Here is a 57,671-nt window from a genome sequence, read left to right on the forward strand (position 1 = left end):
TAGAGGGAGATATAAATAAAACTCCCTCGATTTTTTATATTATTACTATTGTTTGTATTTTATCAATTAAGTTAATCAATAAAATTAATTTTTTATTATGACTTTGTTAAATTAGTTAAATTTTTGATTTTATAGATAAAAAGGATATACATGTTTGATATTAAAAAATTTTTATATAAATCTATAAATGATATTAATTTATCTCAAACTATCAAAGATTTAAATTTAATTAAATCTAAATATTTAGGTAAAAAGAGTTTATTTAAGCGCGAACTTTTTAAAATTAAAAGTTTAGAAAATAACTTAAAAAAAAATAAATTAGACTGTCTAAATAAATTAAAATTAAAAATTCTACAAAAAATTAATTTACATAAGAAAAAATTAGAAAAAATTTTAATTCTTGATAAGATCCTTAAAGATAAATTAGATATATCTCTTCCTGGTAGATTTGTTCAAAATGGAGGATTGCATCCTTTAACTATAACTATTAATTATATAAAAAATTATTTTTCAAGATTGGGTTTTAAGTTTGTAGACGGTCCTGAAATAGAGGATGCTTATCATAATTTTGATGCTTTAAATATCTCTAATAGTCATCCTGCTAGAGATGCTAATGATACATTTTGGTTAAATTCTAATTTATTGCTTAGAACTCAAACTTCAGGAGTTCAAATTAGAGAAATGAAAAAACATAATCCTCCTATTCGTATTATTTCTGTTGGTAAAGTTTATAGGAGAGATTCAGATAAAACACATACTCCTATGTTTCACCAATTAGAAGTATTGGTTGTAGACATTGGAATTAATTTTTCTAATTTAAAATGGATTATATATAACTTTTTGTATGATTTTTTTGGTAAAGAAATAAAACTTAGGTTTAGAACTTCTTATTTTCCTTTTACTACTATTTCAGGAGAGGTAGATGTATTGAATGAATTTAATAAATGGATAGAAGTTTTAGGATGCGGTATTGTTCATCCTAAAGTTTTATCCAATGTTAATATAGACTCAAATATATATTCTGGAATTGCTTTTGGTATTGGAATAGAAAGAATTACAATGTTACGTTACGGTATATCTGATTTAAAATATTTTTTTGAGAATGATTTACATTTTTTAACACAATTTAAATAAATATTAAGGTAATTTGAATGAAATTTAGTGCATCTTGGTTAAAGGAATGGTTATTTCCTAAATTTGATATATCTAATTTTCATGAAAAAATAACTAATTCAGGTTTAGAAATTGAAGATATATATACTATATCTAATAAATTTACAAGAGTAGTAGTTGGAGAGATAGTTAATTTTAAAAATATTTGTAAAATTAATAAAATTAATGTTTTTAAAATAAGAATAAATTGCAATGATGTAATAACCGTAGTTTCTGATATTAATATTTATTGTAGAATAGGTATTAAAGTTCCTGTTGCTCTTGTCGGTAGTAATATATTTCCTAATAATAAAATAGTTAATTTTCGTAAAATTTATGATATTGTTTCCGAAGGAATTATTTGTTCCTATAAAGAATTATGTATTTATAATACTTCAACTAATGATATAATTGAATTAAATTCTGATGCTCCTGTTGGTTATGATATTTATAAATATTTTATGTTATATGATAAAATAGTAAAAGTTAATATTACTCCAAACAGATCAGATTGTTTATCTATTAGAGGTTTTGCAAGAGAAATTTCTATTATTTGTGGTAAAAAATTACATAAAAAACGAAATTTATTTAATTTTAATAATAATATAAAAGATATTTTTTCTATAAAAAATTTAGCTTTAAAGCATTGCCCTAAATATATAGGTCGTATAATTAAAAATGTTAATTTAAATCTTTCATCACCTTTTTGGATGAAAAACAAATTAAGAAATTGTGGCATAGATTCTATAGATGTTATATCAGACATTATTAATTATGTTTTATTAGAACTGGGTCAACCTGTAAATATTTTTAATTTAGATAAAATTACAAAAAATATATTAGTTAGATTTTCTAATAATACAGATTTTTTTTGTATAAAAAAAGATAAATCTATTAAATTACAAAATAAATACTTAGTAGTATCAGATGATAAAGAAATTATCTCTTTGGCTGGTATAATAAATTCTAAAAAATATGATGTTAATATGTATACAAAAAATTTATTTTTAGAATCTGCTTATTTTAACCCTGATTCTGTATTATTTAGTTCTAAAAATTTAAATTTAAGCACAAATTTTTCTAATCATTTTATTGCAGGTATAGACCCATTAATACAGCATGAGTCTATAGAATATGCTACTAGTTTAATATTAAAAATTTGTGGAGGTAATGCAGGTCCTGTTTTTAGCGATAAAAATAATATCAATTATAGTACAAACAAAATTGTAACTTTAAGTAAAATAAAAGTAAACAAAATTATTAATAATAATATAAATAATAATGATATAAATCATATTTTAAATAAACTAAATTATGATTTTAAATATTACAATAATCAATGGTTTGTTAGTGTACCTAGTTGGCGTTTAGATATTAATATAGAAGAAGATTTAATTGAAGATATAATACGTATATATGGATATAATAATATACAAAAAAAACCTTTTTTATTTTTGAGTGTTAAACCTAATGAAAGTTTATTAGATGTTTTTTTAGATAAATCTAAAATTTTATTAGTAAATAAAGGTTATCACGAGATTATAAGTTATAGTTTTTTGAGTTCTAATTATAAAAAAATTTTTTATCCTAATAAAGATTTATTAGAATTATTAAACCCTATGTCCTCCGACTTATTATTTATGAGACCATCTTTATATTGCGGATTAATTAATGCTGTTATTTATAATATAAAAAGAAATATTAAGAATATAAGATTATTTGAAAGTGGTTTATGTTTTATAAAGAATAATAATAATTCAATTAATTTTAGGCAAGAGTTATTTTTATCAGGAGTTTTAAGCGGTAAATATTATAATGACCATTGGGATATAAATAATAAAGAGGTTGATTTTTTTGATCTTAAAGGAGATGTAGAATCTATTTTAGGTTTAACTGGAAAATTAGATTTTATTGAATTTAAAAATAATAATTTTCTTGAATCATTATTACATCCTACAAAAAGAGCTAATATATATCTAGAAAATAACCTCATTGGTTCTATAGGAGAAATACATCCTAAATTTGATAAACATTTAAATATTAATCAAAATATAGTATTATTTGAATTGTTTATAGAAAAATTATCATTTTGTCATTTAACAAAAGTTTCTAAAATTTCTATTTATCCTAGTACTAGAAGAGATATTTCTATTATTATCCCTAATAATATTCGTGTTTTTGATGTTATTAAAGAAATAAAAAATAGTTCAATAAAATATTTATCTGAGATAAATATTTTTGATGTATATTATGGTAAAGAGTTTGGAAAACAGTATAAAAGTATATCAATTAGTTTAATTCTTCAAAGTGATAAAAAAACTTTAGAAGTTAATGAGATTAATTTTATTATTAATCAATGTATAGAAATATTGTTTAATAAATTTAAAGCAAGATTAAGGAATTAAATTTAATGTTACTTACTAAATCTAAAATTTCAGAATATTTATTTATTACATTAGGAATTAATAAAAATGAAGCAAAAGAACTAGTATTCATTTTTTTTAAAGAATTGTCTTCTACTTTAATAGATCATGAGAATGTAAAATTATTAGGTTTTGGTAAATTTAATGTCTTAAATAAAAAACAAAGGGTTTGTAGAAATTTTAAAACTAATCAATCTATTAAAATAAAATCATACGTTTCTATATCTTTTAAATCTAGTAAAAAATTAAAAAATAATATTAAAAAGTATATAATAAAAATTTAGTAATATATTAAAAATATGTTTAATTGTACTAATATTGTATTAATTAAATATAATATATTATTTATAATATTGTTCATTTTTAATTAATAATATTAAAATATTTTAATATTATTAATTATTATTTTTAATTGTATTTATTATTATAAAATTTTTCCAATAGTTTCAAGTACTTTTTTTGTTTTGATTAATAGATTTATTCTATTAATCTTTAATTTTTTATCAACATCGTTAACCAATACTTTTTTAAAAAAATTATTTACATATTTATTAATTTTTAACAATTCAATTAGTATTTCATAATAAAGATTATTGATTTTCATTTTTGATATTTTTATTTTTATGTGTTTTATAAATTTTTCTAAATGCCTTTCTTCTTTAAATTTAAATAACATTGTATTAATAGTTTTATCATTTGTATTTTTATCAAATTTAATAATTATTTTATTAATTCTTCTATAATTTTCGAATAATATTTTTGATTTTTCTAATTTATTAAATTTGTTTATAGCTTTTATTTTTAAATCTATTTCATATAACTTATTTTTTTTTAGTTTTATTATTTTTAAGATATCTTTTAAATTATAACCTTTTTTTATATATTTATATTTTAATCTTTCCATAATAAAATTAAAAATTTTTATTTGTAATTTTTCATTTGGTTTATTATTTGAATATAGTTCGATTGATTTTTTTATTATTTTTAATAAATCTATATTTAATTTATAACTTATGATAATTCTAATAATTCCAATAGTAGATCTACGTATAGCAAAAGGATCTTTATTACTTTTTGGTATATTACCTACATAAAACATACCTACTATTGTATCAATTTTATCAGCTATTGATATTGCAGATCCTATTTTATTGCTAGGGATTTTATCTTTAGAAAAACTAGGATAGTAATGTTCTTTAATAGCTAATGCTATTTCTTTTTTTTCTTTGTTATATAAAGCATATTGCATACCTGTAATACCTTGAGTTTCTGGAAATTCAAATACCATGTTAGTTACTAGATCAAATTTTGATAATTTTGCTGTTTTTATAGTATCTTTTAGATTTATTTTTATATTTTTAGCGATCCATGATGATATTTTTATTATTCTTATAGTTTTATCATACATAGATCCTAATCTTTTATGAAACAATATGTTATTTAAATTATTAACATAATTTTTTAATTTTATTTTTAAATCTTCTTTCAAAAATAATAATGCATCTATTAAACGAGATTTAATTACATTTTCATTATCTTTTACTATTTTTTCATTATTTGTAGATTTTATATCTATAACAAATATAAAATAAGGCATAAGATTATTATTTTTATTATATACAGGAAAACATTTTTGATAGTTTTTTATTATACATACTAAAATTTCTTTAGGTATTTTTAAAAATTTCTCCTGAAAATTACCAACTAAAACAACCGGCCATTCTACTATTGATGTTATCTCTTCTAACAAATTATGATCTATTTTTATTTTTCCTTTTATATTTTTTATTATTTTTTTTATTCCTCTTTTAATTATTTTTCTTCTAATTTTAGATTCAACTATTACATTGCCTTTTTTAATTAAAATATTAGGATATTCATCTGTATTTTGAATTTTTATTTTATTTTTATTCATTAATACATGACCATTTACTGTATTTGTAGATTTTAGTCCAAATATTTTTGTTTTTATTATTTTTTTATTTAAACATATTAAAATATTACGAATTGGTCTAATAAATTTATATTTTCTACAATTCCAATACATTAATTTTGTTGTTTTTATGCTTATTAAAGATTTTTCTATTATTATTTTAATTTTTGATTCAATGTTATCTTCTTTTTTATTTTTATTTTTTTTTTTTATATTCTTTAATTTGATTGCTATTCTTCTAGGTGTTGCAAACCAATATAATTTATCAAATTTTATGTTATTTTTTCTTGAAAAAATTTTTATTTGTTCAACAAAAGATAATATAATTTTATTTAATTTTTTACCAGGGAGATCTTCAGTTCCAATTTCTATCAATAGTGTATTATTAATAACCATTTTTTTTAACTCTTAAATTATTTGATTCAATATTATGATTTTTTTATGTATGTTTTAGCTATTTTATTTGTTACATATCTTATTTCTAATATGTATTTTTGTCTTTCAGTTGTTGAAATAGCTTTTCTTGATTCTAATAAATTAAAATAGTGACATGCTTTTAGCATATTTTCGTACGCAGGAATCACCAATGGTTTTTCAATATTTATTATTCTTATAGATTCTTTTAAATATTTTTTAAATAATAGAGAAATTAATTCGGTATCAGCTATTTTAAAATTATAATTTGATTGCTCTATTTCATTTTTATAAAATAAATCTTTGTATTTAACTATCTTAAATTGATTTTCATCCCAAATAATGTCAAAAATATTATTTATTTCTTGACTATACATTGCAATTCTTTCTATTCCATAAGTAATTTCTACACTTATTGGATTACAATCTAATCCTCCCATTTGTTGAAAATATGTAAATTGAGTAACCTCCATACCATTTATCCATATTTCCCATCCTATACCACACGCACCTAATGTAGGATTTTCCCAATTGTCTTCTATAAAACGAATATCATTTTTTTTTGTACTTATATTTAGTTTTTCTAGAGATTTTAAATATATATCTTTAATATTTTTTGGCGGAGGTTTAATTATTACTTGAAATTGATAATATTGCTGTAATCTATTAATATTTTTTCCATATCTTCCATCTCTAGGTCTCCTAGATATTTGAGTATAAGCCAATAATGTATTATTAGATCCAATTGCATTGAAGAATGTTGCAGGGTGAAAAGTACCTGCTCCTACTTGAATATCTATGGGTTGTATTATACTACATCCTTGTTTTTCCCAGTATTTTTGTAAAATCATGATTAAATTTTGAACTGTTTTATATTTTTTTTTCATATAAATATTTTTATATTTTATACTTTATTTGAATTATACTCTAAATAATATTTTTTTAAAGTTAATATATTATTTGAATATATTTAATTTATTAAATATTTTTATATATAATTAAATTAAATAATTTATAATATCTTATTAATTTTTATTGGAGATAAAATATTATGAAATATATCGGTGCTCATGTTAGTATTAGCGGTGGTTTGCATAAATCTGTATTAAATGCTAAAAAAATAGGCGCTACAACTTTTGCTTTATTTACAAAAAATCCTTTACAATGGAATAGTTTAGATATTTCAGATAAAGAAAAGAAAAATTTTATTAATTTATGTAAATTTTTCAATTTTAACCTTAAAATGATTTTACCTCATTGTGGTTATTTAATTAATTTAGGTCATCCTGTAGATACATTACTTGAAAAGTCTAGATGTTCTTTTATCAATGAAATAATTCGTTGTAAATCTATAGGCCTTTCTTTTTTAAATGTTCATCCAGGTAATCATCTTTATAAGATTACTGAGATAGATTGTTTAAAACGTATATCACATTCTATAAATATAGTCTTAGATAAAATTGAAAATTTTTCTATTATTTTAGAAAATACAGCAGGTCAGGGTAGTAGTGTAGGTTATTGTTTTGATCATTTAAAATATATAATTGATAATATAGATTACAAAGATAGAATAGGTATTTGTATAGATACATGTCATGCATTTGCTTCAGGTTATGATTTAAGAACAAAAGAAAAATGTAAAAAAACATTTGATTTATTTGATAAAATAGTTGGTTTAAACTATTTAAAAGCTTTTCACTTCAACGATTCTAAAAATAAATTTTTTAGTAATATCGACCGTCATAATAATTTAGGCAAAGGTTATATAGGATCTGAAGCTTTTATATGGATCTTACAAAACATTTGTTTAAATAATATACCTATTATCTTAGAAACTACGAATAAAGATATGTGGATAAAAGAAATAATTTGGTTAAAAAATAACTATAAATCATAACTTATAATTAAATTAATTTTATTTACTTAATAATCATGTTATATTAAAAATAAATATTTTATTCATATAAGAGATATAAAATAATGATTTCTTTTATCGCTGAACAACGTATTAAAATTGGTACTAGATATAGTCGTAATTTGCGTAGATTAAATAAGTTACCAGCTATAATTTATGGTGATAATCAAAAAAAATCCATCCCAATATTTATAAATAATAATGATATTAAAAATATTCAATTTGAATCTAATTTTTATAATAATAAAATATCAATTAAATTAGATGATTATATTTATATTGTAAAAATTCATGCTGTACAAAAACATGCATTTAAACTTCAACTAATACATATAGATTTTTTAATTTGCTCATGATTTTTAAATTAAAATATTATATAAAATTTTTCCAAAAATTAACATTTGTGGATTAGATTTTATATTTATAATTCCGATTATAGATAATATGATGCTTATTGGAGTTATACATCTTAAAATATTTAATAATATAGATAATTTTTTGTTTTTTGTATCTTTTTCTATTTTCCACCATTTCCATGTTAACCATATGCTTAACCAAGAAATAATAATCACAATTATTAGAGTCCATTTAAACATATAATTTTGTGAATTATAATTTGGTAAATTTACTGTAATAATTGTAAAGATACCTGGCATAAAATATAATGGAGGCCATAAAATACATCCTATGATACTTGGTAAAATAAACCTTTTAATTGGTAGTTTTAACATTCCTGCTATCATAGGTATAACTGGTCTAGTAGGTCCGATAAATCTTCCTGTAATTATAGTTATCATACTATGTTTATGTATTGCATCTATAGTTTTTTTTATTAATATTTCATATTTTTTTAAAAAATTAAATTTTGTAATTCTGGCTTTAAATTTCCATCCTATATAATAAGACATCCAATCTCCAATAAAACATCCTATTGTAGATGCTGTCCATGCTTGATAGAAACTTATATTACCATTTCCAATTAATGTTCCTAAACCAGCCATCATAATTATACCTGGTATTAATAATCCTACTATAGCTAGTGATTCTAAGAAAGATACAATTATTATTGTAAATATCGAGTAAAATAGTGATTTTTTTGCTATGTATAATAACCAATATTCCATATATTTATTCTACTTTTTAAAATTAATATTAAAATTAGTTTTTGTATTAAAATTATTTTTTACTTAATAAATTTATATGTTTTGTTTTTTATATTTTTAAAAATATTAAAATTTATTAAATATATATAAATAATTTATTTTGTGAAATAATATTAATACATTAAATATTATAAAAATTATTATTTATAATAATTTTTTAAAAATTTTTATATAATGAAAAAAAATATAATTATTTTTATTATTATTAATATATTATTAATAGTAATAAGTAAAGATCTTTTTGCTGAAATTATTAAACAGGGAGATTTATTAAAAATTTCTACTGATTTTTTTGCTAACATAGATAAAAAATCTAATTTACCATTATTGACTATAAAATCAAATTTTTTAAGAATGTTAGATAAATATCATATAATTTTTTATCCAAAAGTTTATATAAGATATAAAGATATTTTAATTTTATCTGATAAAGCTTATTTAATTAAAACACATAAGTTTTATAATAAAAAGTTGTTTAATTTATTAAATATTCCATATTTGTTTTATTATAAAGATAATCAAATAATTTTTCATGGTGAGAAAGGAATAATAGATTTATTTAATCAATATGTAAAAGTTTATTATGCAAATTATAAGATTATTGATACTAATTTAATAGGAAGTGCTAAAAATATTTTTTTAAATAGAAATAATAAAAATATTATTATTGATGATGGCTTTATTACTTTTTATAATTATAAAAATATTTTTCGTATTTTTGGTACTAAGATAATCAAGTATGGCGATAAATCTTTTATTGATATTTTTAATGCTAAATTTTATATAAATAATTTTCTTGTATTTTATATTCCTTATTTAAAGATACATATAAATAAAAATAATAAAAAAATAAATATTCCTTATATAAGTTATTTTAAAAAAAATATTATAAAACAAATAGATTTTATTTATTTTTTAGATCAAATTAAAAATATAAAATTATATAGTGCTTCTAATTATTTATTTGGTAGAGGTTTGGATTTAAAAAATAAATTAAATTATTTCAATTCATTAAATAACTTATCTTTAGAGATAAATCATTTAATTTCTAAAAAACAGAAAATATATTATACTAATTTCAATAATATCAAGTTAAATTTAAATTATTTAAATATTTATTTTAATCATTGGAATTATAATTTTTACTTAAATTATTTAGGTTCTCCTATAAATATATTTTCTAAAAATATTAAATATATAAAATTTAATCAAAGTTATTTAATACAGAAAATGCATATATTTTATGTCAATAAAAATCTTACAATGAACTTGTCTTTTTTAAATAATGATTTTTTTTATACTAAAAATTTTAATAATTTATATCAGTTTTTTCCTAAATTTAGTTTATTTTATTACAGTAATTTTTTAGGTCCTTTTCATCTTAATTTATATTTTCGATTAACAAAGTTTAAAAATATTAATTTTAGTCAATTTTATAATGAACATTTATATTTTAATTCAAAAATTAAATTCAATATTTTAAATTATGTGTATGGTTATTTAAATGGTTTTATATCTAATGGATTATTTTTTTATCATACAAAAAATTTATATCATCACAATAACTATTTACTTACTAAAAATTTTCATATAATTCCATTATTCAATTTGAATGGTAAAATAATATTTTATAAAAATATTCCTTTTTATAAAAATGATAATCAGTATATAGAAATTTCAGGTACATATATTTATTTACCTTTAATTATTAAAAATTTTTTCAACTCTTATCATAATTTTTTTTTAAAACACAATGATAGTTTATTAAAAAATTTTAGTTTTTCAAACTTTAAAAGAATTATTTTTAATCATCAGTTTTTATCTATTTTGAATTATAAATTGTCTAATAATTATATTGATTTTTTATCTTTTTCTATTGGAAAATTGTATTATTTATCATTTTTAAACCAAAACATCAATTTATATCAAAATATATTTTTTAAATCAGTATTGTTTAGTAATATTAAAATTAAACTTTACAAATCTATTATATTGGAAAATGAGATAAATTATAATTTATTTTTAGATGAAGTTTTTCAGGATAATTTTTATTTAGATTATTTTTTTAGAAATAATAAATTTATAAAATTAAAATATAGATTTATAAATCAGGAATATGCAAAAATGCTTTTTATTTATAATAATAAAAATATTTTTTTTAAAAAAAGTTATAAAAAAAACTTTAATAATAAAGATATATCTTATTTTTGTTTTTTCTCTAACTGGAAAATTAATAACCATTTATTATTAAAGACTAAATCTAGTTATGATATTTTTAAATTTAAGTTTATTGATAATTTAATTAGTATTGAGTATAATTCTGATTTTTATATAATTAAATTGAATTTTATTAGACATATAACTAAATTATCAAAGCAAAATAATTTTAGATATGATAATAAATTATCTTTTAATGTAAATTTAGTAAAATTAAATAGAAATAATTTGTTAAATTTAATAAATTTTTTTAAAAATCAATTAAATATTTATACAATATTTAAATAATTGTTTGTAACATACATGTTAATCAAAATATTATTTTTTATAGTAATTTTATTTTTTTTCAATATAAATTTATTGTCTATTCAATTTAAAGATAGAGTTATTGCTATAGTTAATAATGAAGCTATATTACAAAGTGAATTAAATGAATCGATATATTATGCCAAAAAACATTTAATTTATTTAAATAAAAAACAATATAATAAAATACAATTAAGAAATATTGTTATTAAAAATTTAATTACCGAGCATATTATTTTACAAATATATCAAAAAATTAAATTAAATTTTTTATTTTATAAATTAAATTATTTGCTATATTTTATGAAACAAATTTATGATTTTAACAATGCAAAATTAAATAATTATATATTTTATAATAAAAATTTTTTAAAATGTTACATTTTATATAATGTATTAAATTATCAAATAATTAAAGATATAGAAATATCTAATCAAGATTTTTTAAATTTTGTAGATAAAAATTATAAAAATAATATTAAAGATATTGAAGTAAATTTTAAGTATATTTTAATACCTATTTCTAATAATATAACAAATCAAGAACTAGATTTAAAAATTAAATTAGCCAAAGATATAATATATAGTATTAACCATAAATTAAATTTTAGTATTAAATATTCAAAAATTAATAATATTAATTACTATATAAAAAATAATTCCAAAAAATGGGAATCAATAAAAAATATTCCTATACTTTTTTCGAGAGAATTTGATAACGTTAAATCCCAATTAGCTATAGGGCCAATTAAATCAGTTAATGAATTGTATATTTTGAAGATAGATGGTATTAGATTTTCTAAAAAAATATATTTTTTTAGTGAAATTAATGTAAATTATTTAAAACATAAATTATCTATTTTTAACAATAAAGATTATTTAAATATTTTAAATATAAGACATATTATATTAAAGAATAAAAAATATAGTTTTTTATATAATTTTACTGATCAAGATGAATTTTATAACATAAATAAAAAATATTTAACTGTTTATAATTTTAACTTATGTAATAGTTTTTTTAAAAACAAAATTATTAGATTAAATAAAAACGAATTAAGTTACCCTTTTAGATATAAAAACTATTTGTATTTAATTAATTTTTTAAATTTTAGACATGTAAATGTTAATAACTTTTTTTATTTACATAATAACTATAATTATTTATTAAATCAAAAATTTAATATACAATTAATTAAATGGTTGAACAAACAATATAAAAATTCTTATATTAAAATATTACTAAATGATTATGAATAATAAACGTATTATAATAACTTTAGGAGAACCAGCAGGTATAGGTCCTGATATTATTGTGATGTTATCCCAAAGATCTTGGCCTTTAGAATTAGTTGTATGTGCAGATCCTGCTTTGTTATTTTTTAAAGCAAAAAAATTAGGAATTAAATTAAATCTTATAGAATATAATTCAGAGTCCATACCTATTCCTCAAAAGAACAGCACTTTAAATATTATTCCAGTAAAAATGTTAGGTAAGTTTATTCCAGGTAAATTATGTGAATATAATAGTGAATATGTAATAAACACTATTAAAGAAGCTACTAATAGATGTATGAACAAAGAATTTTCCGCTCTTGTTACAGGTCCTGTTCACAAAGGTATTATTAATAAAGCAGGTATTAAATTTACAGGTCATACAGATTTTTTAGCAAAAATTACAAAATCATATAAAACTATTATGTTGATTGTTCATGATGATTTTAAGATTGCTTTTGCAACTAATCATATACCTATAAATAAAGTTTCTAAATATATTACTTATAGTTATTTATATAATACAATATTAATTATTAATAAAGATTTACAAAATAAATTTAATATTCTTAATCCTCGTATATTAGTTTGTGGTTTAAATCCTCATGCTGGAGAAGATGGTTACTTAGGTAATGAAGAATTAAAAGTAATTATTCCTGTTATAAAAAAATTATCAAGTGATGGTTTAAGAGTATTAGGTCCTATTTCTGCTGATTCAGTATTTCAATCAAAATATTTGAATAATGCAGATGTAATTCTTGTTATGTATCATGATCAAGGTTTACCTGTTGTTAAATATAATAATATAGGAAATTCTGTCAATGTAACACTTGGCTTACCTTTTATTAGAACTTCTGTAGATCATGGAACTGCATTGAATTTAATTAATAGTAATAATAATGAAATTAAAGTTAATAGTTTTGTTAAAGCTATTAATTTGGCTTTTGATATGAGCTGTAATATTATATGAATAAATTTAAATATAAATATCATAATATTAAAAAAAAATTAGGTCAGCATTTTATTAGAAATAGAATTATTATTAATCAAATTATTGATGTCATACAACCTAAATTAGAAGATCAAATGATAGAAATTGGTCCAGGTTTAGGATCATTAACAGAACCTCTTTGTAAAATATTAAAAAAATTAATAGTAATTGAAATTGATGATGATTTGTCTGATTATTTAAATAATGTTTATTATAAAAAAAAATTAATAATTTATATACAAGATGTTTTAGATTTTAATTTTTCTACAATTTTTACAAATAAATTAATTAGAATATTTGGAAACATTCCTTATAACATTTCTACAAATTTAATTTTTCATATACTTGATTTTATTGATATAATATATGATATACATTTTATGTTACAGAAAGAATTATTTGAACGTTTAGTAGCATTACCAGGTAGTAAAAAATACGGAATGCTAAGTGTAATATTTCAGTATTATTTTGATATTAAAGCTATGATATATGTTTCTGCTAAAGATTTTTTTCCTATTCCTAAAATAGATTCTGTTTTTACTAGGTTTATTCCTCATAAATCTCCGTTAATAAATGTTTCTTGTTTTAATACATTAAGAAAAGTTTTATTTTTATCATTTAATAATAGAAGAAAAATTTTGAAAAATAGTTTAAAATCAATATTTTCTGAAACAGAACTTTTAAAATTAGGTATATCTGCGACATTAAGGGCAGAAAATATCACTATTGCTCAATATTGTATTTTATCTAATTTTCTTTTCCATAAAAATAATTTTAAAATTTAATAATAATTAATTTTTTAGTGGTATTTTACTTTTTATTATTATAAAATATTTATAATAATTAAATTATTATATAATTTTTAAAAATATCTTTGTATGAGTACATATATAGTAGGAGATATTCATGGTTGTTACAAAGAATTAAGGTTATTATTAAATAAAGCTAATTTTAATTTTCAAAAAGATTACTTGTGGATTACTGGAGATTTAGTTTTTAAAGGACCTGATTCTTTAAAAGTATTAAAATATATTTATTCTTTTAAAAATAAAGTTAGAATAGTTTTAGGTAACCATGATATAAATTTAATATCTATGTATTTTAATATTTATAATAAAAATAATTGTACAAATGAGTTATTATATAATCTATTGAATTATTCGGATCATAGAATATTAATAGATTGGTTAAGGTTTCAACCTTTGTTACAGGTAGATCATAATTTGAAGATAGTTATGTCTCATGCTGGAATTTTTCCAAAATGGAGTTTAATTGACGTTCAATTTTATGCTAATGAAGTAGAAAAAATATTAAGAAGTAAACACTTTAAATATTTTCTTAAAAGACTTTGGGGTAATTTTCCTAATAAATGGAATATAAATCTTAAGGGAGTAAAAAGATTTAGATTTATTGTCAATTCTCTTACTAGAATGAGATATTGTTTTTCTAATTTTTATTTAGATATGCAATATAAATCATTTCCTTGTAATTTTAGTTCTTATTTAAAACCCTGGTTTGATTTTGATAGTAAGATAACCAAAAATAATTATATTATTTTTTTTGGTCACTGGTCATCTTTAAAAGGACATTGTACTCCTCCTAAAGTAATAGCATTAGATACAGGTTGCTGTTGGGGGGGATATTTAACAATGGTAAGAGTTGAAGATTTTACTTATTTTTATCAACCTAGAATATTATAAATAACTTATTTTTAATAAAAAATAGTTATATTCTTTCAATAATTTCAAAACTATAATCATAAATATTAATTTTATCTGCTTTATAATTTTCTATAAATGTTCTTTTCCATTTTTTTTTATTATAGTATGGAAAATATGTATCTCCTCCTAAAATTATTGTTTTTATATGTGTTAAATACATTTTTGTAACATATTTAATTGTTTTTTTATATATCTTACCACCACCTATAATCATAATTTCTTTTTCTTTATTATAAAATTTATTATTTTGAGCTTTTTTTATAGCTTTATGTATAGAATTTGTAAAAAATATGTTTTTTTTATTTTCTTTTTTTGTATTACTTATAACTATATTAAATCTTTTTTCTAATGGTTTTTCATTTATAGACTTCCATGTGTTATATCCCATAATTATATTTTTATAAATTGTATGTTTTTTAAACCATTTTAAATCACCTGGAATATTCCAGGGTAATTTGTTTTTAATTCCTAAGGTTAATTTTTTATCTATTGCAGCAATAATACTTAACATTATATTTTTATCTTTTTGTGAATTTCTTGTATAGCATAAATTTTATTAGATTTTATATATTTTAAAGCTTTAATAGTAGCAAATGCTCCATTTAATGTTGTATCATAATGTACTTTATATTTTAAAGCAGAACTACAAATTAATTTTGAATTTTTAATTTCTTGATTATTAGATATTGTATGTAAAATATATACATATTCTCCATTTTTTAATAAATCATGAATATTAGGTCTTCCTTCATCTATTTCATTAATAACTCTTGTTTTTATTCCTGATTTTTTTAAAATTAAAGCTGTATCTAATGTTGCATCTATTTTAAAACCTAATTTTTTTATTTTTATAGCTAATTTAGAAATTTGTTTTTGATCATTTTTTTGTACTGATAATAATACTCTTCCTGATGTTTTAATTTTTATTTGAGAACCCAATATTGTTTTTGCAAAAGCTTCTGAAAAAGTTTTTCCTATACCCATTACTTCACCTGTTGATCTCATTTCTGGTCCTAATATTGGATCTACTCCATGAAATTTATTGAATGGTAATACTACTTCTTTTACAGAATAATAATTCAAATTAATTTCATTATTCAAATTTTGTTTTTTTAATGTTGTTCCAATCATGACTCTTGCTGCTACTTTTGCTAAAGAAATTCCTGTAGCTTTTGATACAAAAGGTATAGTACGTGCTGCTCTTGGATTTACTTCTATTAAGTAAATTTCTTTATTTTTAATTGCAAATTGTGCATTCATTAATCCTTTAACAGATAATCTTAATGCTATTTTTTTTACTTGTTTTTTAATCTTTGTTTGTATGTTATCATTTAAAGAGTAAGCTGGTAATGAGCATGCTGAATCTCCAGAATGTATTCCTGCTGGTTCAATATGCTGCATAATTCCTCCAATTAAAACTTGTTTACCATCAGAAATTGCATCCACGTCTACTTCTATTGCTTTATCTAAAAACTTATCTAAAAATATTTGTTTTTTACTTAATGAATTTGTAAAATTTTTAAAATAATCTATTAGATCTTTATTATTATAAGCAATTTTCATCTCTCTACCACCTAAAACATAAGATGGTCTTATCATTATAGGATATTTTATTTTTTCTGCTATTTTTAATGCTTGTTTTATATTTTCTACTGTAGCATTATCTGGTTGTTTTAATTTTAGTTCTTTTACTATTTTTTGAAAACTATCACGATTTTCTGCAAGATCTATAGAATCTGGACTTGTTCCTATTATAGGAACTCCTTCTTTTTTAAGACTTTTAGCTAATTTTAAAGGAGTTTGTCCTCCATATTGAACAATAACGCCTGTTGGTTTTTCTATTCTAACTATTTCTAATATGTCTTCTAATGTTACAGGTTCAAAATATAAACGATCAGAAATATCATAATCTGTTGATACTGTTTCGGGATTACAATTGATAATTATTGTTTCAAAACCATCTTTTTTTAATGCTATTGCTGCATGAACACAACAATAATCAAATTCTATCCCTTGTCCTATTCTATTAGGACCTCCTCCCAAAATTATTATTTTTTTCTTGTTATTATTTGGTTTAGACTCACACTCTTCTTCCCAAGAAGAGTACATATATGCTGTATTAGTACTAAATTCTGCAGCACATGTATCAACTCTTTTATATACTGGGTGTAATTTATAATTATATCTAATTTTTCTGATTTCTTTTTCTGTTTTTTGTGTTAATTCAGCTATTCTTGCATCAGAAAAACCCATTTTTTTTATTTTTAGTAGAAATTTATATTCTATTTTATTTTTTCCTAAATTAATTATTTCTTCTTCTATTTTTATAATTTTTTTAATTTGAGTTAAAAACCATTTATCAATACATGTTAATGAAAATATATTATCCATGCATAATCCAAATCTAAATGCTTCTGCTATATACCATAAACGATCATAACCAGCAGATTTTAACTCATGTTTAATTTTTTTTATTGCTTCTTTATAACTTAAATTTTTAATTTTAGGATTAAATCCTGAAGATCCTATTTCTAATCCTCTTATAGCTTTTTGTATTGCTTCAGGAAAAGTTCTTCCTATAGACATTACTTCTCCTACAGATTTCATTTGTGTTGTCAATCTATCATTGCATCCTATAAATTTTTCAAAATTAAATCTTGGAATTTTTACTACTATATAATCAATAGTTGGTTCAAATGATGCTGTTATTTTATTATTTGTGATATCATTTGTTAGTTCATCCAAAGTATATCCTACTGCTAATTTTGCAGCTATTTTAGCTATAGGAAATCCTGTTGCTTTAGAAGCTAACGCAGATGATCTAGAAACTCTAGGATTCATTTCAATTACAATAATTCTTCCATTTACGGGGTTAATTGCAAATTGTACGTTTGATCCTCCAGTTTCTACTCCAATTTCTTTTATTACTTTCATAGAAGCTGATCTCATTATCTGATATTCTTTATCAGTTAATGTTTGAGATGGAGCTACTGTTATAGAATCTCCTGTATGTATTCCCATAGGATCTATATTTTCAATAGAACAAATTACTATGCAGTTATCATTTTTATCTCTTACTAATTCCATTTCATATTCTTTCCAGCCAATTAAAGACTCATCTATTAAAAGTTCTTTATTTGGAGATAAGTCTAATCCTTGTTCGCAAATTTCTTTAAATTCTTCATAATTATATGCTATACCTCCGCCGCTACCTCCCATTGTAAATGAAGGTCTTATAATACAAGGAAAACCTATTGATTTTGCTATTTTAATTGATTTTTGCATATTGTTAGCAATGCCACATTTTGCAGTTTCTAAACCAATTTTTTTCATTGATTTTTCAAATAATTTTCTATTTTCTGCTTTATTAATAGCATCAATTGTTGCTCCTATCATTTTAACTTTATATTTTTTTAAAATTCCTTTGTTTTCTAATTCAAGAGCGCAATTTAAAGCTATTTGTCCTCCCATAGTTGGAAGTAAAGCATCCGGTTTTTCTTTTTTTATAATATTTGATATTATTTCGAATGTGATTGGTTCTATATAAGTTACATCCGCCATATCTGGATCGGTCATAATAGTTGCAGGATTAGAATTTACAAGTATTATTTTATATCCCTCATTTTTTAAAGCTTTGCATGCTTGAGCTCCGGAATAATCAAATTCGCATGCTTGCCCTATAATTATTGGTCCTGCACCAATAATTAAAATTGATTTTATATCATTACGTTTTGGCATCTATTTCTCAAATTTTAGTTTTTTATTTATGTTTTTAGTTTTATAATTTTTCATTAATTTAATAAAATAATCAAATAAAAATATTGCGTCATTTGGTCCGGGGCTAGCTTCAGGATGACCTTGAAATCCAAATGCTGGTTTATCTTTTCTGTGTATTCCTTGTATACTTCCATCAAATAATGATTTATGTGTTATTTCTATATTTTTTGGTATATTTATGTCTTCTACAGTAAAACTATGATTTTGTGATGTAATTATCACTTTATTATTTTTTACATCAATTACTGGATGATTTCCTCCATGATGACCAAATTTCATTTTTTTAGTTTTAGCTCCACTAGCTAAAGCTAATAATTGATGTCCTAAACATATTCCAAAAATAGGTATTTCATATTCTAGTAATTTTTTAATTGTATTGATTATATAAGTGCATGGTTTAGGATCCCCAGGTCCGTTAGATAAAAAAATACCATCAGGAATTAAATTTATTATTTTTTCAGCTGAAGTTTTAGCTGGTGTAATTATTAAATTACAGCCTTTTTTCTCTAAAATTTTTAAAATATTTTTTTTTATTCCATAATCACATACTATAACTTTAAAATTTTCTTTTTTATTTAATTCTATATTTTTATTCCATTGATATATTTTGTTAGTAGTTACTTCTTTAACTAAATCTTTACCTTTTATTCCTTTAAAATTTTTAGCTTTTTCGTATGCTAATATTGTTTCAGGTTTATCACCTGCTATAATACAACCATTTTTTGTGCCTTTATCTCTCAATAATCTAGTCAATTTTCTTGTATCTATATCTGAAATTGCTAAAATTTTATTTGCTATTAAATAATCTTTTAAATTCCGAGTACTCCTATAATTACTATCAATATTTGACATATTTCTTATTATTAATCCTCTTGCATATATTTTATTAGATTCTACATCTTCTTCGTTTGTTCCTACATTACCTATGTGAGGATAAGTCAATGTTATAATTTGATGAGAATATGAAGGATCTGTAATAATTTCTTGATAACCTGTCATAGAAGTATTAAAAACAACTTCGCCTACAGTCCATCCTTCTATTCCAACAGATTTACCATAAAATAAAGTTCCGTCTTCTAGAACTAATACAGCGGATGTACTCATAGATTCTCCAAATGAACATTATTTCATTATATTTTTTGTTTTTAATTTATTGATTTTAACTTTGTAAATAAATTTTTATATTTAAAAATTTTGTATTATTTTATTATGATTTAATCATGTCATTCATGTTAAATAATCCTTTTTGTTTTTTTAATAACCATATAGCTGCTTCTATTGCTCCTTTTGCAAAAATATTTCTGTTATGAGCTTTATGTATAATTTCAATCGTCTCATTATTATCAATAAACATAATTTTATGTTCTCCTATAATATTTCCTGCTCTTATAGAATAACATTTAACTTTATTTTTTTTATGTTTTAAATTTTTTGATATTATTTCTTCCATGGATAGAGCTGTACCTGAAGGTGAATCAATTTTACTTTTATGATGAGATTCTATAATTTGTATATCTATATTAGGATTAGAATTTTTTGAAACTTGTTTTAATAAATTCATAACAATATTTATTCCAATACTAAAATTAGAAGCGTAAAATATTCCTATTTCTTTTGAATATTTTTTTATTGTTTTTTTTTCTTCTAATTTTAGTCCTGTTGTTCCTATTACTATTTTTTTATTGTATTTTTTACATAATTTTAAATGATTCATAGTACATTCAGGAGTACTAAACTCTATTAAAACGTCAAAATTATTTATTTCTTTTTCTATTGAATCAGTTACATTGATTTCTGTGTTTTTAGCATTATCAATTTTATTGATATCAATTTTTGTATCTTTAGATTTTTTTTTAACTATAGCTGTGCTTAGTATTATGTCATTTCTATTTATTATTTCTTTTGAAATTATTTTACCCATTTTTCCTAATGCTCCAGATACTGCAATTCTAATATTTTTTTTACTCATATAATTAATCCTTTTAATATCATATTAAATTGTTAAATTTACTAAATCTATTTTTTTTGGAATTTTAAATGAAATTTCTTCTTTTTTTCCATATATTTCTTTAATATCTTTAATTCCGAAAGTGAGTAATTTTTTAATAACTTGATTTACTAAAATTTCTGGAGTAGATGCTCCTGATGTTATTCCTATTTTTTTTATATTTTTAAACCATGATTTTTTTACATCTTTTTCATTATCAACTAATTTTACATTATTACCTAAATTATGTACTATCTCAGCAAGTCTATTTGCATTAGAGGAATTTCTTGATCCTATAACTATTACTATATCTGTTTTTTTTGATAAAATTTTTACAGCTTTTTGTCTGTTAGTTGTTGCATAACATATATCGTTTTTATTAGAGTTTTTTATTTCTGGGTATTTTTTTTTTAGTTTTTTAACTATATAATTTGTATTTTCTACTGATAACGTTGTTTGTGTAACAAATTTTAAATTTTGTTCATTTTTTACTTTTAATTTTTTTATATCTTTTGTTGTTTGTATCAAATAAATTCCAGCATTATTATTTGTGTATTGTCCCATAGTTCCTATAACTTCTGGATGTCCACTATGTCCTATTAATATGACTTCTTTTCCTTTTTTACTTGCCTGAATTACTTTAGAGTGAATTTTTAAGACTAGAGGACACGTTGCATCAAATATCTTTAGATTTTTTATTTTTGCTTCTTTTTTGTCTTTTTTTGAAACTCCATGAGCTGAAAATATTATTATTTCTCCTTGCGGTACATTTGATATTTTTTCTACAAAGATTACTCCTTTCTGTTTTAGTTTATTTACTATAAATTTATTATGTACAATTTCATGTTTAATATATATTTTTTTTTTGTATTTATTAATTAATTTATTAACTATATCAATTGCTCTTATTACTCCTGCACATAACCCTCTAGGATTAGCTAATATTATTTGCATAGTTATTTAAATTCTCTTTCTTTTTTTAAAAGCAAATTAATAATTTTTATTATAGTACCCGTAAAAATAAATAAATCTGCTAAATTAAATATAGGAATATGTAACTGATATATGTGCAAATCTATAAAATCAATTATAAATCCATGAATTATTCTATCTAATATATTTCCTATAATTCCTCCAACAATTATTGAAAAACATATATCAAAAATAAAAATTATTTTAATTGTTTTAATAAATATTATTAAATAAAATACCAAAAAAAATATATAATAAAAATTATTTTTATAATTTAATAATCCTAAAGATATTCCATAATTATGTAAATATTTTATATTAATAAACTTATTAATATAAAATATTTGATTTTGGTGAAAATTATTGAATATAATGTTTTTAACTATATAATCTATAGTAGAAATACTTACTATAATTAATATATAATATATATTTTTATATAAACTGACGATTTTCACCTTTACCTTTTATATTATCTATACATCTATTGCATACATTAATATACTCTTGGTTTTTATTGTTTTGTTTTATATAATGCCAACATCTCTTACATTTAAAACCATTAATTTTTGATAGTACAACTTTAATTTCATTTATATTTTTATTTTTTTCTTCATGTTTTGTAGAATATTTTTCTATTTTTACATCAGATGTTAATAAAAAAAATTTAATTTCTGTTTTTATTTCATTTAATACTTTTTGTATATTTTTGTCTGTATATAGTATTATTTCTGATTCTAAAGAGTTTTTAATTACTTTTTTTAATTTAGCTTTTTCTATTATTTTATTAACCTCTTGTCTAACAGACATTAGTTTATCCCAATATTCATTATTAAATACTTCTTTTTTATTTAATTTGAAAAGACCTTTAAACCATTCTTCTGCTAACATATAGTTTTTATCTTTTCCTGGTATAAAATTCCATATTTCTTCAGCTGTAAAAGATAGTATTGGAGCTATCCATCTTACTAGAGATTGAATAATATAATATAAAGTTGTTTGACAGCTTTTTCTGCCTATGCTATTTTTTTGTAGTGTGTATTGTCTATCTTTAATAATATCAAGATATATTGAACCCATATCTATGCTACAAAATTTTATTATATATTTAATAACTTTATTAAAATTATATTCTGAATATGATTTAATTATTTTTTTTTGAACATAATATGTTTTATCAATGATCCATTTATCGAATTTTACCATATTATCTGGCAATATAATATCTTTATCTGGATTAAAATCATATAGATTAGCTAGTATAAATCTAGAAGTATTTCTAATTCTTCTGTAGTTATCTTCTATTCTTTTGATTATTTCATTAGATATTGTCATTTCAGTTGTATAATTATTTGATGCAACCCATAGTCTTAAAATATCTGCACCTGAATTACTTATTATATCTTCTGGATTAATAGTATTTCCCTCTGATTTAGACATTTTTCTTCCTTTTTTATCTACTACAAATCCATGTCCTATTACTTTTTTATATGGGGGATTGTTATATATTGCTGTTGAGATCATTAATGAAGACATAAACCATCCCCTGTACTGATCTAATCCTTCTATATATATATCACTAATATATTTATTATTGTTTTTTTTAGTTAAATGATTTATTGATCCTGAATCAAACCATACATCTAGTACATCTTTAATTTTAATATAATTTTTATATTTTTTACCTAGTAATTTTTTTATATCTATGTTCCACCATGCTGAAATTCCTTCTTTTTCAACATTATTAGCTACTTTTTCCATAATTTTTATAGTTTCAGGGTGTAATATTCCTGTATCTTTATGAATAAATAATGGCATAGGAACTCCCCATGTTCTTTGTCTAGAAATACACCAATCTGGACGATTATTAATCATAAATTCCATTCTTTCTTTTCCCCATGAAGGCATCCATTTAACATTTTTTATTCCTTGTAGTGATTTTTTTCTTAATTCTTTTTTTTCCATACTAATAAACCACTGCGTTGTAGATCTAAAAATAGTAGGTATTTTATGTCTCCAGCAATGAGGATAACTATGTATAATTTTATTATTACTTAGTAATTTTTTCTTTTCATTTATTAATTGAATAATAATTTTGTCAGCTTTTAGTACATTTATTTTATTTAGTAAACAATTGGTTTTATTTGTATAATTACCTTCATTATCTACTATATTTATTGGTTTTATCTTATATTTTTTACTAATGATATAATCTTCTAAACCATGATCTGGTGCGGTGTGTACAGCACCTGATCCTGAATTTATGTTTACATGATTACCAAGAATTACAGGTATTTCTCTTTTTATAAATGGGTGTAAAAGTATTATATGTTCTAAATTACTTCCTTTTATGTTATCTATTATTTTCCAATTATTTATATTAATTCTTTTTATAGTTTTTTTTAATAAATCTTCCGCAATTATTAAAATTTTATCTTCATATTTGATTAAAATATAATTCAATTGTGGATTTAATGCGACAGCCTGACTAGCTGGTAATGTCCATGGTGTGGTTGTCCATACTATAATATAAATATTTTTTTCTATATTTTTTTTATTTATAATTTTTTCAATATTTTGATTATTTTTTAATTTAAACAATACATCAATTGCATAAGATTTTTTATCACAGTATTCTACTTCAGCTTCAGCTAGTGATGAATTACATTCAACACACCAATTTACCGGTCTATATCCTTTTTGTAAATGTCCATTTTTAATAATTTTTGAAAGTGATCTTATTATATTTGCTTCTGTTTTAAAATCCATTGTTAAATATGATTTATTCCATTCAGCTAATACACCTAATCTTATAAATTCTTTTTTTTGAGATTCTACTTGTTCTTTAGCATATTTTCTGCATTCTTTAATAAATTCTATTTTTGAAATTTTAACTTTATTTTTTTTTATTTTTTTTTCTACTTTATGTTCTACTGGTAATCCATGACAATCCCAGCATGGTATAAATGGAGCATCGAAACCAGACATTCCTTTAGATTTTATTATTATATCTTTTAAAATTTTATTTACTGCATGACCTATATGTATTCTACCGTTTGCATATGGAGGACCATCTTGTAAGAAAAATTTTTTCTTTCCTTTTTTTATATTTCTAATTTTTTCATATAAATTCTCTTTTTTCCATTGTTTTAAAATTAATTTTTCTTTTTTAATTAATTGAGCTTTCATAGAAAATTCAGTTTTAGGTAAATTAAGTGTATTCTTGTAGTTTTTTTCCATATTTATTATTTCTTATTTTTTTGTGTTTTTTGAAAAATATAGTTTAGCTATTTCAATATCTTTGCTAATTTGTTTTTTTAGATTTTTTATAGAATCGAAGCTTTTTTCTGATCTTATTTTTTGATAAAATATTACTTTTATATATTTTCCATATACATCATGTGTTGTATTTATAAAATGTACCTCTAATGTATAATTTTTGTTTTTAAATGTAGGTTTTCTTCCAATATTTGCTACGCCATTAATTTTTAAATTATTTAAAATTTTAACTTTTACTATAAATACTCCTTCAATTGGAAAAATATTTTGTTTAAATTCGATATTAGCAGTAGGAAATCCTATTTTTCTTCCTATTTTATTACCCTGTATTACTTTACCAGATAAATAAAAATTATAACCTAATAATTTTTTTGCTAATTTAAAATTATTTTCTTTTAGTGCTTTTCTGATAATAGTACTACTAACTTTTAGTCCTTGTATATAATAATTTTTAATAATTATGATATTAAAATTATATATTTCTCCATATTTTTTTAATGTTAAATAATTACCTTGAGCTTTATATCCAAAACGAAAATCTTTTCCAATATATATATACTTGATATTAAATTTTTTTACTAATATTTTTGTTATAAATTTTTCTGGTTTTATTTTTGAAAAATTTTTATCGAATTTTATACATAAAACTTTATCTACTTTTAATTTATATAAGTGATTTATTTTGTTTTTTTTAGAATTTATTCTAATTATAGATTTTTCTTTCATAAAAAATTCTATAGGATGAGGTTCAAAAATTATTATTATTAACGAATAGTTATTTTGTATTTTTTTTTTATACGCTTCTAAAATTAATTTTTGGTGACCTAAATGTACCCCATCAAAATTACCAATTATTATTATTGATTTTTTTGTTTCTTTTTTTATATCTTTAAAATTTTGTATAATTTTCATATATTTTAAAAAAATTTATTTAAACCATATAGTTTTATATAATTAATTAATATATATTGCAATTCTACAGTTTTAGTTTCTATTAAAATATATAGGAGATAATAATTGGCTAATATTAAATCTGCAAAAAAATATGCAATAATATCTAAGAAAAGAAGAGAAAGTAATATTAGTAAAAAATCTATGATTAAAACATTTATTAAAAAAGTACATAAAGCTATTTTGATTAAAAATAAAAAAGATGCTTTATTATTTTTTAATCAATTACAGGCTATTTTGGATCGTTATGCTTCGAGAGGGATTATACACCGAAATAAAGCTTCTAGAAATAAATCAAAGTTAATGGTTTGTATTAATAAATTATAATTATATACACTTAATTATTTTTTAATTGATCTATTTTGTTATTTAGTATATTTGCATTAAATTTTTTATTGCTTCCTATTTTATAGGAAGCAATAAAATATTTATTTTATCTATTTTGTTAAGTCATCAAAAAATTTTTTTACTCCATCAAAAAATCTTTTAGATTTTGGACTATTTTTGTTTCCTTTTAATCCATTAAAACTATTTCCAAGTTCTTTCATAATATTTTTTTGTTTTATATTCAAGTTTACTGGAGTTTCTACTATTACTTTACATAATAAATCACCATAAGTTCCACGTCTAATTGATTTTACTCCTTTATTTCTAATTCTAAATAATTTTCCTGTTTGTGTTTCTTTTGGTATTTTTAGTTTTATTTTATTATCTAATGTAGGTACTTCTACTTCTCCTCCCAGAGCAGCCATTGCAAAATTTATTGGAATTTCACAAAACAAATTGTTTTTTTCTCTTTGAAAAATTGGGTGTTGTTTAACTTGAATTTGAATATATAAATCTCCTTTAGGAGCACCATATTCACCAGCCTCACCTTCATTAACTAAACGTATTTTATCACCCGTATCTATTCCTGGAGGAATTTTTATTGATAAAGTTTTATATTTTTCTTTTCTTCCATGTCCATTACATGAAATACATGGTTCTTTTATAAAAGATCCTTTACCATTACATGAAGGACATGATTGTTGTACTGTAAAAAAACCTTTTCTTAAATGAATTTGTCCATTACCATTACATGTACTACATTTTTGTATTTTAGTTCCTGGTTTTAGTCCTTTTCCTAAACATGTATCACATGTTTGTAAAATAGGTATTCTTATTTTCTTATTTACTCCTTTGACAGCTTCTTCTAGCGTTAATTCAATATTATATTTTAAATCAGATCCTTGTGATGCTTGTTTTTTACTATTATTTCCAAAAATATCACCAAAAACATCACCAAAAATATCACTAAAATCTGCTGTGCTAGTAAAAGTACTACTAAATCCTCCATTATTCATATTACCTTGTTCAAAAGCAGAGTGTCCATATTGGTCATATGCTTCTCTTTTTTGATGATTACTTAATATTTCGTAAGCTTCTTTTATTTCTTTAAATTTTAATTCAGCATTTTTATCTCCCTGATTTCTATCTGGATGATATTTCATTGCTAAACGTTTATATGCTTTTTTTATTTCACGTTCTTTAGCTGATTTTGAAATTCCTAAAATGTTGTAATAATCTTTTTTTGTCATACTTACTTTCCTGCTATTTACATAAATACACGGGCCTGGATTTTACATCCACGCCCGTTTTTAATTTTAATTTTTATAATAATTTGTATATAATTTTAAAAATATGATTTTTATATTTTTATACAATATTTTTTCTATTTTATTTTTTAGGATCTTTAACTTCTTCAAATTCAGCATCTACAACATCATCTTCTTTTTTAATAGATGAATTATTTTCTGATTTACTTTTATTTTCTGTTTCTTGTTTCGAGTTTTGATTATTTATATTAACTAATTTAGCAGATTCTTTTAATAATGTTTGTATATTATTTTCAATATCTGTTTTGTTTTCTCCTTTCAAAGAATTTTCTAAATTATTTATAGCTATTTCAATTTTTTCTTTTTCAGTATCTGATATTTTAGATATATTTTCTTTTATATTTTTTTTAGTGCTATGTATTATTTGGTCAGCTTGATTACGTATTTTAATTAATTCCTCAAATTTTTTATCTGATTCTATGTTAGCTTCTGCTTCACTAACCATTTTTTTTATTTCTTCTTCAGTTAATCCAGAAGTTGCTTTGATTGTAATTTTTTGTTCTTTTCCTGTATTTTTGTCTTTAGCAGACACATGTAAAATTCCATCTGCATCTATATCAAATGTTACTTCTATTTGAGGTATACCTCTAGGTGCTGGTTGAATTCCATCTAAATTAAATTGTCCTAATGATTTATTATCTAATGCTCTTTTTCTTTCACCTTGCAATACATGTATTGTTACAGCAGATTGATTATCTTCAGCTGTAGAAAATACTTGACTATGTTTTGTAGGAATAGTTGTATTTTTCCCTATTAGAGAAGTCATAACTCCTCCCATTGTTTCTATTCCTAATGACAAAGGTGTTACATCAAGTAGAAGTACATCTTTTACTTCTCCTGATAACACTCCTCCTTGAACTGCAGCACCAACTGCAACAGCTTCATCTGGATTTACATCTTTTCTTGGTTCTTTTCCAAAAAATTCAGCTACTTTTGATTGTACTAGAGGCATTCTTGTTTGTCCGCCTACAAGTATTATGTCATTAATATCTTTTACTGATAGGTTTGCATCTTTTAATGCTGTCTTTAATGGCTCAATTGATCTAATTATTAAATCTTCTACCAAAGATTCTAGTTTAGAACGTGTTACCTTTATATTTAAATGTTTTGGTCCTGTTGCATCAGCTGTTATATAAGGTAGATTTACATCTGTTTGTTTAGCAGATGATAGTTCTATTTTTGCTTTTTCGGCTGATTCTTTTAAACGTTGCATTGCTAATGGATCATTTATTAAATTTACTCCTTGTTCTTTTTTAAATTCTGATACTAAATATTTAATTAATCTACTATCAAAATCTTCGCCTCCTAAGTGAGTATCACCATTTGTAGATAAAACTTCGAAAGTTTTTTCTTTATCAACTTCATCTATTTCAATAATTGATATATCAAAAGTTCCTCCACCTAAATCATATACTGCGATTGTGCGATTGCCTTCTCCTTTATCTAAACCATAAGCTAAAGCTGCTGCAGTTGGTTCATTTATTATGCGTTTTATTTCCATTCCTGCTATTTTTCCTGCGTCCTTTGTAGCTTGTCTTTGTGTATCATTAAAATAAGCAGGAACAGTTATAACAGCTGCAGTTACTTTTTCTCCTAAATAATCTTCAGCAGTTTTTTTCATTTTTTTTAAAACTTCTGCTGATATTTGAGGTGGAGCTATTTTTTGTTTTTTTATTTTTATCCAAGCATCTCCGTTATTAGATTTTATAATTTTGTAAGGCATGATTTTTATATCACGCTGAACTTCTTCTTCTTCAAATTTTCTTCCTATTAATCTTTTAATAGCAAATAGTGTGTTTTTGGGATTAGTAACTGCTTGACGTTTTGCTGGTTGTCCTACTAAAATTTCTTCTTCTTGAGTATATGCAATAACTGAGGGTGTTGTTCGATCTCCTTCAGAATTTTCTAATACTCGTGCTTTATTGCCGTCCATAATAGCAACACAAGAGTTTGTTGTTCCCAAGTCAATACCAATAATTTTACCCATTATTTAATTTCTCCTCTAAAATTTTTGATTAATTGGGTTTTTAACTTTTATGCGCCCATTTTTTTGGCTTTTAATTAACTGAATATATTTCATATAGTATAGTTATTATTTTTAATTTTTATTATTTAAATAAGACTTAATACCCATTAAATGGGGTCTTTTTGTATTTGATCAAGGGTTTAGACCAAAAAAAATATATTTGTTATTACTTTTATATATTGTTATTTTTTATTTTATATTGCTATTATATAAATTATGCTATAATTTAAATTAAATTAAAAATAAATAAATAACAATGTATATTATAAATACAGATGAACTGTTAAATTTTTTTATATTTTTTTTATTTTCTCTTAGTTTTTGTTTTTTAATGTTGCTAGCAGGTTATTTTTTAGGAGGAAAATCTTATTCCAGATATAAAAATGTTCCGTTTGAATCTGGAATTTCTTCATTTGGTAGTAGTAAAATTCGTTTTGCTGTTAAATTTTATTTAATTGCAATGTTTTTTATAATTTTTGATATAGAAACTATGTATTTATATGTTTGGGCAGTATCTGTAAAAGAAATTGGTATTTTTGGATTTTTTGAGGTTTGTTTTTTTGTCTTTGTTATTTTAATTAGCTTACTATATCTAGTAAAAAATCAAGCACTCAATTGGACTCCTACTTCCAATAGTGAATCATTAACTGAATAATAAACATAATTAATAGATATTATATGAAATATACTTTAACTCCAATAAAAAAAAAATATATATCAGGTAAAACTAGTAGTAAAAGTAGTAATAATAGTGAAAAAAATTTTGTTAAAACAGAATCAGCTAAAAATGTGTATTTTGGCAGCTTAAAAAAAGCTATAAATAGTATAGTTAATTGGGGTAGAAAAAACTCTTTATGGCCTTATAATTTTGGTTTATCTTGTTGTTATGTTGAAATGGTAACCGCTTTTACTTCTTTTCATGATGTATCTAGATTTGGGTCTGAAGTATTAAGGGCATCGCCTAGACAAGCAGATTTTATGGTTATTGCAGGTACTCCTTTTATCAAAATGGCTCCTGTAATCAAGCGTTTATATGATCAAATGCTAGAACCTAAATGGGTCATTTCTATGGGTGCTTGTGCTAATTCAGGAGGAATGTATGATATATATTCAGTTGTGCAGGGTGTAGATAAATTTTTACCGGTAGATGTATATATTCCAGGATGTCCTCCTCGTCCTGAATCTTATTTACAAGCTCTTATGTTATTACAAAAATCTATATCACATGAAAAAAGACCTTTATCTTGGTTATTAGATAATAATGTCTATAAAAAAAATATAACATCTGAAAGAAAAATAAGACATAAAAATAGAATTAAAGTAAAATATCTGCGTAATCAAGATAAAGTATAATTATTTTTTATCTTATATAATTCATATTATTTTAATTAATTTAATAATAATCTAATTTTTTGTAAAATAAAACTACTATGAAATTTGACTCTCAAGATTTAAATAGTGAGGAATTAGATAATTCCATATTATATGATTTGTTTGATAAATTTAGTAAAAATAGTTTTACAGTTCAAAATTCTATTGTTGGTTTTCCTATAGTTTGGATTAGCCTTCATAATTTACAAAATATTATAAAATTTTTGTGTAACATTATAGAAAAACCATATAATATGCTTTTTGATTTACATGGAGTTGATGAACGTTTACGTGTTTATCGTGATAACCTACCTCCGGCTGATTTTTCAGTTTTTTATCATCTTATTTCCTTAGAACGCAACACTGATATTTTAATTAAAGTTCCTTTGTTAGAAAAAAATTTAAAAATATCTTCTATATCTAATATTTTTCCTAATGCTAATTGGTATGAAAGAGAAACTTGGGAGATGTTTGGAATAATTTTTTTAAATCATCCTAATTTAACTAGAATTATTATGCCTAAAACATGGGTAGGTTATCCTTTACGTAAAGATTATCCTGCTCGTGCAACAGATTCAAATTTATTTACTCTAACAAAAAAACAAGAAGATTCTGATATGGAATCTTTAACTTTTAAACCTGAAGATTGGGGTATGAACATTCAGAATAAATATTCTGATTATATGTTTTTAAATTTAGGTCCAAATCATCCTTCTTCTCATGGTGCTTTTCGTATTATATTACAATTAGATGGTGAAGAGATAATAGATTGTGTTCCAGACATAGGTTACCATCACAGAGGTGCTGAAAAAATGGCTGAACGTCAGTCATGGCATAGTTTTATTCCTTATACAGATCGTATAGAATATCTTGGTGGATGTGTTAATGAAATGCCTTATATATTAGCAATTGAAAAATTAGCTAATATTAAAGTTTCTGATAGAGTTAAAGTTATAAGAGTAATGATGTCAGAATTGTTTCGTATTAATAGTCATTTACTATACATTTCAACATTTATTCAAGATGTAGGAGCTATGACACCTGTTTTTTTAGCATTTACAGATCGCCAAAAAATTTATGATGTTATAGAGTCTATCACTGGAGCAAGAATGCATCCTGCTTGGTTTAGAATTGGAGGACTAGCTAGTGATTTACCCATAGGTTGGGATATTTTACTACAAGAATTAATTGATTGGATTCCTAAGCGTTTAAATAAGTATATACAGACTTCTTTGAAGAATACCATATTAATTAATAGATCTAAGGGAGTAGCAGCATATTCTAAAAAGGAAGCTATATCTTGGGGTGTAACTGGTTCTGGTTTAAGAGCTACTGGTGTAAATTTTGATGTTCGTAAAATTAGGCCTTATTCTGGATATGAAAACTTTGATTTTGAAGTACCTATAGGATATGGAATAAGCGATTGTTATTCTAGAGTTATGCTCAAAGTTGAAGAAATTTATCAAAGTTTATCTATATTAAAACAATGTTTACTTAATATGCCCTCTGGTCCATTTAAATCAGATCATCCTTTAACTACACCGCCTCCTAAAGATTATACTTTACAAAATATAGAAACAATGATTCATCATTTTTTACAAGTATCATGGGGGCCTATATTACCAGTAAATGAAAGTTTTCAAATGATAGAAGCTACTAAAGGTGTTAATAGTTACTATTTATTCAGTGATGGTAATACTTATAGTTATCGTACTCGTATTCGTACTCCTAGTTTTCCTCATTTACAACAAATTCCTTCAGTAATCAGAGGAAGTTTGTTGTCTGATCTTATTGTATATCTTGGCAGTATTGATTTTGTTATGTCTGATGTGGATCGATAAATAATGAACAAAAAAAATTTTTTTAATTTGGATTTAAGTATTTCACCTAAAAAATTCAAATTAAGTAACTCAGAAATTAAATTAATAGAAGAGAAAAAGTGTCATTATGAAACTTCTTTATCTGTATCTATAGAAGCATTAAAAATTGTTCAAGAAAAACGTGGGTGGGTCAGTGATGATGCTATTATTGCTATAGCTAATATATTAAATATATCACCATCTGAAGTTGAAAGTGTAGCAACTTTTTATAGTCAGATTTTTCGCCAGCAAGTTGGTCGTCATATTATACGTTATTGTGATAGTGTAGTGTGTTATATAAATAATTTTGAAGAAGTAAAAAAAACTTTAGAGACTGAATTATCTATATCCTCAGGAGAAACAACTAAAGATTTTCGCTTTACTTTGTTACCTATATGTTGTTTAGGAAATTGTGATAAAGGACCTGTTATTATGATAGATAATAACATTCATTCATGTGTAACTCCATCTTGTATTACTAAAATATTAGAGTATTATCGATGAAAAATATTATTAAAACTGATGAAACACATCCTTTGACATGGAGGTTAAGAAAAGATCAACAACCTGTTTGGTTAAAGGAATACTGTAATAATAATGGTTATGCTTCTATCAAAAAAACTTTTAATCATCTTAATTCTAAGGAATTGACTGATATTATTATTGAATCTGGTTTAAGAGGAAGAGGAGGAGCTGGTTTTCCTACAGGAATAAAGTGGAATTCATTTCATCAAAATACATCAAAAGATTTGACTGTTTACTTAATATGTAATGCAGATGAAATGGAACCTGGAACATATAAAGATAAATTATTAATGGAACAATTACCTCATCAATTGATAGAGGGTATGTTGCTTGGAGCATTTGCTATAAATGCATGTATAGGTTACATTTTTTTACGCGGAGAATATATACAGTCTGGGATAAATTTACAGAAAGCTATTTGTGAAGCTTATAATGCCGGTTATTTAGGAAAAAATATTTTGCATAGTGGTTTTAGTTTTGATATTTTTTTACATATGGGAGCTGGAAGATATATTTGTGGAGAAGAAACTGCTTTAATAAATTCTTTAGAAGGTAAAAGAGCTAATCCCAGATTTAAACCTCCTTTTCCATCTGTAGCTGGTTTATGGGGTAAACCTACTTGTATTAACAATGTGGAAACATTATCAAATGTACCTTCTATAGTTCATTATGGAGTCTCTTGGTATAAAAATTTATCTAAAGGTTCAGATTCTGGAACTAAAATGATGGGTTTTTCAGGTAAAGTAAAAAATCCAGGAGTATGGGAAGTTCCTTTTGGTATATCAGCTAGAGAAATTTTAGAAGAATATGCTTGTGGTATGAAAGATAGTTTTAAATTAAAAGCATGGCAGCCAGGTGGAGCTGGAACTGCTTTATTAACTCCTAGTCATATCGATACACCAATGGATTTTACTAATATTCAAAAATGTGGTAGTAGGTTAGGAACAGCTGTATCTATGGCAATTGATAATACTATTAATATCGTTTCTTTATTATTGAATATAGAGAAATTTTTTTCTAGAGAATCTTGTGGTTGGTGTACTCCTTGTAGAGACGGTTTGCCTTGGATTGTGAATATTTTAAAAGATTTAAAAAATAAACAAGGTCATGAAGGAGATATTGAAACTTTAGAAGATATTTGTTTTAATTTGAATCCAGGTAAAACTTTTTGCGCTCATGCTCCTGGTGCAATATCTCCTTTATTAAGTGGAATTAAATATTTTAGATCAGAATTTGAGTTAGGTATTTCAAATAAAAAATATATTTTTAATCACATAAAAGGAATTCAATCAAACTTGCTTAATTTTAAATTATTTAAAAAATAATTTTTTTAAATAATTTTTATCTTTAAGATTAATTTTTAATTTTTTTGAAATATGGAATAAATTTAATTATGACATCCATTTATATAGATGATAAAAAATATCAAATACAAAATTCAGATAATCTGTTACACGCTTGTTTATCTTTAGGTTTTAATATTCCTTATTTTTGTTGGCATCCTGTTTTAGGTAGTATAGGATCTTGCCGACAATGTGCTGTTAAAGAATATATATATGTTAATGATGAAAAAATTAGTCGTATAGTTATGTCTTGTATGACTCCTATAAAACAAGGATTATTAATATCTGTTAATGATGATGAAGTGAAATCTTTCAGATCTAGTATAATAGAAATGCTTATGACAAATCATCCTCATGACTGTCCTATATGTGAAGAAGGAGGAAATTGTCATTTACAAGATATGACTGTTATTTCAGGTCATAATATTCGTAAGTATAGATTTAATAAACGTACTTTTATTAGTCAATATTTAGGTGATTTTATAACTCATAATATGAATAGATGTATTACTTGTTATCGTTGTGTAAGATATTATAAAGATTATGCCGGAGGTAAAGATTTTGATGTTTATGGTATAAGTAATAAAATTTATTTTGGTCGTTTAAAAGACGGTCCTTTGGAAAGTGAATTTTCAGGTAATTTGATAGAAATTTGTCCTACTGGTGTATTTACTGATAAAATAAGTACTAATCATTATAGTAGAAAGTGGGATATGCAATATTCTCCTAGTGTATGTCATTCATGTAGTATTGGATGTAATATCATTATAGGTGAAAGATACGGAAAAATATCTAGAATAGAGAATAGATATAATAGTGAAATTAATAATTATTTTATTTGTGATTTAGGTAGATTTGGTTATGATTATATTAATTCTAGTAATAGAATTGTATATCCTAAATTGTATGATAAAGATAATTTTATAAAATTAGATTTAAATAATTCTATAAATAAACTAATCGAAATAATAAAAAAATCTAATCATATCATTGGTATAGGATCATCAAGATCAAGTATAGAAAATAATTTTGCTTTATATAATTTAGTTGGAAAAAAAAATTTTTATAATGATAATATAGATAAAGAAAATTCTTGTATAAAACTTATGACTGATGTACTACAAGATAATAATTTTTATACTCCTAGTTTAATAGAAATAGAAAATTATGATGCCATTTTAATATTAGGTGAAGATGTTACTCAAACAGCATCTCGTATGGCTTTGTCTATTCGTCAAGCTATCAATAAAAATATATCAAATACTACTAAAAATACAAAAAATGAAAAGCATTTATTTATTACTAGTATTAAGAATACTAAACTAGATGATATTGCTGAATATAAATATTTTTCTTCACCAGAAGAACAAGCTTGTTTTGGATTTGCTATTGATAATTTAATAAATGATATAGATTATAAAATACAATTTTCATCTGTTAATGAATTTGATAAGATAGATTCAATATCTAAAATTTTACTATCATCTAATAAAGTTTTAATTGTTTCTGGAAGTAGTTTATTAAATGTTTCTATTATACAATCTGCAATTAATATATATTTATCTTTAAAGAAAAAAAAATTGAATCAACAATTAGGTATAGCATTAATACCTAGAGCAGTTAATAGTATTGGGTTAAATTTATTAAGCAATCTATCTTTAGATTTAGCTTTAAAAAGATTAATTTCTTCTGAAATAGATACTGCTATAATTTTAGAAAACGATTTATATAGATGTTTTCAAAAACAAACAGCTGATTTTGCATTAAGTAAAGTAAAAAACTTGGTAGTTTTAGATCATTATATTACTAATACTTCTAATAAAGCTAATATTATTTTTCCTTGTTCTAGTTTTTCTGAAACTACTGGTACTGTATTAAATTATGAAGGCAGATCCCAGCGTTTTTTTAGTGCTCATAATCCTAACTTTTGTAATGATAACTATATAATTGATTCGTGGAGACTTTTACATAAAATTCAAAAAAGATTAGATAATTCGAGTACAAATTGGAATAATTTAGATGATGTTATTAATTGTTTAGTATTACAGTTTCCTAAATTATTAGGAGTAAAATTTGCTGCTCCATCTTCATCTTTTAAAAAAATAGGTCAAAAAATTGCTAGATCTCCTCATAGATATAGTGGTCGTACTGCTATTTTTTCTAATTATAATATACATGAAAAATCTCAACCTCAAGATAAAGATAGTATGTTTACTTTTTCAATGGAAGGTAGTAATAATTTAAATGAATCTTCTTCACATATTCCATTTGTTTGGTATCCTGGCATAAATTCAGTTCATGCATGGATTAAATTTAATTTATTTACAAAAAAAAGTAAAACTAATGTTTCAAATAGTTTTTTAAAAAAAACTAGTAAAAATTATATTCTTTCATTTAATTATATACCTGAACTCAAAAAAAATAATTCTACTTTTTGTATTGTTCCATATTATTTATTATTTGGAAGTGATGAAATGACATATAAATCTACTTTTATTAAAAAAAATACATTTGAATTTGTTATGATTATTAATCAATTATACGAAAATAAATTGAATTTAATAGAAGGAAAAAAAATAAGTTTTATTTGCTCAAAAGAAAAATTTATTTTTACTATACATTTTTCTTCTTCAATTAAAAAGGGCTTAGCAGCGCTTCCTTTAGGTATGCCTGGAATTCCACTATCTTTATCAGGTAAAACAATAAATAATATAAGAGCGATAATATAATGCAAAATTTATATTCAAATAATATTAAATTGGTATCATATAATGTTTATTATGTAATTTTAATAGCATTTATTATTATAATTTCTGGAGCTTTATTAAGTATTTTAGAAAGGCGCTTATTAGCATTATTTCAAAATAGAGATGGTCCTAATAGAGTTGGAATATATGGTAGTATGCAATTAATAGCTGATATGATTAAAATGATTTTTAAAGAAGATTGGATTCCTCCATTTGCAAATTCTATATTATTTGTTATTGCTCCTGTTATATCATTTATTTCTTTACTATTAGTAATTACTATTATTCCTTTTATACCTTTTTATGTAATAACTAATTTTAATTTAGGTATATTATTTTTTATTATGATGTCTAGCTTATCTGTATATTCAATATTGTTTGCCGGTTGGTCTAGTAATAACAAATATTCTTTACTTGGATCTATTAGAGCTGCAGCTCAAACTATTAGCTATGAAATATTTTTAGGTTTATCATTGCTTGGAGTTATAATCCAATCTAATTCTTTTAATTTGTCTAAGATAATTTATGATCAGCAATATGTTTGGAATGTTTTTCCTCAATTTTTAGGTTTTATTAATTTTTTTATATCTTGTTTAGCTATATGTCATCGTCATCCATTTGATCAACCTGAATCTGAACAAGAATTAGCAGATGGATATCATATTGAATATTCTGGTATGAAATTTGGTTTGTTCTTTATAGGTGAATATATTTCAATTATAGTTGTTTCCATGTTAGTTGTTTGTCTTTTTTTTGGCGGTTGGTTAGGTCCTATATTACCACCTTTATTATGGTTTTTAATTAAAACCATGTTTTTTATTTTTATTTTTATTTTAATAAGAGCTTCATTACCCAGACCTAGATATGATCAATTAATGTCTTTAGGATGGAAATACTGTTTACCAATATCTTTAGTTAATGTTTTAATTACTGCTTCTGTAGTTTTATTTAATTAAAATTAAATCAAAGACGGTTATTTTATGATTATTAAAAATTTTTTACTATGTTTTATATCTCAAATTAGAAGTTTGTATTTTGTTTTTATTAATATTTTTTCTAAATCTGAAACTAAAAGGTATCCTGAGGAATCTGTAAATTTATCTCCTAGATATAGAGGTAGAATTGTGTTAACTAGAGACCCTGATGGTGAAGAACGTTGTGTAGCTTGTAATTTATGTTCTGCGGTTTGTCCTGTTGATTGCATTTCTCTTCAAAAATCAGAAAAAAATAACGGAAGATGGTATGCTAAATTTTTTAGAATTAATTTTTCTAGATGTATTTTCTGCGGTTTGTGTGAAGAAGCATGTCCTACAACTGCCATACAGCTTACTCCTGATTTTGAAATGAGTGATTATAATCGTAAAGATTTAGTCTATGAAAAAGATGATCTACTTATTTCTGGTCCTGGTAAATATCCTGATTATAACTTTTATCATTTTTCAGGGGTTTCATCTATATTAAAAAATAAAAATAATATAAAGAATCAATCTACTCCTATAGATGTTAAGAATATATTACCATAGGAAATAAAATATGAATCTTTTTTTTTACATATTTAGTTTTTTATCTATAATTTCGACTTTTTTTACAGTAATTATTACAACACCTGTTTATTTATTATTATCTTTTTTATTTTCTATTATTTCAATATCTGGAGTTTTTATTTCTTTAGGATCTTGGTTTATTGGTGCTTTAGAAATTATTATATATGCTGGAGCTATATTAGTATTATTTATTTTTATACTTATGATGTTAAATGTGTTAAATATTGATGAATATCATAAGTTTAATAAGATAAATCTTTCTGCTTTTTTTCTTTTTTTTCTTTTTTCATTTGTATTAATTTTTTTATTTTCTTATATTCTTTCAATGTTTTCAGATCAAAAAATTAATTATATAATATTTAATATTACACGATTAGGTATTGATTTGTTTAATTCATATGTATTAGCAGTGGAAATTTCTTCAATAATATTATTATCTGCTATAGTTATTATTTTTCATATTGGAAAACAAAGTAAAAATTCTTAAATAATTATTATATAATTTATATATAAGTTTCATATTTAACAAGAGTAATAATTTAATTATGATTTTTTTATCTCACGGATTAATTTTATCTGCTATATTATTTATTTTAGGATTATCATCTTTAATTATAAGGCGCAATTTGTTATTCATATTCATAAGTATTGAAATAATGATGAATTCTTCTGCACTTGCTTTGGTTATTAGTGGTAATTATTGGAATAATAATGATGGTAGTATAATGTATATTTTAGCTATTACTATAGCTGCTGCTGAAGCTAGTATTAGTTTAGCATTTTTGATTCAATTTTATAGAAGATATAAGCATTTGAATATTGATATATTAAGCGAGATATATAAATGAATTTAATATATTTTGTTATTTTATTTCCTTTAATCAGTTTTTTATTTCTATCTTTATCTTATAAATTTATATCAAAAAGTTTAGTTTCAAAGATAGGAGTAGGATCTGTATTACTGTCTACATTAATTTCTTTTTATTTAGTTTTTATTTTTTTTAATCAATATTTTAATTTAACTGTATTTAATTTATATAATTTAATTACTATTGATAAATTTAATATTAGTTTCAATCTATTATTTGATCACTTATCTATAACTATGTTGTTGTTGATAACAATAGTAGGTTTATTAATTCATATTTTTTCAGTTTGGTATATGAATAAAGATTCAGGATATATTAGATTTTTTGCTTATATAAATCTTTTTATTTTTAGTATGATAATTTTAGTTCTGTCTGATAATTTAATTTGTATGTATTTTGGATGGGAGTTAGTAAGTATATGTTCTTATCTTCTTATTGGTTTTTATTATACAGAAATAGAAAATACTAAATCAGCTATGAAAGCTTTTATAGTTACTCGTATAGGAGATATTTTTTTAATTTTATCTATGTTTATGATTTACTATCATTTAGGTACATTGAATCTATCAGAAATAATTCAGATATCTAATATAGATTTATATAAGCATAATTCTTTTATATTGTCATCAATTACATTATTTTTATTATTAGGATCAATAGGAAAATCAGCTCAAATACCTTTGCATACTTGGTTGTCTGATGCAATGGTAGGACCTACTCCTGTTTCAGCTTTAATACATGCTGCAACAATGGTAACTGCTGGTGTATATTTGATAGTTAGAACCCATAATTTATTCTCTTGCACCCCTCAAATACTTTTTGTTATTTCTGTAATAGGTTCTGTTACTTTATTAGTTGGTTCATTTTCTGCATTAGTACAAACAGATATAAAAAAAATATTAGCATATTCGACTATGAGCCAATTAGGTTATATGTTTTTATCTATGGGATTTAATGGATGGAATGCTGCAGTTTTTCATTTAGTTACACATGCCATATTTAAAGCATTATTATTTTTATCTGCAGGTTCTTTGATTTTATTTTGTAAGCATGAACAAAATATATTTAAAATAAATGTATTTTATAAAAAAATTCCTTTTATCTATGCTTGTTTTTTAATTGGTAGTTTATCTCTTTGCTCTTTTCCTTTTATAACATCTGGTTTTTATAGCAAAGAATATATTTTACTTAATATGTTATTACATAAATCTTTTGTATTTTTATCAATAGGATTATTAGGAGCTTTTATTACAGTTTTGTATACATTTAGAATGATTTACATTTTATTTCATAGCAATAAAAAATATTTTTTTTTAAAATACAATAATTTAAGTATTAGTCACTATTTACCATTAATAGTTCTTTTATTCTTATCATGTATTTTTGGATATTTAGTTGATTGTACTTTTGATATTTTTTTTATAAATAATGCAATAAATAAAATATATAAAATTAAATTAGAAATTTTTTCTACTATAATAATTTTTCTTGCTTTGCTTATATCTATTCTATGTTTAGTAGTCTTTCCTAAACAATTTATATCATTTACTAAAATGAAATATATTAATAAAATTTGTAATTTTTTACTTTTTGGTTTTAAATTTGATTATTTATATGAAAAAATTTTTGTTAATTTATACTTTAAAATTATAAGAATTATATCTTCTAAATTTTTGTATGCTTTTTATGATTTACCTATATTATTTATTAAGAACATAAATACTTTTATGATATTAAGCGTTAATGGTTTAACTAGATGGTATATAACATCAACTATTTTAAATTTATTAATAATAATAGTTTATTTATTATTTTATTTTTATTTATAAAAATATTATTTTTATTATTTAAATTTTTTAAAATATATTTTTAATTAATTTATAAAAATAATTTTCATATTTAATATATATAAATTAAGTAATTTTAGAACATTATTTATAAATTTAAAATTCATAAAATGGACATAAAATCAATATTATGATACTAGTATTATTAATAATAATTCCTATTTTAGGTAGTTTATTTTGCTTAAGTTCTGAATGTTTTAATAAAAAATTTCCTAGATTTTTTGCTTTAATAACAATATTAACAACATTTATTATTTCAATATACATATGGATTTATCATTTTTTATATTTTACTTATCATACATATCATTCTAAATGGACGTTAGAATTTTCTGAATCCTGGATTTCTAGGTTTAATATAAATTTTCATTTAGGTTTAGATGGTTTGTCATTAATAATGATTATATTAACTAATATTTTAGGTATTATATCCATAATTGTATCTTGGGATGAAATTAAAAAATCTACAGGTCTTTTTTATTTTAACCTAATAATAATTTTATGTTGTGTTTTAGGAATATTTGTTTCTTTAGATTTATTTTTATTATTTCTTTTCTGGGAATTAATTTTAATTCCTATCTACTTTTTAATTTCTTTTTGGGGATATAATAAAAAATATCGTATAAATGCCGCAAATAAATTTTTCATGTATTCACAAGTTTCTGGAATTATGCTCTTAGTATCTATATTAGGATTAGCTATAAATTTTCATAGTTATACTAATCTATGGACTTTTGATTATAATTTATTAATTAAAACTCCAATGCCAATTTTTGTAGAGTATGTTTTAATGTTTTGTTTTTTTATTTCTTTTGCTATAAAAATGCCTATTGTTCCTTTTCATAGTTGGTTACCAGAAGCTAGCACATATGCTCCAACTGCAGGATCTATAGATTTATCTGCTATTTTAGTAAAAACTGCTGTTTACTGTTTATTACGTTTTTGTGTTTGTTTATTTCCAAATGCTTCTATTTATTTTACTGATTTATTTATGTTTTTAGGTTTAATTAGTATTTTTTATGGTGCTTTTATGGCTTTTTTACAAAATGACATTAAAAGAATTATATCTTATAGTGCTATATCTCATATGGGATTCATTTTAATTGCTATTTATACTGGAAGTAAACTATCTCTTCAAGGTGTTATGATTCAAATAATTTGCAGTAGTCTTTCAATAGCTGCTTTATTTATATTATCAGGACAGATTTATACTATTTTTAAAACTAGAAAAATGCATGAATTAGGGGGATTATGGACTAGCCATACATTTATTGCTAGTTTATTTATTTTTTTTATTTTTGCTAATTTAAGTATTCCTTTTACCGGTAATTTTATTGGAGAATTTTTAATTTTATTAGGATCTTTTTATAAATTTCCTATTATAACGTTCTTTGCTTCTTGTAGTCTAATAATATCATCTGTTTATTATTTATCTATGCTACAGAATATATGTTTTGGAATTGTAAAAAATAAATATATTTTTAGTAAAAATTTTATTAAAGAATATATTATTTCTATCTTTATACTAATTGTATTGATATTTTTTGGTCTTTGCCCGAAATATATATTATATACTACATCTTATGTAATATTTGATATATATAAGTATTTTAATTGTTTTATTTCAATAAAAATATAAGGTTTCAATTTTAACATGATAATTCAAATTTCAGAATTAATCTCTTTTTTACCATTATTAATTTTATTATTTACTGTTATATTATTAATTATATTTATTTCTTTTTATAGGCATCATTTATCTGTACTAATTATTTCAATATTAGGATTAAGTATTTCTGGTTTATCTTTGTTTCTAATTGATTTTAATTTTTTATATATAAATAAATTTATAATTTTTGACAGATCTACTATATTTTATACTTCAATATTAATATTTACTAGTATCACAGTATGTTTTGCATCTTATAATTGGTTATCAAACCATAATCTTAATTCAGAAGAATTTTATATTTTATTACTTATATCTATTTTAGGTTGCATGATATTGATTTTGTCAAATCATATGATAACATTTTTTTTAAGCATGGAATTGATGTCTTTGCCTATTTTTGGTTTGATTGGGTATGTAATTAATAATAAATATTCATTAAATTCATCTATTAAATATATTATATTATCTTCTGTTTCTTCATCCTTCTTACTTTTTAGCATAGCTATATTATATGCTTTGTTTGGTAATTTAAATTTTATAATTTTAGGTAATATATTAAATGATATTACTTTATCTGAACATATAATATTTTTATTATCTATATTAATGATATTAGTTAGTATTAGTTTAAAATTATCTTTATTTCCTTTTCATCTATGGACTAAAGATATTTTCGAAGGTTTATCTTTACCAGTATCTTTTTATATTTCAACATTAGTTAAATTTTCTATACTTATAGCTTTTTTAAAATTATTATTTTGTATTCCTTTATATTACAACAGAGAAATATTTTATTTGTTATACTTTTTTGCTTTTTTTTCAATTATTATTGGGAATATTATGGCTTTATTTGAAAATAGTATACAAAAAATTATAGGTTATTCTTCTATATCTCATGTTGGATATGCAATTTCTATTTTTATTTCTTTAAAAAATTTTGATCTTGCATTAGAAACTATAGGAATATATTTTATATCTTACATTTTGAGTTCTATAGGTTTTTTTACTATTATTAATCATATATCTAATATATATAATATTCCATCAGAAAATTATTTAAGTTACTATCGTGGTTTATTTTGGAAGCATCCTATTTTATCCTTATGTGCAACTTTTATGGTATTTTCTTTACTTGGTATTCCTTTAACAGTTGGTTTTATTGGAAAATTTTATATTTTAATGTTAATTATAAATTCAAAATTTTATTTTCTAATTTTATCTATTATTATAGGAAGTGTATTATCTTTATACTATTATTTAAGAATAATTATTAATTTTTATTTACCTATTTCTAAATCAGTCCAAATTAATAATTATAAACATAATATGAAATTGTTTTCTTTTAATAATTTATTGTTATTTTTTTTATTTTTGATTATTTTTATTTTTGGTATTTATCCAAAAATATTAATTGATTATATAAATTTAATGTACAATATTTAATGCAACTTTTATATAACATGTATAGGTTTAAATTTTATGCCAGAGTTACCTGAAGTTCAATCTACTCTTTTAAGTATATATCCATATTTAATAAGAAAAAAAATTTTATTTTCAGTTGTTAGAAATAGTAATCTAAGATTACCAATATCTAGAGAAATTTATAAAATCAAAAATTATATTATTGTAGATTTATTCAGAAAAGGTAAATATTTAATAATTCATTTAAATTATGGTTATATTATTATCCACTTGGGCATGTCTGGAAATTTATGTATTTTACCAAATCATCAATCTAATATTTTTAATAATAATGATCATATAGATTTATTTATTAGTAATAATAAAATTTTAAGATATAATGATGTTCGTAGATTTGGTTTATTTGTTTGGGTATATGATTTTAGTACCTTTAAATTTATTTCAAATTTAGGTCCAGACCCTTTTAGTAGTAAATTTAGCGCAATATATTTTTTTTCTATCCTAAGGCAAAAAAAACTTTTATAAAAAACTGTTTAATGAATCAATCTATAATTTCTGGTCTAGGAAATATATATTCTAATGAATGTTTATTTCATGCAGGAATATTACCCACAAGAATTTCTAATACATTATCTTTTTATGAAGTTAAAAAATTAGTTTTTATTATTAAATTAGTATTAAAATCTTCTATTAAACTGGGCGGTACAACTATAAAAAATTTTATTTGTACAAATAGAATTTTTGGTTTATTTCATAGAAACTTATATGTTTATAATAGAAAAAATAAGAAATGTTATTTATGTAATAACCTTATAATAAGTATTATACAAAATAAACGTAAGTCTTTTTTTTGTGATTTTTGTCAATATTAATTATTTAATACTTTAAAAATTAAATTATTAGTAATATAATATTTTTTTCGTATTTTTTATTAAAAAATATAAGGATGAATATTATTTGAATAATATTGGTACTCCGATTTTATGGACTAGTTTGTTTATATTTTTTTTTATTATAGTTTTTTTTGATTTATTATTAAACTTTAAGACTTCCAAATCAAAAATATCCTTTAATTTTTCAATATTTTGGTCTATTTTTTTATTTTTTTTATTCTCTATTTTTTCTTTCTTATTATGGTTTTTTCTTAATAATAAATTTGATATATTTATAGCTAATAATAAAATATTGAATTTAATTACGGGTTACTTAATTGAAAAATTTTTATCTATAGATAATTTATTTGTTTGGTTAGTTATCTTTAGGCATTTTAATATTCATTCTTTATGCTTGCAAAGCAAGCTATTAACCTATGGTGTTTTAGGTGCTATATTTTTTAGATTAATAGTTATTTTATCTGGATTCATAATATTAGAAAGATATGACTGGTTTTTTTATATATTTGGTATTTTTATTTTTTATACCGGAATTAAAATATTTTTTGAAAATGAAAATAGTAACCAATTAATTAAAAAAAGTATTTTTTTAAATTTTTTAAAAAAAAGATTAAGAATTACAAATAAATTAAAAAATGATCATTTTTTTATTACAAAAAAAGGATCGATATTCATAACTCCGTTTTTTGTTTCATTAATAATGATTGAATTTAGTGATATTATTTTTGCTTTAGATAGTATTCCTGCTGTATTTTCAATTACTAGCGATTCTTTTATTATTATATCATCTAATTTATTTGCTATGCTAGGAATGAGATCTATATATCTTTTATTATCTTTTATACTTATAAAAAATAAATATTTGAAATATGGTGTTGGAATAATTTTAATATTTATAAGCATAAAAATTTTGCTTAAAAATTATTTGTTTATATCTAATTTTCATTCTTTTATATTTGTGTTGTTAATTTTATTAACAACTTTATTTTTAAATATATTTTTATCTAGTCTTTATAAAATAATAAAATGTTTATTTTAAATTATTTTTTCAAAAAATACTTATTTAAAAATTATTTATTTAATTTTTTTGCTATTAAGGAACAAATGAATTGGATTAAAAATCAGAAAAGAAAAAAAATTAATAATCTATATAAATCTAACATACCTAAAAATTTATGGACTAAATGTAATAGTTGTTTAAATTTTTTATACTATAAAGAACTCAAAGATAATTTATTTGTATGTCCTATATGTAATTATCATATGTATATTTCTGCTCGTTATAGATTACAAAAATTTTTAGATGTTAATTCTTATAAGGAAATAAAAATAAATGATTGTTCTGAAGATTTTTTGAAATTTAAAGATTTGAAATCTTATAAAGATAGACTTTTATTTGCGAGAAATAAAACTAATGAAAATGATGCATTAGTTGTTATGTATGGTTTGCTTTATAAAATTCCTGTTGTTGCTACAGCTTTCGATTTTTATTTTATTGGTGGTTCTATGGGTTCTATAGTAGGATCTCATTTTATATTAGCTATAAAAAAAGCTATAAAAAATGAATGTGCTTTAATATCTTTTGTTGCTAGCGGTGGAGCTAGAATGCAAGAGTCTTTTATTTCTTTAATGCAAATGTCAAGAACTACTTTAGCTTTATCTAAAATTAAAGATAAGCATATTCCTTATATTTCTGTACTAACTAATCCTACTATGGGAGGAGTGTCTGCTAGCATAGGTGTTTTAGGAGATTTAAATATTGCAGAACCAAAATCTTTAATTGGTTTTACTGGACCAAGAGTTATTAAACAAGTTTCAAATAAAATATTGCCTAAAGATTTTCAATCTAGTGAATTTTTAATTGAAAAAGGAACTATTGATATGATTATTAATAGAATTGATATGAGATATAAATTAGCTTGTATTTTATCTAAAATAATGAATATTTCTATTATTAATAATAAAAATCATGAATAAATTTTTAAATATCCCTAATGCTAATTCTTCTCTAAAAGATTGGTTGTTATATATAGAACAACTTAATATTAAAAATATTGATTTAAGCTTAGAAAGAGTTAAATATATAGCATCTAAACTTGATTTATTAAATTTTACTTCAAAAATATTTTTAGTTGCAGGTACTAATGGTAAAGGTACTACATGTTCTATTTTAGAGAATATTTTTTTAAATTCTGGTTTTTCTGTAGGTTTATATACTTCTCCTCATTTATTAAAATATAACGAAAGAATTAAAATTAATGGTGAATTTTTAGATGATTTATTTCATATAAAATCTTTTCATTTAATAGAATCTCATCGTGATTCTATACCATTAACTTATTTTGAATTTATTACTTTGTCTGCTTTGCTTTTATTTAAAGAAAGATCATTAAATGTTATCATTATTGAAGTTGGTTTAGGTGGTAGATTAGATGCTACAAATATTTTAAATCCTGATATATCAATTATAACTAATGTTGACATTGATCATGTAAAATTTTTAGGAAATAATAGATATAAAATTGGTTTAGAAAAGGCTGGAATTTTAAGACCTAAAAAATATGCTATATTTGGAGATGTAAATATTACTTATAGTATCATTGAAATTGCAAATAGTTTGAATAGTAAATTATTACAAAGTAGTTTAGACTATATATATTGGAAATCTGATTTAAATAACTGGATATTTTGGGATAACCAAGGTTTTATAGATAACCTTAAAATTATTAACTATCCATTATCTATAATTTCTTCTGCTATTGCTGCTATTCGTGTTTCTAGACTTCCGGTAAGTAAATTTATAATACAAAAATCTATTAAAGAATTTTTTTTACCTTATAGATTTCAAACTATATCTTACAAACCTAGAATAATTTTAGATGTTGGTCATAATCCTCATGCCGCACTATATATATCTAGTCGTTTAGCTGAAATAAAATCAAAAAAAAGTAAAATATATTTGATTATAGGTATGCTAAAAGATAAAGATATAAAAAACACTTTATTTAATTTAATGAAATATGTGGATTTTTTTTATTGTTCAACTTTACATGTATATAGAGGAGCCACAGCACAATATTTATCACGTTATTTGCCTAATTCTTCTATATTCAATAGTATTACAGAAGCTTTACATTATGCTATTAAACAAGTTAATTTTAATAATGATATTATTTTAGTTTTTGGTTCTTTTATATCTGTTTCTGAAGCTGTATTAGCTCTTAAATATATTTCTTTTTAGTTTAAATTGATATAAATTAATTAGATTCATAAAATTAATGAAATTATTAATAATTTTTTATTATTTTATAGAAAATCATATATGATTAATTTCAAACATTGCAGAAAGAGATTCTTCATTACTAATTCTTCTAATAGCTTCTGCTAACATTCCAGATAGAGTTAATATTCTAATATTTTTTATTTTTTTTATTTCTTTTTTAAGGGGTATAGTATCACATACAACTACTTCATCAATAAAAATATTATTCAGATTTTTTATTGCTTGTCCAGAAAATATTGGATGTGTTGCATAAGCAAATACACGTCTAGCACCTCTTATTTTTAGTGCTTCTGCAGCTTTACATAAAGTACCTCCTGTATCTATTATGTCGTCAACAATTATACAATCTCTGTTTTCTATATCTCCTATTATATGCATTACTTGAGAAACATTTACATTGGGTCTTCTTTTATCTATTATAGCCATGTCGCTATCATAAAGTAGTTTAGCTATTGCTCTGGCTCTAACTACCCCTCCTATATCAGGTGATACAATAATTGGATTATGAAAATTCATTTGTAGCATATCTTCTATTAATACTGCACTTCCAAAAACATTATCTACTGGAACATCAAAAAAACCTTGTATTTGTTCAGCGTGTAAGTCTACAGTTAATACTCTATCAACTCCTACGTTAGATAGAAAATCAGCTACTACTTTTGCCGTAATAGGTACTCTTGCAGATCTAACTCTTCTATCTTGTCTTGCATACCCAAAATATGGAATTACTGCTGTTATTCTACCTGCTGATGCTCGTCTAAGGGCATCTATCATAACTAATAATTCCATTAAATTATCATTTGTAGGGTGACAAGTAGATTGTATAATGAATATATCTCCTCCTCTTACGTTTTCATTAATTTGTACACTTATTTCTCCATCACTAAATTTACCTACAGATGCTTTACTTAAATTTGTATAAAGACGATTAGCAATACATTCAGCTAAATCTGGAACTGCATTACCTGCAAATAGTTTAATATCAGACATATAATAAATTATAACCTTGATAGTTTTATTTTAATTTTTTATTTTTTATTGATTTTAAAAACTTATGTAATATTGAATAATTAGTACTATATGCTAAAAAACTTTTAACATTATTTGGAATTAATTTAATAGCTTTAATAGCTTTTTTTTTTGAATCAAATTTAGTAAATATACAAGACCCTGTTCCTGTTAATCTTGATGAACCAAAATTAGACATAAAATTTATTAATTTATCTATTACTTTAAATTTTTTTCTAATTATTTTTTCAAAATCATTTGTGAAAGGATAATTCATCAATTTATTTATTGATAAATTATGTCTTTGATTTTTTATTTTAAATCTATTAAAAATTTTACTTGTAGAAATTTTTATTTGTGGATTAATTATAATATACCATGTTTTTTTGTTTTTTATTGGATAAATTTTATTTCCTCTTTCTTTAACTATTGAAGTTTTTCCTATGATAAATGCTGGTACATCTGATCCTATTTTTAATCCAATATAAGATAAATATTTTAAAGAAAAATTTATTTTCCATAGAAAATTTAATACTATTAATGTAGTAGCTGCATTTGAAGATCCTCCTCCCATACCTCCTCCTATCGGTATTTTTTTTTTAATTAAAATTGTAGCTCCATCTTTTTCCGATAATAAATTTTTTTGGATTGCGTATTTTTTTAATAGATTAGCTGATTTTAATACTAAATTTTTTTTATTTATTATATTTTTAATAGGTCTAGATAAACAAATCTTTCCTGTTTTATTTATTTTTATTTTAATAAAGTCTCCAAAATTTAAAAATTGAAATAATGTTTGTATATTATGATATTTATCATTGCGTTTATTATTAATATATAGAAATAGATTTATTTTACTAGGAGATGGCCATAATATCTTCATTTTTATTTTAATTTAGTTAAGAATTTTTACTTATTTAATTTGTTTCTGTTAAAATATTGTTACATAATAATATTTTAATTTATAGTTATATAATTTATAATAATACAATAATATTAAAATATATTAAACATCATAATAAATAATTTTATGAATATTTCTATTATAAAAAAATTAGATACATTGTTAAAACGTTATAAAAAAATTCAATTTATGTTAACTAAATTAGATAATATTTCTAATAGAGACATATTTCGTTCATTATCTAAAGAATATGTACAATTATCTTCTGTATGTAATTGTTTTATTGATTGGAAAAATAATGAAAAAAATATTTTAGATGCAAAATTGTTACTTAAAGATAACGAAATGTATAAATTAGCTCATGAAGATTTATTAATATCTTTATCTCGTAAGTCTATTATAGAACAAAAGTTACAATATTTTTTGCTTCCTAAAGATCCTTTAGATGAACTTAGTTGTTTTATAGAAATAAGAGCTGGAACTGGAGGTAATGAAGCTGCTATTTTTGCTGGTGATTTATTTAGAATGTATACTCGTTACTCTGAGCTTAATTATTGGAAAGTTAAAATTATGAATAAAAGCGAGGGCGACAAAGGTGGTTTTAAAGAAATAATTATTAAAGTAACAGGTAAAGGTGCTTCTGGTAATTTAAAATTTGAATCAGGTGGTCATAGAGTGCAACGTGTACCTCAAACTGAATCTCAAGGAAGAATTCATACTTCTACTTGTACTGTTGCTGTAATGCCTGAAATACCTAAAACTGAGAGAATAAATATTGTTAATAGTGATTTAAAAATTGATACTTTTAGATCTTCTGGAGCAGGAGGTCAACATGTAAATACTACAGATTCTGCAATTAGAATAACACATTTACCAACAGGTCATGTGGTTGAATGTCAAGATGAAAGATCACAACATAAAAATAAATCTAAGGCTTTATCTATTTTAGCTTCACGTATTCATGCTGCAGAATTGAATAAAAAACGCATGGAAAATGCTTCAATGAGAAGAAATTTATTAGGTACAGGTGATAGATCAGATAGAAATAGAACATATAATTTCCCTCAAAACAGAATAACAGACCATAGAATTAATTTAACTTTATATTGTTTAGAAGAAGTCCTGCAAGGTAAAATGGATGTTTTGATTAATCCTATTATTCAAGAACATCAAGCAGATTTGTTAGCTTCTCTTTCTGATTAATAATGAAAATTAATAAATTTATAAAATATATTATTAATAAATTTAATATTCTAATATCTAGATTAGATATTGAATTAATTTTAACTTTAGTATTACGTAAATCTCGTACTTGGATTATTGCTTTTGATGATATAAAACTGAGCAATATACAAATAAAACTCTTAAATTATTTTATTTTTAGAAGATGTTTAGGAGAACCTATAGCTTATTTATTAAATAAAAAAGAGTTTTGGTCTTTAAGTTTTATAGTATCTAAAGATGTTTTAATTCCACGTCCAGAAACTGAAATTATAGTAGAAAAAGCTATTAGTATAATAAAAAAATCTTACAAAAATTATATGGTATTAGATTTAGGTACGGGATGTGGTGCTATAGCTTTGTCTATAGCTAAAGAAAGAAATAATTGTTTTGTATTAGGAATTGATATATCTGAAAAATCTATCATTATATCTAGAAAAAATGCAATCAAATTAAAAATTAAAAATGCTAATTTTATTGTTAGTAATTGGTTCAGTAAAATTAAAAATAATGTATTTAATTTAATTGTAAGCAATCCTCCATATATTGATATATATGAAAGAAAATTAATTTGCGGGGATTTGCTATTTGAGCCATTAGCAGCTTTAGTTTCATATAATAAAGGATTATTAGCTATAGAAAATATTATTAGTCAGTCTAGACAATATTTATTTAATAATGGTTGGTTAATTATCGAACATGGTTGGAATCAAAAAATAGCTGTACAAAAATTATTTCAAAAATACGAATTTGAAAATGTTAAAACTTATAAAGATTATAGTAAATTAAATCGAGTAACTGTAGGTAAAAAATAATGATAATATATCTGTTTAGAAATATTTAAATTCTATGTAAAAATTTTTTAATATCATTTATTTATAGTTTTTTGATAAGTTAAGGGATCTAAATTATGAAATCTTTTTTAAATATAAATTTTTCTAAATCATCTTTATGTGAGTCTATTATTGCTACTTCTAAAGTAATTAGAGAAGATTTCTCTTCTGAGAGTGTTTGTATAGATTTAATTAAACTTGTAGAAGATGCTAAAATATATGTATTTTCAGAAAAAAATGAATATAAAAAATTAGAAAAACTTCTAGAATTATTTTATACTAAATGGAATTTTGGTGGAGCTAGTGGAGTTTATAATTTGTCTGATTTACTATGGATTGATTATGTATTAAAAACACATCAAGGAACAGCTGTTTCATTAGGAATAATTTTATTACATATTGCTGAAAAATTAAATTTGCATTTAGTTCCTATTATATTTCCTACTCAGTTAATTTTAAAATCTAATTTATCATCTAATAAAAATTTTTTTTTAATTAATCCTTTGAATGGAGAGATTTTAAATAATCATATATTAGAAGTTTGGTTAAAAGGAAATATTAGTCCTACTGCTAAATTATATAAAAATGATTTAAATGATGCTAAACCATTATCAGTGATCAGAAAAATGTTAGATAATTTAAAATCTGCATTAATGGAAGAACAGAAAATGGAATTAGCATTAAATGTTAGTAATGTAATTTTACAGATTGCTCCAAATGATCCTTATGAAATTCGTGATAGAGGTTTAATTTATGCTCAATTGGATTGTGAGCATGTTGCTTTAACTGATTTGATTTATTTTGTTGAAAATTGTCCTGATGATCCTATTAGTGAAATAATAAAATTACAAATTCATGCTATTGAACAAAAAAAAATATTATTACATTAAATAATTATTTAATACTAAATTTATAGTATTATATATTTGTTATATAGACAGTCATATTATTGTATATGAGTCACTGTCCTTTATTTTAATATTTATTAATTTTCAATACATTTTATTGGTAGTTTTCTTTTGTGTTTTGTTTTAATGAATAGATATTCTATTTTATTTGCTATTTTTTTATCTATTATTTTACCTTCTAAAAAATCATCTATATTTTTATATTTTATTCCTAAAGCTGTTTCATCAGGTAATCCTGGTTTGTCATCTTCTAAATCAGCAGTAGGGATTTTAGAATATAATTTTTTAGGACAATTCATGTATTTTAGTAGATTTTTTACTTGTCTTGTATTTAAATGAGATATCGGGCTTATATCACAACCCCCATCACCATATTTTGTAAAAAATCCTGTGGCTAGTTCTGATGCATTACTAGTACCTACAACTATACCGTTATATTTTCCTGCAATAGTATATTGAACTTTCATTCTTTCTCTTGATTTTTCATTACCTAATAGATAATTAGAAATCTTAATTCCTGCATTTTCTAAGGATTTTTTGCTATTAATTACAGAGTTCTTGATATTTATATTAATTATTATATCTGGATTAATAAAATTTAATGCCATCTTACAGTATTCTTCATCTAATTGTTTTCCATAAGGCAATCTCAATGCTATTAATTTAAAATTTTTATTTTTAGTTCTTTTTATTGCTTTTTTACATAACTTTCCTACTAAAGTAGAATCTTTTCCTCCGCTTATTCCTACAATTAAAGCATTAATATTTTTGTTATTTAACAAAAAATTTTGAATAAACTTAATACAATTTTCAATTTCTTCAAAAGGGTATATAATTGATTTTGTTTTTAGTTCTTTAATTATTTTTTTTTGCATTTTTATATTTATTTTTATTAAACATATTTCATTATAACATAAGTTTTTAAAAATTTTATAAGGCTTCTTATGTCAAATAAATTTATTTTAGTTATCAATTGCGGAAGTTCGTCTATTAAATTTGCTTTATTTAACATTACTAATAAAAAAAAAATTTTGTCAGGTTTAGCAGAACGTCTTTTATTAGAAAAATCTAATGTTATTTGGAAAATTAATAAAACCAAACATCAAAATTTAATTGTTTCTAAGGCATCTCATAAAAATGCTTTGGATTTTATTATTAATAATATTTTAAAGAAAAATATTTATCTCTTTAAAAATATTATTGGTATAGGTCATAGAATTGTTCATGGAGGCAATAAAATAACAAAATCTTCAATTATTAATAATAAAATAATTAAATTAATTAAAGATGCTATAATTTTTTCTCCTTTGCATAATCCAATTAATCTAATAGGAATTTATGAATCTCTTAAAAATTTTCCTCATTTATTTAATAAAAATGTCGGGGTTTTTGATACAGTTTTTCATAGAACTATACCTAAAACAGCACATATATACGCGATTCCTTATATGTTTTACAATAAATATAATATTAAACGTTATGGTGCTCATGGAATTAGTCACAATTATGTGATGAAAAAAACTAGTAAAATATTAAATAAAAACTTAAATTCTTTAAATATTATTATTTGTCATTTAGGTAATGGTTCCTCTATTTCTGCAGTTAAAAATGGAATATGTGTAGATACTTCTATGGGCTTAACTCCTCTGGAAGGATTAGTGATGGGTACTAGAAGTGGTGATATTGACCCTTATATAATATTTTATATGAATAAAATACTTGGTTTTAATATGAAAAAAATAAGTAATATATTAATTAATAAATCAGGTTTATTAGGATTAAATGGTGTTAGTAGTGATTGTAGATATATAGCAAAAAATTATTATTGTAATAAATTAGTTAAATTATCATTAGATATTTTTTGTTATAGATTATCTAAATATATATCAAGTTATTTTGCAATTATGGTTGATAGACTAGATGCAATAATTTTTACAGGAGGTATTGGTGAAAATTCATATTTAGTACGCGAGAAAAGTTTAAGCAAACTTGCTTTAATGGGAGTTTTTTTAGATAATGAAAAAAATATTAAAATTTGCAAAGGCAAATATGGATTAATTAGCAAGTTAAATTCTATTCCTGTTTTAGTTGTTAAAACTAATGAAGAATTAGCTATTGCTGAAGATACAATTAAATTAATACTTAATTAGCTTTTTTATTTTATATGAGTTTAAACTTTTATTTAAATTTATATCTAATATTAATAGATAGTTTTTATAATTTTTGTTTTTTATACTTTTACCTTTATTTTACAAATAAAATATATTTTAAATATAATCATATAAATAATATTTATATTTTTAATATTATATTATTTATTCCTATACAACAACATGGAAATATTTCTTTTCTAGATAATTTAGATGCTAATATTACAACATTATTAGGATAATATATTTTTCCACTAATTAATATTATTCTACAAGATCCACAGTATCCTTTTCTACATTGAAATTCTATATTAATTTTATTTTGTTCAAGTATATCTAATATAAAATTTTTTTTTGGAATGTAATTTATAATTTTTTTGTTTGTTTTTATAGTATAAAATTTTATTTTATAATTCAAAATTTTCAAATTCTCTTTTATTATAAGATGAGTCAATTTGTCCTGTTAGGTAAGAACTAATTTCTGTTTCTTGAGGAGCTACCTGAACGTTATCTGATATTAACCAGGTATTGATCCAAGGGATAGGATTATTTCTAATTTTAAAAGGTAATTCTAGTCCAATAGCTTTCATTCTAGAATTAGTTATGTATTCTATATACTGACATATAATTTCTTTGTTTAAACCTAACATAGATCCATCTTTAAATAGGTATTTTGCCCATTCTTTTTCTTGATTTGCTGCTTTTTTAAATATTTTAATACATTCTTTTTTTGATTTTTCTGCAATTTCTTTCATATTTTCTAAATTATTATTTTGATTAAATAAATTAATTATGTGTTGTGTTCCTGTTAAGTGTAAAGCTTCATCTCTTGCTATTAATCTAATAATTTTAGCATTTCCTTCCATTAATTTACGTTCTGCAAAAGCAAATGAACATGCAAAGCTTACATAAAATCTTATTGCTTCTAGTACATTCACACTCATTAAACATAAATATAATTTACTTTTTAAAATATTTATATTTATATTAATTTTTTTATTCTTAATAACATGAACTCCTTCTCCGAAAATATTCCAATAATTTGTAAATTTAATTAATTCATCATAATAAAAAGAAATATCATACGCTCTGTTTACTATATTTTTGTTATTTAC

General features: G+C 22.0%; 51 protein-coding genes (1 of these 51 cut by a window edge). 33 read left to right on the forward strand and 18 right to left on the reverse strand.

The features are described 5' to 3' along the window. Positions 1-150: 150 nt before the first annotated feature. From pheS to AB4W60_RS00575, 3 genes are read left to right on the forward strand one after another with little or no spacing between them, the layout of a single operon-like run. A complete protein-coding gene (pheS, locus tag AB4W60_RS00565; protein WP_367676212.1) occupies positions 151-1,134 on the forward strand; it encodes a phenylalanine--tRNA ligase subunit alpha in 984 nt (327 codons plus the stop codon). A gap of 17 nt (positions 1,135-1,151) precedes the next feature. Then, a complete protein-coding gene (gene pheT, locus AB4W60_RS00570) occupies positions 1,152-3,557 on the forward strand; it encodes a phenylalanine--tRNA ligase subunit beta (RefSeq protein WP_367676213.1) in 2,406 nt (801 codons plus the stop codon). 5 nt (positions 3,558-3,562) lie between these two features. Then, on the forward strand, positions 3,563-3,859 hold the full coding sequence (locus AB4W60_RS00575; protein ID WP_343188738.1) for an HU family DNA-binding protein: 297 nt from the start codon (positions 3,563-3,565) through the stop codon (positions 3,857-3,859). A 140-nt stretch (positions 3,860-3,999) separates the two neighbouring features. On the opposite strand, the gene glyS is transcribed toward AB4W60_RS00575, so the two are convergent. Both glyS and glyQ read right to left on the reverse strand, forming a co-directional pair. Then, positions 4,000-5,904 (reverse strand): glycine--tRNA ligase subunit beta, encoded by a 1,905-nt coding sequence (glyS, locus tag AB4W60_RS00580; RefSeq protein ID WP_367676214.1) that lies wholly within the window; start codon positions 5,902-5,904, stop codon positions 4,000-4,002. Between the two features lie 32 nt (positions 5,905-5,936). Beyond that, the gene (glyQ, locus tag AB4W60_RS00585; RefSeq protein ID WP_367676215.1) at positions 5,937-6,809 is read right to left on the reverse strand and encodes a glycine--tRNA ligase subunit alpha; all 873 of its coding nucleotides are present in this window, start codon (positions 6,807-6,809) and stop codon (positions 5,937-5,939) included. A gap of 164 nt (positions 6,810-6,973) precedes the next feature. On the opposite strand from glyQ, the gene nfo reads away from it, so the two are divergent. Both nfo and rplY read left to right on the forward strand, forming a co-directional pair. Next, positions 6,974-7,819, forward strand: coding sequence for a deoxyribonuclease IV (gene nfo / locus AB4W60_RS00590; RefSeq protein WP_367676216.1), 846 nt, complete (start codon positions 6,974-6,976; stop codon positions 7,817-7,819). A gap of 83 nt (positions 7,820-7,902) precedes the next feature. Next, on the forward strand, positions 7,903-8,193 hold the full coding sequence (rplY, locus tag AB4W60_RS00595) for a 50S ribosomal protein L25 (protein WP_343188742.1): 291 nt from the start codon (positions 7,903-7,905) through the stop codon (positions 8,191-8,193). A gap of 3 nt (positions 8,194-8,196) precedes the next feature. Here rplY and AB4W60_RS00600 read toward each other — a convergent pair whose 3' ends face one another. Next, on the reverse strand, positions 8,197-8,961 hold the full coding sequence (locus tag AB4W60_RS00600; protein ID WP_343188743.1) for a DedA family protein: 765 nt from the start codon (positions 8,959-8,961) through the stop codon (positions 8,197-8,199). A gap of 213 nt (positions 8,962-9,174) precedes the next feature. Here AB4W60_RS00600 and AB4W60_RS00605 point away from each other — a divergent pair, with 213 nt between their 5' ends. From AB4W60_RS00605 to AB4W60_RS00625, 5 genes are all read left to right on the forward strand, one after another. After that, positions 9,175-11,505: a hypothetical protein gene (locus tag AB4W60_RS00605; protein WP_367676217.1), complete on the forward strand. Its 2,331-nt coding sequence runs from the start codon at positions 9,175-9,177 to the stop codon at positions 11,503-11,505. Positions 11,506-11,577: 72 nt separating this feature from the next. Next, positions 11,578-12,783 carry a hypothetical protein gene (locus AB4W60_RS00610; RefSeq protein ID WP_367676218.1) on the forward strand — a complete coding sequence of 402 codons (1,206 nt, stop codon included), beginning with the start codon at positions 11,578-11,580 and terminating at the stop codon, positions 12,781-12,783. After that, positions 12,773-13,768, forward strand: a complete 996-nt coding sequence (gene pdxA / locus AB4W60_RS00615) for a 4-hydroxythreonine-4-phosphate dehydrogenase PdxA (RefSeq protein ID WP_367676318.1) — start codon at positions 12,773-12,775, stop codon at positions 13,766-13,768. Before AB4W60_RS00610 ends, pdxA begins: the two co-directional genes overlap by 11 nt. After that, complete coding sequence (gene rsmA, locus AB4W60_RS00620) at positions 13,765-14,574, forward strand: 16S rRNA (adenine(1518)-N(6)/adenine(1519)-N(6))-dimethyltransferase RsmA (protein WP_367676219.1); 810 nt, start codon at positions 13,765-13,767, stop codon at positions 14,572-14,574. Before pdxA ends, rsmA begins: the two co-directional genes overlap by 4 nt. Positions 14,575-14,667: 93 nt before the next feature. Next, entirely contained in the window at positions 14,668-15,489 is an 822-nt protein-coding gene (locus AB4W60_RS00625; RefSeq protein ID WP_343188747.1) for a symmetrical bis(5'-nucleosyl)-tetraphosphatase, read from the forward strand. Positions 15,490-15,514: 25 nt separating this feature from the next. Here AB4W60_RS00625 and AB4W60_RS00630 read toward each other — a convergent pair whose 3' ends face one another. The 8 genes from AB4W60_RS00630 to ribF all read right to left on the reverse strand — a co-directional run bounded on the left by AB4W60_RS00630 (position 15,515) and on the right by ribF (position 26,437). Continuing rightward, complete coding sequence (locus tag AB4W60_RS00630; protein WP_367676220.1) at positions 15,515-16,021, reverse strand: dihydrofolate reductase; 507 nt, start codon at positions 16,019-16,021, stop codon at positions 15,515-15,517. Further along, positions 16,021-19,248 carry a carbamoyl-phosphate synthase large subunit gene (carB, locus tag AB4W60_RS00635; RefSeq protein ID WP_367676221.1) on the reverse strand — a complete coding sequence of 1,076 codons (3,228 nt, stop codon included), beginning with the start codon at positions 19,246-19,248 and terminating at the stop codon, positions 16,021-16,023. The genes AB4W60_RS00630 and carB overlap by 1 nt, the downstream gene beginning before the upstream one ends. Continuing rightward, positions 19,249-20,391 carry a glutamine-hydrolyzing carbamoyl-phosphate synthase small subunit gene (gene carA / locus AB4W60_RS00640; protein ID WP_343188750.1) on the reverse strand — a complete coding sequence of 381 codons (1,143 nt, stop codon included), beginning with the start codon at positions 20,389-20,391 and terminating at the stop codon, positions 19,249-19,251. A 103-nt stretch (positions 20,392-20,494) separates the two neighbouring features. After that, positions 20,495-21,256: a 4-hydroxy-tetrahydrodipicolinate reductase gene (dapB, locus tag AB4W60_RS00645; protein ID WP_367676222.1), complete on the reverse strand. Its 762-nt coding sequence runs from the start codon at positions 21,254-21,256 to the stop codon at positions 20,495-20,497. Between the two features lie 24 nt (positions 21,257-21,280). Next, positions 21,281-22,228 (reverse strand): 4-hydroxy-3-methylbut-2-enyl diphosphate reductase, encoded by a 948-nt coding sequence (gene ispH / locus AB4W60_RS00650; RefSeq protein ID WP_343188752.1) that lies wholly within the window; start codon positions 22,226-22,228, stop codon positions 21,281-21,283. A 2-nt stretch (positions 22,229-22,230) separates the two neighbouring features. Further along, positions 22,231-22,704, reverse strand: a complete 474-nt coding sequence (lspA, locus tag AB4W60_RS00655) for a signal peptidase II (RefSeq protein WP_367676223.1) — start codon at positions 22,702-22,704, stop codon at positions 22,231-22,233. Next, complete coding sequence (gene ileS, locus AB4W60_RS00660) at positions 22,682-25,486, reverse strand: isoleucine--tRNA ligase (protein WP_367676224.1); 2,805 nt, start codon at positions 25,484-25,486, stop codon at positions 22,682-22,684. The genes lspA and ileS overlap by 23 nt, the downstream gene beginning before the upstream one ends. Positions 25,487-25,498: 12 nt before the next feature. Continuing rightward, positions 25,499-26,437, reverse strand: a complete 939-nt coding sequence (gene ribF, locus AB4W60_RS00665) for a bifunctional riboflavin kinase/FAD synthetase (RefSeq protein WP_367676225.1) — start codon at positions 26,435-26,437, stop codon at positions 25,499-25,501. A 105-nt stretch (positions 26,438-26,542) separates the two neighbouring features. Here ribF and rpsT point away from each other — a divergent pair, with 105 nt between their 5' ends. Next, a complete protein-coding gene (gene rpsT / locus AB4W60_RS00670) occupies positions 26,543-26,803 on the forward strand; it encodes a 30S ribosomal protein S20 (protein WP_343188756.1) in 261 nt (86 codons plus the stop codon). A 110-nt stretch (positions 26,804-26,913) separates the two neighbouring features. Here the strand turns inward: rpsT and dnaJ are convergent, their stop codons facing one another. Together dnaJ and dnaK are read right to left on the reverse strand one after the other, a co-directional pair. Continuing rightward, on the reverse strand, positions 26,914-28,053 hold the full coding sequence (gene dnaJ, locus AB4W60_RS00675) for a molecular chaperone DnaJ (protein ID WP_343188757.1): 1,140 nt from the start codon (positions 28,051-28,053) through the stop codon (positions 26,914-26,916). 139 nt (positions 28,054-28,192) lie between these two features. Beyond that, positions 28,193-30,118 (reverse strand): molecular chaperone DnaK, encoded by a 1,926-nt coding sequence (gene dnaK, locus AB4W60_RS00680; RefSeq protein ID WP_367676226.1) that lies wholly within the window; start codon positions 30,116-30,118, stop codon positions 28,193-28,195. 295 nt (positions 30,119-30,413) lie between these two features. Here dnaK and ndhC point away from each other — a divergent pair, with 295 nt between their 5' ends. The 18 genes from ndhC to folC all read left to right on the forward strand — a co-directional run bounded on the left by ndhC (position 30,414) and on the right by folC (position 49,490). Next, a complete protein-coding gene (gene ndhC / locus AB4W60_RS00685; RefSeq protein WP_367676227.1) occupies positions 30,414-30,812 on the forward strand; it encodes an NADH-quinone oxidoreductase subunit A in 399 nt (132 codons plus the stop codon). A gap of 23 nt (positions 30,813-30,835) precedes the next feature. Beyond that, positions 30,836-31,510, forward strand: coding sequence for an NADH-quinone oxidoreductase subunit B (locus AB4W60_RS00690; RefSeq protein ID WP_367676228.1), 675 nt, complete (start codon positions 30,836-30,838; stop codon positions 31,508-31,510). A gap of 77 nt (positions 31,511-31,587) precedes the next feature. Then, complete coding sequence (nuoC, locus tag AB4W60_RS00695) at positions 31,588-33,369, forward strand: NADH-quinone oxidoreductase subunit C/D (protein ID WP_367676229.1); 1,782 nt, start codon at positions 31,588-31,590, stop codon at positions 33,367-33,369. 3 nt (positions 33,370-33,372) lie between these two features. Then, positions 33,373-33,891, forward strand: a complete 519-nt coding sequence (nuoE, locus tag AB4W60_RS00700; protein ID WP_367676230.1) for an NADH-quinone oxidoreductase subunit NuoE — start codon at positions 33,373-33,375, stop codon at positions 33,889-33,891. Continuing rightward, the gene (gene nuoF, locus AB4W60_RS00705) at positions 33,888-35,237 is read left to right on the forward strand and encodes an NADH-quinone oxidoreductase subunit NuoF (protein WP_367676231.1); all 1,350 of its coding nucleotides are present in this window, start codon (positions 33,888-33,890) and stop codon (positions 35,235-35,237) included. Before nuoE ends, nuoF begins: the two co-directional genes overlap by 4 nt. Before the next feature lie 68 nt (positions 35,238-35,305). Beyond that, positions 35,306-37,984 carry an NADH-quinone oxidoreductase subunit NuoG gene (nuoG, locus tag AB4W60_RS00710; protein WP_367676232.1) on the forward strand — a complete coding sequence of 893 codons (2,679 nt, stop codon included), beginning with the start codon at positions 35,306-35,308 and terminating at the stop codon, positions 37,982-37,984. Next, a complete protein-coding gene (nuoH, locus tag AB4W60_RS00715) occupies positions 37,984-38,958 on the forward strand; it encodes an NADH-quinone oxidoreductase subunit NuoH (protein ID WP_367676233.1) in 975 nt (324 codons plus the stop codon). The genes nuoG and nuoH overlap by 1 nt, the downstream gene beginning before the upstream one ends. A 24-nt stretch (positions 38,959-38,982) precedes the next feature. After that, positions 38,983-39,525, forward strand: a complete 543-nt coding sequence (gene nuoI / locus AB4W60_RS00720) for an NADH-quinone oxidoreductase subunit NuoI (protein WP_343188766.1) — start codon at positions 38,983-38,985, stop codon at positions 39,523-39,525. 10 nt (positions 39,526-39,535) lie between these two features. Further along, complete coding sequence (locus tag AB4W60_RS00725; protein WP_367676234.1) at positions 39,536-40,033, forward strand: NADH-quinone oxidoreductase subunit J; 498 nt, start codon at positions 39,536-39,538, stop codon at positions 40,031-40,033. A gap of 58 nt (positions 40,034-40,091) precedes the next feature. Further along, on the forward strand, positions 40,092-40,394 hold the full coding sequence (nuoK, locus tag AB4W60_RS00730; protein WP_343188768.1) for an NADH-quinone oxidoreductase subunit NuoK: 303 nt from the start codon (positions 40,092-40,094) through the stop codon (positions 40,392-40,394). After that, positions 40,391-42,244 carry an NADH-quinone oxidoreductase subunit L gene (gene nuoL / locus AB4W60_RS00735; RefSeq protein WP_367676235.1) on the forward strand — a complete coding sequence of 618 codons (1,854 nt, stop codon included), beginning with the start codon at positions 40,391-40,393 and terminating at the stop codon, positions 42,242-42,244. Before nuoK ends, nuoL begins: the two co-directional genes overlap by 4 nt. A gap of 148 nt (positions 42,245-42,392) precedes the next feature. Continuing rightward, positions 42,393-43,901: a NuoM family protein gene (locus AB4W60_RS00740; protein ID WP_367676236.1), complete on the forward strand. Its 1,509-nt coding sequence runs from the start codon at positions 42,393-42,395 to the stop codon at positions 43,899-43,901. Positions 43,902-43,916: 15 nt separating this feature from the next. Continuing rightward, positions 43,917-45,377, forward strand: coding sequence for an NADH-quinone oxidoreductase subunit N (locus AB4W60_RS00745; RefSeq protein WP_367676237.1), 1,461 nt, complete (start codon positions 43,917-43,919; stop codon positions 45,375-45,377). A 36-nt stretch (positions 45,378-45,413) separates the two neighbouring features. After that, positions 45,414-45,881, forward strand: a complete 468-nt coding sequence (locus AB4W60_RS00750) for a DNA-formamidopyrimidine glycosylase family protein (protein ID WP_367676238.1) — start codon at positions 45,414-45,416, stop codon at positions 45,879-45,881. Positions 45,882-45,892: 11 nt separating this feature from the next. Then, positions 45,893-46,228, forward strand: coding sequence for a hypothetical protein (locus AB4W60_RS00755; RefSeq protein WP_367676239.1), 336 nt, complete (start codon positions 45,893-45,895; stop codon positions 46,226-46,228). A gap of 85 nt (positions 46,229-46,313) precedes the next feature. Continuing rightward, a complete protein-coding gene (locus tag AB4W60_RS00760; protein ID WP_367676240.1) occupies positions 46,314-47,288 on the forward strand; it encodes a TerC/Alx family metal homeostasis membrane protein in 975 nt (324 codons plus the stop codon). A gap of 65 nt (positions 47,289-47,353) precedes the next feature. Further along, positions 47,354-48,226, forward strand: coding sequence for an acetyl-CoA carboxylase, carboxyltransferase subunit beta (accD, locus tag AB4W60_RS00765; RefSeq protein ID WP_367676241.1), 873 nt, complete (start codon positions 47,354-47,356; stop codon positions 48,224-48,226). Beyond that, positions 48,219-49,490 (forward strand): bifunctional tetrahydrofolate synthase/dihydrofolate synthase, encoded by a 1,272-nt coding sequence (gene folC, locus AB4W60_RS00770; protein ID WP_367676242.1) that lies wholly within the window; start codon positions 48,219-48,221, stop codon positions 49,488-49,490. The genes accD and folC overlap by 8 nt, the downstream gene beginning before the upstream one ends. Before the next feature lie 75 nt (positions 49,491-49,565). Here folC and AB4W60_RS00775 read toward each other — a convergent pair whose 3' ends face one another. Both AB4W60_RS00775 and ispE read right to left on the reverse strand, forming a co-directional pair. Further along, entirely contained in the window at positions 49,566-50,522 is a 957-nt protein-coding gene (locus AB4W60_RS00775; RefSeq protein WP_367676243.1) for a ribose-phosphate pyrophosphokinase, read from the reverse strand. 25 nt (positions 50,523-50,547) lie between these two features. Continuing rightward, positions 50,548-51,423, reverse strand: a complete 876-nt coding sequence (gene ispE / locus AB4W60_RS00780; RefSeq protein WP_367676244.1) for a 4-(cytidine 5'-diphospho)-2-C-methyl-D-erythritol kinase — start codon at positions 51,421-51,423, stop codon at positions 50,548-50,550. Positions 51,424-51,570: 147 nt separating this feature from the next. Here ispE and prfA point away from each other — a divergent pair, with 147 nt between their 5' ends. The 3 genes from prfA (at position 51,571) to sirB1 (ending at position 54,388) form a co-directional block, all read left to right on the forward strand. Further along, positions 51,571-52,647 (forward strand): peptide chain release factor 1, encoded by a 1,077-nt coding sequence (prfA, locus tag AB4W60_RS00785; RefSeq protein WP_367676245.1) that lies wholly within the window; start codon positions 51,571-51,573, stop codon positions 52,645-52,647. Positions 52,648-52,649: 2 nt separating this feature from the next. Further along, complete coding sequence (gene prmC, locus AB4W60_RS00790) at positions 52,650-53,480, forward strand: peptide chain release factor N(5)-glutamine methyltransferase (RefSeq protein WP_367676246.1); 831 nt, start codon at positions 52,650-52,652, stop codon at positions 53,478-53,480. Between the two features lie 95 nt (positions 53,481-53,575). After that, positions 53,576-54,388: an invasion regulator SirB1 gene (gene sirB1, locus AB4W60_RS00795; RefSeq protein ID WP_367676247.1), complete on the forward strand. Its 813-nt coding sequence runs from the start codon at positions 53,576-53,578 to the stop codon at positions 54,386-54,388. A 95-nt stretch (positions 54,389-54,483) separates the two neighbouring features. On the opposite strand, the gene nadE is transcribed toward sirB1, so the two are convergent. Further along, positions 54,484-55,287: an ammonia-dependent NAD(+) synthetase gene (gene nadE, locus AB4W60_RS00800; RefSeq protein ID WP_367676319.1), complete on the reverse strand. Its 804-nt coding sequence runs from the start codon at positions 55,285-55,287 to the stop codon at positions 54,484-54,486. A 63-nt stretch (positions 55,288-55,350) separates the two neighbouring features. Here nadE and AB4W60_RS00805 point away from each other — a divergent pair, with 63 nt between their 5' ends. Beyond that, positions 55,351-56,556 (forward strand): acetate kinase, encoded by a 1,206-nt coding sequence (locus tag AB4W60_RS00805; RefSeq protein ID WP_343188781.1) that lies wholly within the window; start codon positions 55,351-55,353, stop codon positions 56,554-56,556. 142 nt (positions 56,557-56,698) lie between these two features. On the opposite strand, the gene yfaE is transcribed toward AB4W60_RS00805, so the two are convergent. Beyond that, entirely contained in the window at positions 56,699-56,974 is a 276-nt protein-coding gene (gene yfaE / locus AB4W60_RS00810; protein WP_343188782.1) for a class I ribonucleotide reductase maintenance protein YfaE, read from the reverse strand. After that, positions 56,964-57,671, reverse strand: the 3' portion of a protein-coding gene (gene nrdB, locus AB4W60_RS00815; protein ID WP_343188783.1) for a class Ia ribonucleoside-diphosphate reductase subunit beta. Its footprint extends 423 nt past the window's final position; 708 of the gene's 1,131 nt are visible here — the last part of the coding sequence; its start codon lies off the right edge, out of view — the gene reads right to left on this strand; the stop codon is at positions 56,964-56,966. Before nrdB ends, yfaE begins: the two co-directional genes overlap by 11 nt.

Source organism: Buchnera aphidicola (Neophyllaphis podocarpi) (genome assembly GCF_964059055.1).
GTDB lineage: Bacteria > Pseudomonadota > Gammaproteobacteria > Enterobacterales > Enterobacteriaceae > Buchnera_M > Buchnera_M aphidicola_A.

Bases quoted from the DNA above. Each gene is read 5' to 3' on its own strand.
- pheT (WP_367676213.1), top strand. From the start codon at position 1,152: ATGAAATTTAGTGCATCTTGGTTAAAGGAATGGTTATTTCCTAAATTT.
- sirB1 (WP_367676247.1), top strand. From the start codon at position 53,576: ATGAAATCTTTTTTAAATATAAATTTTTCTAAATCATCTTTATGTGAG.
- ispH (WP_343188752.1), bottom strand. From the start codon at position 22,228: ATGCAAATAATATTAGCTAATCCTAGAGGGTTATGTGCAGGAGTAATA.
- nuoH (WP_367676233.1), top strand. From the start codon at position 37,984: ATGCAAAATTTATATTCAAATAATATTAAATTGGTATCATATAATGTT.
- nuoI (WP_343188766.1), top strand. From the start codon at position 38,983: ATGATTATTAAAAATTTTTTACTATGTTTTATATCTCAAATTAGAAGT.
- carA (WP_343188750.1), bottom strand. From the start codon at position 20,391: ATGAGTACATCCGCTGTATTAGTTCTAGAAGACGGAACTTTATTTTAT.
- AB4W60_RS00745 (WP_367676237.1), top strand. From the start codon at position 43,917: ATGATAATTCAAATTTCAGAATTAATCTCTTTTTTACCATTATTAATT.
- AB4W60_RS00630 (WP_367676220.1), bottom strand. From the start codon at position 16,021: ATGTTAAGTATTATTGCTGCAATAGATAAAAAATTAACCTTAGGAATT.
- nuoC (WP_367676229.1), top strand. From the start codon at position 31,588: ATGAAATTTGACTCTCAAGATTTAAATAGTGAGGAATTAGATAATTCC.
- nuoL (WP_367676235.1), top strand. From the start codon at position 40,391: ATGAATTTAATATATTTTGTTATTTTATTTCCTTTAATCAGTTTTTTA.
- prfA (WP_367676245.1), top strand. From the start codon at position 51,571: ATGAATATTTCTATTATAAAAAAATTAGATACATTGTTAAAACGTTAT.
- prmC (WP_367676246.1), top strand. From the start codon at position 52,650: ATGAAAATTAATAAATTTATAAAATATATTATTAATAAATTTAATATT.
- AB4W60_RS00755 (WP_367676239.1), top strand. From the start codon at position 45,893: ATGAATCAATCTATAATTTCTGGTCTAGGAAATATATATTCTAATGAA.
- folC (WP_367676242.1), top strand. From the start codon at position 48,219: ATGAATAAATTTTTAAATATCCCTAATGCTAATTCTTCTCTAAAAGAT.
- dnaJ (WP_343188757.1), bottom strand. From the start codon at position 28,053: ATGACAAAAAAAGATTATTACAACATTTTAGGAATTTCAAAATCAGCT.
- nuoG (WP_367676232.1), top strand. From the start codon at position 35,306: ATGACATCCATTTATATAGATGATAAAAAATATCAAATACAAAATTCA.
- accD (WP_367676241.1), top strand. From the start codon at position 47,354: ATGAATTGGATTAAAAATCAGAAAAGAAAAAAAATTAATAATCTATAT.
- nuoE (WP_367676230.1), top strand. From the start codon at position 33,373: ATGAACAAAAAAAATTTTTTTAATTTGGATTTAAGTATTTCACCTAAA.
- ileS (WP_367676224.1), bottom strand. From the start codon at position 25,486: ATGGAAAAAAACTACAAGAATACACTTAATTTACCTAAAACTGAATTT.
- AB4W60_RS00740 (WP_367676236.1), top strand. From the start codon at position 42,393: ATGATACTAGTATTATTAATAATAATTCCTATTTTAGGTAGTTTATTT.
- nuoK (WP_343188768.1), top strand. From the start codon at position 40,092: ATGATTTTTTTATCTCACGGATTAATTTTATCTGCTATATTATTTATT.
- glyS (WP_367676214.1), bottom strand. From the start codon at position 5,904: ATGGTTATTAATAATACACTATTGATAGAAATTGGAACTGAAGATCTC.
- AB4W60_RS00605 (WP_367676217.1), top strand. From the start codon at position 9,175: ATGAAAAAAAATATAATTATTTTTATTATTATTAATATATTATTAATA.
- carB (WP_367676221.1), bottom strand. From the start codon at position 19,248: ATGCCAAAACGTAATGATATAAAATCAATTTTAATTATTGGTGCAGGA.
- ndhC (WP_367676227.1), top strand. From the start codon at position 30,414: ATGTATATTATAAATACAGATGAACTGTTAAATTTTTTTATATTTTTT.
- glyQ (WP_367676215.1), bottom strand. From the start codon at position 6,809: ATGAAAAAAAAATATAAAACAGTTCAAAATTTAATCATGATTTTACAA.
- dnaK (WP_367676226.1), bottom strand. From the start codon at position 30,118: ATGGGTAAAATTATTGGTATTGACTTGGGAACAACAAACTCTTGTGTT.
- nuoF (WP_367676231.1), top strand. From the start codon at position 33,888: ATGAAAAATATTATTAAAACTGATGAAACACATCCTTTGACATGGAGG.
- AB4W60_RS00690 (WP_367676228.1), top strand. From the start codon at position 30,836: ATGAAATATACTTTAACTCCAATAAAAAAAAAATATATATCAGGTAAA.
- rsmA (WP_367676219.1), top strand. From the start codon at position 13,765: ATGAATAAATTTAAATATAAATATCATAATATTAAAAAAAAATTAGGT.
- AB4W60_RS00725 (WP_367676234.1), top strand. From the start codon at position 39,536: ATGAATCTTTTTTTTTACATATTTAGTTTTTTATCTATAATTTCGACT.
- pheS (WP_367676212.1), top strand. From the start codon at position 151: ATGTTTGATATTAAAAAATTTTTATATAAATCTATAAATGATATTAAT.
- AB4W60_RS00805 (WP_343188781.1), top strand. From the start codon at position 55,351: ATGTCAAATAAATTTATTTTAGTTATCAATTGCGGAAGTTCGTCTATT.
- nfo (WP_367676216.1), top strand. From the start codon at position 6,974: ATGAAATATATCGGTGCTCATGTTAGTATTAGCGGTGGTTTGCATAAA.
- AB4W60_RS00600 (WP_343188743.1), bottom strand. From the start codon at position 8,961: ATGGAATATTGGTTATTATACATAGCAAAAAAATCACTATTTTACTCG.
- rplY (WP_343188742.1), top strand. From the start codon at position 7,903: ATGATTTCTTTTATCGCTGAACAACGTATTAAAATTGGTACTAGATAT.
- ribF (WP_367676225.1), bottom strand. From the start codon at position 26,437: ATGAAAATTATACAAAATTTTAAAGATATAAAAAAAGAAACAAAAAAA.
- AB4W60_RS00750 (WP_367676238.1), top strand. From the start codon at position 45,414: ATGCCAGAGTTACCTGAAGTTCAATCTACTCTTTTAAGTATATATCCA.
- dapB (WP_367676222.1), bottom strand. From the start codon at position 21,256: ATGAGTAAAAAAAATATTAGAATTGCAGTATCTGGAGCATTAGGAAAA.
- AB4W60_RS00625 (WP_343188747.1), top strand. From the start codon at position 14,668: ATGAGTACATATATAGTAGGAGATATTCATGGTTGTTACAAAGAATTA.
- AB4W60_RS00775 (WP_367676243.1), bottom strand. From the start codon at position 50,522: ATGTCTGATATTAAACTATTTGCAGGTAATGCAGTTCCAGATTTAGCT.
- ispE (WP_367676244.1), bottom strand. From the start codon at position 51,423: ATGAAGATATTATGGCCATCTCCTAGTAAAATAAATCTATTTCTATAT.
- AB4W60_RS00575 (WP_343188738.1), top strand. From the start codon at position 3,563: ATGTTACTTACTAAATCTAAAATTTCAGAATATTTATTTATTACATTA.